At 32.7% G+C, this 56,780-nt stretch carries 52 protein-coding genes; 24 read left to right on the forward strand and 28 right to left on the reverse strand.

What is annotated here, in order from left to right:
* Positions 1-191: 191 nt before the first annotated feature.
* The 3 genes from bshB1 to E0Y80_RS18440 are packed head-to-tail and all read right to left on the reverse strand — an operon-like array spanning position 192 to position 2,069.
* Complete coding sequence (gene bshB1 / locus E0Y80_RS18430) at positions 192-911, reverse strand: bacillithiol biosynthesis deacetylase BshB1 (protein ID WP_156309128.1); 720 nt, start codon at positions 909-911, stop codon at positions 192-194.
* Between the two features lie 49 nt (positions 912-960).
* Positions 961-1,458 carry a glutathione peroxidase gene (locus E0Y80_RS18435; protein ID WP_156309129.1) on the reverse strand — a complete coding sequence of 166 codons (498 nt, stop codon included), beginning with the start codon at positions 1,456-1,458 and terminating at the stop codon, positions 961-963.
* A gap of 11 nt (positions 1,459-1,469) precedes the next feature.
* Entirely contained in the window at positions 1,470-2,069 is a 600-nt protein-coding gene (locus E0Y80_RS18440; protein ID WP_231596102.1) for a DUF4294 domain-containing protein, read from the reverse strand.
* A 183-nt stretch (positions 2,070-2,252) separates the two neighbouring features.
* On the opposite strand from E0Y80_RS18440, the gene E0Y80_RS18445 reads away from it, so the two are divergent.
* The 6 genes from E0Y80_RS18445 (at position 2,253) to E0Y80_RS18470 (ending at position 10,331) form a co-directional block, all read left to right on the forward strand.
* Complete coding sequence (locus E0Y80_RS18445; RefSeq protein WP_156309130.1) at positions 2,253-4,457, forward strand: RelA/SpoT family protein; 2,205 nt, start codon at positions 2,253-2,255, stop codon at positions 4,455-4,457.
* Between the two features lie 80 nt (positions 4,458-4,537).
* Positions 4,538-5,032, forward strand: coding sequence for a Fur family transcriptional regulator (locus tag E0Y80_RS18450; RefSeq protein WP_156309131.1), 495 nt, complete (start codon positions 4,538-4,540; stop codon positions 5,030-5,032).
* A gap of 127 nt (positions 5,033-5,159) precedes the next feature.
* Positions 5,160-6,431 (forward strand): adenylosuccinate synthase, encoded by a 1,272-nt coding sequence (locus E0Y80_RS18455; protein ID WP_156309132.1) that lies wholly within the window; start codon positions 5,160-5,162, stop codon positions 6,429-6,431.
* A gap of 5 nt (positions 6,432-6,436) precedes the next feature.
* The gene (locus tag E0Y80_RS18460) at positions 6,437-7,717 is read left to right on the forward strand and encodes an anthranilate synthase component I family protein (protein WP_156309133.1); all 1,281 of its coding nucleotides are present in this window, start codon (positions 6,437-6,439) and stop codon (positions 7,715-7,717) included.
* A gap of 142 nt (positions 7,718-7,859) precedes the next feature.
* Positions 7,860-8,864 (forward strand): aspartate--ammonia ligase, encoded by a 1,005-nt coding sequence (asnA, locus tag E0Y80_RS18465; protein ID WP_156309134.1) that lies wholly within the window; start codon positions 7,860-7,862, stop codon positions 8,862-8,864.
* Positions 8,865-8,933: 69 nt separating this feature from the next.
* On the forward strand, positions 8,934-10,331 hold the full coding sequence (locus E0Y80_RS18470; RefSeq protein ID WP_156309135.1) for an exonuclease domain-containing protein: 1,398 nt from the start codon (positions 8,934-8,936) through the stop codon (positions 10,329-10,331).
* Here E0Y80_RS18470 and dinB read toward each other — a convergent pair.
* Positions 10,317-11,387 carry a DNA polymerase IV gene (gene dinB / locus E0Y80_RS18475; protein ID WP_156309136.1) on the reverse strand — a complete coding sequence of 357 codons (1,071 nt, stop codon included), beginning with the start codon at positions 11,385-11,387 and terminating at the stop codon, positions 10,317-10,319. The two genes, E0Y80_RS18470 and dinB, sit on opposite strands and share 15 nt — an antisense overlap.
* Positions 11,388-11,564: 177 nt before the next feature.
* On the opposite strand from dinB, the gene E0Y80_RS18480 reads away from it, so the two are divergent.
* The 5 genes from E0Y80_RS18480 (at position 11,565) to E0Y80_RS18500 (ending at position 16,692) form a co-directional block, all read left to right on the forward strand.
* A complete protein-coding gene (locus E0Y80_RS18480) occupies positions 11,565-12,440 on the forward strand; it encodes a carbon-nitrogen hydrolase (protein ID WP_156309137.1) in 876 nt (291 codons plus the stop codon).
* A gap of 79 nt (positions 12,441-12,519) precedes the next feature.
* On the forward strand, positions 12,520-13,581 hold the full coding sequence (locus E0Y80_RS18485) for an agmatine deiminase family protein (protein WP_156309138.1): 1,062 nt from the start codon (positions 12,520-12,522) through the stop codon (positions 13,579-13,581).
* 1 nt (position 13,582) lies between these two features.
* A complete protein-coding gene (locus E0Y80_RS18490) occupies positions 13,583-14,785 on the forward strand; it encodes a porin (protein ID WP_156309139.1) in 1,203 nt (400 codons plus the stop codon).
* Between the two features lie 117 nt (positions 14,786-14,902).
* A complete protein-coding gene (gene lpxB / locus E0Y80_RS18495) occupies positions 14,903-16,021 on the forward strand; it encodes a lipid-A-disaccharide synthase (protein WP_156309140.1) in 1,119 nt (372 codons plus the stop codon).
* A gap of 44 nt (positions 16,022-16,065) precedes the next feature.
* On the forward strand, positions 16,066-16,692 hold the full coding sequence (locus E0Y80_RS18500; RefSeq protein ID WP_156309141.1) for a hypothetical protein: 627 nt from the start codon (positions 16,066-16,068) through the stop codon (positions 16,690-16,692).
* A 118-nt stretch (positions 16,693-16,810) separates the two neighbouring features.
* Here the strand turns inward: E0Y80_RS18500 and E0Y80_RS18505 are convergent, their stop codons facing one another.
* The 4 genes from E0Y80_RS18505 to E0Y80_RS18520 all read right to left on the reverse strand — a co-directional run bounded on the left by E0Y80_RS18505 (position 16,811) and on the right by E0Y80_RS18520 (position 21,088).
* Positions 16,811-17,986: an ABC transporter permease gene (locus E0Y80_RS18505; RefSeq protein ID WP_156309142.1), complete on the reverse strand. Its 1,176-nt coding sequence runs from the start codon at positions 17,984-17,986 to the stop codon at positions 16,811-16,813.
* 3 nt (positions 17,987-17,989) lie between these two features.
* Positions 17,990-18,955, reverse strand: coding sequence for an HlyD family secretion protein (locus E0Y80_RS18510; RefSeq protein ID WP_156309143.1), 966 nt, complete (start codon positions 18,953-18,955; stop codon positions 17,990-17,992).
* Between the two features lie 2 nt (positions 18,956-18,957).
* Positions 18,958-20,349 carry a TolC family protein gene (locus tag E0Y80_RS18515; protein WP_156309144.1) on the reverse strand — a complete coding sequence of 464 codons (1,392 nt, stop codon included), beginning with the start codon at positions 20,347-20,349 and terminating at the stop codon, positions 18,958-18,960.
* Between the two features lie 178 nt (positions 20,350-20,527).
* Complete coding sequence (locus tag E0Y80_RS18520; RefSeq protein WP_156309145.1) at positions 20,528-21,088, reverse strand: Crp/Fnr family transcriptional regulator; 561 nt, start codon at positions 21,086-21,088, stop codon at positions 20,528-20,530.
* A 182-nt stretch (positions 21,089-21,270) separates the two neighbouring features.
* Here E0Y80_RS18520 and E0Y80_RS18525 point away from each other — a divergent pair, with 182 nt between their 5' ends.
* The 3 genes from E0Y80_RS18525 to E0Y80_RS18535 all read left to right on the forward strand — a co-directional run bounded on the left by E0Y80_RS18525 (position 21,271) and on the right by E0Y80_RS18535 (position 22,981).
* Positions 21,271-22,017: a GIN domain-containing protein gene (locus E0Y80_RS18525; protein WP_156309146.1), complete on the forward strand. Its 747-nt coding sequence runs from the start codon at positions 21,271-21,273 to the stop codon at positions 22,015-22,017.
* Positions 22,018-22,116: 99 nt separating this feature from the next.
* Entirely contained in the window at positions 22,117-22,455 is a 339-nt protein-coding gene (locus E0Y80_RS18530) for a DMT family transporter (RefSeq protein WP_156309147.1), read from the forward strand.
* Positions 22,456-22,459: 4 nt separating this feature from the next.
* Entirely contained in the window at positions 22,460-22,981 is a 522-nt protein-coding gene (locus E0Y80_RS18535) for a DinB family protein (protein WP_156309148.1), read from the forward strand.
* Positions 22,982-23,032: 51 nt separating this feature from the next.
* Here E0Y80_RS18535 and E0Y80_RS18540 read toward each other — a convergent pair whose 3' ends face one another.
* From E0Y80_RS18540 to E0Y80_RS18560, 5 genes are all read right to left on the reverse strand, one after another.
* Positions 23,033-23,434, reverse strand: a complete 402-nt coding sequence (locus tag E0Y80_RS18540; RefSeq protein ID WP_156309149.1) for a helix-turn-helix domain-containing protein — start codon at positions 23,432-23,434, stop codon at positions 23,033-23,035.
* Positions 23,435-23,488: 54 nt separating this feature from the next.
* A complete protein-coding gene (locus E0Y80_RS18545) occupies positions 23,489-24,457 on the reverse strand; it encodes a hypothetical protein (RefSeq protein WP_156309150.1) in 969 nt (322 codons plus the stop codon).
* A gap of 880 nt (positions 24,458-25,337) precedes the next feature.
* Positions 25,338-26,876: a helix-turn-helix domain-containing protein gene (locus E0Y80_RS18550; RefSeq protein ID WP_156309151.1), complete on the reverse strand. Its 1,539-nt coding sequence runs from the start codon at positions 26,874-26,876 to the stop codon at positions 25,338-25,340.
* Between the two features lies 1 nt (position 26,877).
* A complete protein-coding gene (locus E0Y80_RS18555; RefSeq protein WP_197091675.1) occupies positions 26,878-27,846 on the reverse strand; it encodes a helix-turn-helix domain-containing protein in 969 nt (322 codons plus the stop codon).
* Positions 27,847-27,972: 126 nt separating this feature from the next.
* Positions 27,973-28,839: a helix-turn-helix domain-containing protein gene (locus E0Y80_RS18560; RefSeq protein ID WP_197091676.1), complete on the reverse strand. Its 867-nt coding sequence runs from the start codon at positions 28,837-28,839 to the stop codon at positions 27,973-27,975.
* A 699-nt stretch (positions 28,840-29,538) separates the two neighbouring features.
* On the opposite strand from E0Y80_RS18560, the gene E0Y80_RS18565 reads away from it, so the two are divergent.
* From E0Y80_RS18565 to E0Y80_RS18580, 4 genes are all read left to right on the forward strand, one after another.
* Positions 29,539-31,743, forward strand: coding sequence for a bifunctional alpha,alpha-trehalose-phosphate synthase (UDP-forming)/trehalose-phosphatase (locus E0Y80_RS18565; protein ID WP_156309154.1), 2,205 nt, complete (start codon positions 29,539-29,541; stop codon positions 31,741-31,743).
* A 4-nt stretch (positions 31,744-31,747) separates the two neighbouring features.
* Positions 31,748-33,547: a glycoside hydrolase family 15 protein gene (locus E0Y80_RS18570; RefSeq protein ID WP_156309155.1), complete on the forward strand. Its 1,800-nt coding sequence runs from the start codon at positions 31,748-31,750 to the stop codon at positions 33,545-33,547.
* A 74-nt stretch (positions 33,548-33,621) separates the two neighbouring features.
* Positions 33,622-34,395: a DUF4382 domain-containing protein gene (locus tag E0Y80_RS18575; RefSeq protein WP_197091677.1), complete on the forward strand. Its 774-nt coding sequence runs from the start codon at positions 33,622-33,624 to the stop codon at positions 34,393-34,395.
* A gap of 254 nt (positions 34,396-34,649) precedes the next feature.
* Positions 34,650-35,444, forward strand: a complete 795-nt coding sequence (locus tag E0Y80_RS18580; RefSeq protein ID WP_156309157.1) for a hypothetical protein — start codon at positions 34,650-34,652, stop codon at positions 35,442-35,444.
* 30 nt (positions 35,445-35,474) lie between these two features.
* Here E0Y80_RS18580 and E0Y80_RS18585 read toward each other — a convergent pair whose 3' ends face one another.
* Positions 35,475-37,577: a heavy metal translocating P-type ATPase gene (locus E0Y80_RS18585; RefSeq protein WP_156309158.1), complete on the reverse strand. Its 2,103-nt coding sequence runs from the start codon at positions 37,575-37,577 to the stop codon at positions 35,475-35,477.
* 231 nt (positions 37,578-37,808) lie between these two features.
* Between E0Y80_RS18585 and E0Y80_RS18590 the strand changes: the two genes are divergently transcribed.
* On the forward strand, positions 37,809-38,477 hold the full coding sequence (locus E0Y80_RS18590; protein ID WP_156309159.1) for an SH3 domain-containing protein: 669 nt from the start codon (positions 37,809-37,811) through the stop codon (positions 38,475-38,477).
* A 97-nt stretch (positions 38,478-38,574) separates the two neighbouring features.
* Here the strand turns inward: E0Y80_RS18590 and E0Y80_RS18595 are convergent, their stop codons facing one another.
* On the reverse strand, positions 38,575-39,009 hold the full coding sequence (locus tag E0Y80_RS18595) for a hypothetical protein (protein ID WP_156309160.1): 435 nt from the start codon (positions 39,007-39,009) through the stop codon (positions 38,575-38,577).
* 376 nt (positions 39,010-39,385) lie between these two features.
* Here E0Y80_RS18595 and E0Y80_RS18600 point away from each other — a divergent pair, with 376 nt between their 5' ends.
* Positions 39,386-40,561, forward strand: coding sequence for a basic secretory protein-like protein (locus E0Y80_RS18600; protein WP_197091678.1), 1,176 nt, complete (start codon positions 39,386-39,388; stop codon positions 40,559-40,561).
* Positions 40,562-40,644: 83 nt separating this feature from the next.
* Here E0Y80_RS18600 and E0Y80_RS18605 read toward each other — a convergent pair whose 3' ends face one another.
* Positions 40,645-41,106: a hypothetical protein gene (locus E0Y80_RS18605; protein WP_156309162.1), complete on the reverse strand. Its 462-nt coding sequence runs from the start codon at positions 41,104-41,106 to the stop codon at positions 40,645-40,647.
* Positions 41,107-41,207: 101 nt separating this feature from the next.
* On the opposite strand from E0Y80_RS18605, the gene E0Y80_RS18610 reads away from it, so the two are divergent.
* The 4 genes from E0Y80_RS18610 to E0Y80_RS18625 all read left to right on the forward strand — a co-directional run bounded on the left by E0Y80_RS18610 (position 41,208) and on the right by E0Y80_RS18625 (position 44,276).
* On the forward strand, positions 41,208-41,885 hold the full coding sequence (locus E0Y80_RS18610; protein WP_156309163.1) for an Ig-like domain-containing protein: 678 nt from the start codon (positions 41,208-41,210) through the stop codon (positions 41,883-41,885).
* Positions 41,886-42,192: 307 nt separating this feature from the next.
* Positions 42,193-42,438, forward strand: coding sequence for a hypothetical protein (locus E0Y80_RS18615; protein ID WP_156309164.1), 246 nt, complete (start codon positions 42,193-42,195; stop codon positions 42,436-42,438).
* A gap of 152 nt (positions 42,439-42,590) precedes the next feature.
* Entirely contained in the window at positions 42,591-43,250 is a 660-nt protein-coding gene (locus E0Y80_RS18620; protein WP_156309165.1) for a YceH family protein, read from the forward strand.
* An 18-nt stretch (positions 43,251-43,268) separates the two neighbouring features.
* A complete protein-coding gene (locus tag E0Y80_RS18625) occupies positions 43,269-44,276 on the forward strand; it encodes a WD40/YVTN/BNR-like repeat-containing protein (protein ID WP_156309166.1) in 1,008 nt (335 codons plus the stop codon).
* Positions 44,277-44,346: 70 nt separating this feature from the next.
* On the opposite strand, the gene E0Y80_RS18630 is transcribed toward E0Y80_RS18625, so the two are convergent.
* The 12 genes from E0Y80_RS18630 to E0Y80_RS18685 all read right to left on the reverse strand — a co-directional run bounded on the left by E0Y80_RS18630 (position 44,347) and on the right by E0Y80_RS18685 (position 56,601).
* A complete protein-coding gene (locus tag E0Y80_RS18630; protein WP_156309167.1) occupies positions 44,347-44,769 on the reverse strand; it encodes an SH3 domain-containing protein in 423 nt (140 codons plus the stop codon).
* Between the two features lie 7 nt (positions 44,770-44,776).
* Positions 44,777-45,268 carry a BON domain-containing protein gene (locus E0Y80_RS18635; RefSeq protein WP_156309168.1) on the reverse strand — a complete coding sequence of 164 codons (492 nt, stop codon included), beginning with the start codon at positions 45,266-45,268 and terminating at the stop codon, positions 44,777-44,779.
* Positions 45,269-45,552: 284 nt separating this feature from the next.
* Positions 45,553-46,002, reverse strand: coding sequence for a 3-oxoacyl-ACP synthase (locus tag E0Y80_RS18640; protein WP_156309169.1), 450 nt, complete (start codon positions 46,000-46,002; stop codon positions 45,553-45,555).
* Positions 46,003-46,113: 111 nt separating this feature from the next.
* The gene (locus E0Y80_RS18645) at positions 46,114-46,587 is read right to left on the reverse strand and encodes a hypothetical protein (protein ID WP_156309170.1); all 474 of its coding nucleotides are present in this window, start codon (positions 46,585-46,587) and stop codon (positions 46,114-46,116) included.
* Between the two features lie 101 nt (positions 46,588-46,688).
* Positions 46,689-47,279 (reverse strand): DUF1003 domain-containing protein, encoded by a 591-nt coding sequence (locus E0Y80_RS18650; protein WP_156309171.1) that lies wholly within the window; start codon positions 47,277-47,279, stop codon positions 46,689-46,691.
* Positions 47,280-47,402: 123 nt separating this feature from the next.
* Complete coding sequence (locus E0Y80_RS18655) at positions 47,403-48,290, reverse strand: bifunctional 5,10-methylenetetrahydrofolate dehydrogenase/5,10-methenyltetrahydrofolate cyclohydrolase (RefSeq protein ID WP_156309172.1); 888 nt, start codon at positions 48,288-48,290, stop codon at positions 47,403-47,405.
* A 22-nt stretch (positions 48,291-48,312) separates the two neighbouring features.
* On the reverse strand, positions 48,313-50,103 hold the full coding sequence (gene lepA, locus E0Y80_RS18660; RefSeq protein ID WP_156309173.1) for a translation elongation factor 4: 1,791 nt from the start codon (positions 50,101-50,103) through the stop codon (positions 48,313-48,315).
* A 135-nt stretch (positions 50,104-50,238) separates the two neighbouring features.
* Entirely contained in the window at positions 50,239-52,494 is a 2,256-nt protein-coding gene (locus E0Y80_RS18665) for an ATP-binding protein (protein WP_156309174.1), read from the reverse strand.
* Between the two features lie 291 nt (positions 52,495-52,785).
* On the reverse strand, positions 52,786-53,985 hold the full coding sequence (fabV, locus tag E0Y80_RS18670; RefSeq protein ID WP_156309175.1) for an enoyl-ACP reductase FabV: 1,200 nt from the start codon (positions 53,983-53,985) through the stop codon (positions 52,786-52,788).
* Positions 53,986-54,113: 128 nt separating this feature from the next.
* Positions 54,114-55,268 (reverse strand): serine hydrolase domain-containing protein, encoded by a 1,155-nt coding sequence (locus E0Y80_RS18675; protein ID WP_231596103.1) that lies wholly within the window; start codon positions 55,266-55,268, stop codon positions 54,114-54,116.
* Positions 55,269-55,274: 6 nt separating this feature from the next.
* On the reverse strand, positions 55,275-56,006 hold the full coding sequence (locus E0Y80_RS18680) for a DUF3307 domain-containing protein (RefSeq protein ID WP_156309176.1): 732 nt from the start codon (positions 56,004-56,006) through the stop codon (positions 55,275-55,277).
* A complete protein-coding gene (locus E0Y80_RS18685) occupies positions 55,996-56,601 on the reverse strand; it encodes a hypothetical protein (RefSeq protein WP_156309177.1) in 606 nt (201 codons plus the stop codon). The genes E0Y80_RS18680 and E0Y80_RS18685 overlap by 11 nt, the downstream gene beginning before the upstream one ends.
* Positions 56,602-56,780 lie beyond the last annotated feature (179 nt).

The following is a 56,780-nucleotide window of genomic DNA, read 5'->3' on the forward strand; positions in this document are numbered from 1 at the left end:
GAATAGCCATGGAGCTCCGGGATATGATAACTGCTATTCTAATCATATTTGCAGGAGGCGACCCAGGTAAAGGTTTTAAAACATAAAAAATGGTCGGAATTTCTTCCGACCATGACTAGGTAACTCCTAGCTTTTTTTATTTCAAAATTCTTATTTATGGATAAGCTTGAATATGTATTTAGTGTATATTATTAATATAACTCAAAAAGATCGGTTACACCCAAAATTTTCCTGCTTGTAAATCCTTCTGCATATTTAACTTGTATTGATCTCCCAAATTCTTGCGCTCTTGCTTTTGTAGAATCCATAAAATCGGGATTAGAAATATACGTTTGTGGCTCGTCGTCTTGATTTTCAACATTAAATTGAGAAGTATATGCTAAGATTGATTTTTCTTTAATATCCCAGAACTTGGTAATATCGATTAAAATATCAGGTTGAATATATTTATCTTGAATAAGTTGAAGTTGTAGTCTAGGACGGAAAGGTTCTTGCGGAACACCATTAAGTTCGGTTTCAATTCTTCTTAAACCAGCTAGAAATAAGGCGTCATTAACTAATTTGCTAGCGCGGCCATGGTCGGGATGTCTGTCTTCCCAAGCGTTTGTGATTACGATTTCTGGTTGAAGCTTTCTAATCGCCTTAATTACCTCGAGTTGTCCTTTTTCATTATTCTGAAAAAAACCATCACGTAATCTTAGATTTTCACGAATTGCAACGCCAAGAATATTTGCGGCGTTCTGAGCTTCTTGCGCCCTTATTTCAGCAGTACCTCTGGTTCCAAGTTCTCCAAGAGTTAGATCGACAATTCCAACGGTTTTGCCTTCAGCAACATATTTTGCAATAACTCCACCAGCTCCTAATTCAGCGTCATCAGGATGAACAGTCATTACTAATAAATCTAATTTCATGTGATAGTGTATTAAGTACAATACGCAAAACTACGAAAAAATGAGGCTATTACTTGTCACTTAAGAGTTCTTCAATACGATTGTGGACTTTCTTTGACATAGGGCTTGTCAGAGAATAAAAATGGTCTACAACCTCTCCCCTTTTATTAACTAAATATTTGTGGAAATTCCACATTGGAGTAGTTCCTACCTTTCCATTTGCATTGATATCGGTCAGGTAACGATATAATGGATCAGTAAATTCACCTACAACATGGATTCGTTTAAAAACAGGAAATGTAACTTGTTGATTGACACGACAGAATGTTTCTAAGGTTCTTCCTGTCAAAGGTTCTTGATTTCTGAAGTCATTAGAGGGAAATGCTAGGACTTCAAATCCTAACTCTTTATATTTTTTATAAAGATTTTCGAGAGTTTTGAATTGTTTAGTAAAGAAACAATTGCTCGCAGTATTTACAATGAGTAAAACCTTTCCTTCGAAATCACGGAGAGATTTTTTGTGTCCGCTAAATTCTAATGCATCATAATCATAAACAGTTTTGCTCATAAAATAAGTTTTTAGGGTTTAGTCATCGGTCGCGAGCGTTCATATTCGCGAATTATGTTTTCAATTTCATAATCTTCTTGTGGATCATATGTACTCTTAAGGTTATGTCCAAATATTTTAGCTACACCTTGGTATACGAAAGCAGATATTCCACCTTTCATATCTTTAACAAGGTCATAACTTGTATTACCAGTTTGTCTTTCGATTAATTTAATCAATATTTTACCTTGAGAAACGCTGAGATTCTTAACTTCAGAAGTGATTTTATCTTTGATTTCACTTTCGCATTCTTTAATTAACCTTTTTTCTTCACGTCTGGAAGAGGCTAATGCTAAATCCCTATCCAACTGTTCATACCTTTTTTGAGCATAAATTGCATAAGGTAGCACTCTAATAACGTTTCTTCTTAATCGTAGATATTTTTGTCTTTCGTCTTCAGTTTTAAAGGTTCTTCTGGCAATAATCACAACTTCTTCGATAGGGAACCAAGGCACGACTTCTCCATTATCCAAAGTAGTGGTAGCATAATGCTGCACAACTTCGGGTTCGCCAGGTCCATACTGGGGCTTAATCAATGTTTGAGCTTGATTCCCAAATGTGATTGTTAACATGACAATCATGATTAAAACCCATCTTAAATTACTTCCACACATCATCAATATAATAAGTCCTATGCGATAAAGATTAATTTTTTTCTGTATATTTATACTTTACAATTTAGTATAAAATCTTTAATTTTTGTTCAATAAATATAACAAATTATTTTATTTTTTTATTGATAGCAATGCAATTTTATGGAAGAATATGTGATTGATATTGAGGCTGAAAATAAGGAAATCCGTAAAAGATATCGCGCACTTTTAAGGGCATGTAAACCGACCCTACAAAAAGGAGATAAACAACAAATCAGAAAGGCATTTGATTTAGCGTTAGAGAGCCATAAAGATATGCGCCGAAAATCTGGCGAACCTTATATTTACCATCCCATTGCTGTAGCCCAGATTGCTGCAGAAGAAATTGGTTTAGGGACTACTTCTATTGTTTGTGCATTGCTTCATGATGTCGTTGAGGACACGATTGTAACCCTACAGGACATTGAAGAGCAGTTTGGAAAAAAAGTTGTTCGAATTATCGATGGTTTAACCAAGATATCGGGAATTTTTGATCCAAACAGTTCGATGCAGGCTGAGAACTTTAGGAAAATGTTGCTTACTCTTGCCGATGATGTGCGCGTAATTTTAATTAAGCTGGCAGATAGGCTCCACAATATGCGTACAATGGAGTTTATGGCGCGTCATAAGCAATTAAAGATTGCTTCAGAAACAAGCTACTTATATGCACCATTAGCACATAGATTAGGCCTTTATGCGATAAAATCCGAATTAGAGGATTTATCCATGAAATTCACCGATCCTGACACTTATAAGTTCATCGCGAAGAAACTTAATGAGAAGAAAGCTGAACGTGAGAAATTCATCGTTGATTTTATTACACCAATCCAAGAGATCTTATCAGACGAGGGTATTAATGCTTCTGTTTTTGGTAGGCCAAAGTCTATCCACTCTATTTGGAATAAAATGCGTAAAAAGTCAATTCCATTTGAGGAAGTTTATGACTTGTTTGCCATTCGGATTATTATTGATACGGATGATGAGAAGGAAAAAACAGAATGTTGGAAAGTTTATTCCATCGTTACGGACTTATATCGTCCAAATCCTGATCGTTTAAGGGATTGGGTTTCTTCACCGAAAGCCAATGGATATGAATCATTACACACCACTGTAATGGGGCCTCGCGGTCAATGGGTTGAAGTTCAGATTCGCACAAGGCGGATGAATGAAATTGCAGAAAAGGGTTTTGCTGCCCATTGGAAATATAAGGAGTCTAATTCTGATAATGGCCTTGATCAATGGATTCAGAAGGTTCGAGATATCTTAAGCAATCCTGAGCCAAATGCATTGGATTTTGTGGACGATTTCAAGATGAATTTATTTTCTGATGAAATATTCATATTTACACCCAAAGGAACCTTAGTTCAATTACCAAATGGCGCAACTGCATTAGATTTTGCATTTGAGATTCATACCGATATTGGAGCAACCTGTATAGGAGCAAAAGTAAATCACAAATTAGTGCCTTTGAGCCATGAGCTTCAAAACGGAGATCAAGTAGAGATTATTACCTCTAGCAAACAAACTCCTAAGGAGGATTGGTTAAATTTTGTTGTCACAGCAAAAGCTAAGTCGAAGATTAAATCTTCTTTAAAAGAAGAGAAACGACGGGTTGCTGAAGATGGAAAAGAGATTTTAGAAAGGAAATTAAAATCACTTAAAATCACCTATAATACGGACAACATTAATAAGATTGCTAATTATTTTAAATATCAAAGTTCCCAAGATTTATTCTATAATGTTGCAAAAGGAACTATTGATATTAAGAATTTGAGAAACTTCGTTGCGAGTGAAAGGTCCGAAGATGCCAATCAGAACCAATTCCAGTCGCATATTAGTGGATTAGTAGAGAAAATCAACAAGAAGGACGATACTATTTTAATTGGCGATGATTACCAAAAAGTAGATTATACCCTTGCGCCATGTTGTAATCCTATTCCTGGAGATGATATATTTGGTTTTTTAACGGTTAATGATGGTATCAAAATTCACCGTACGAGTTGTCCGAACGCTTCAAAATTAATGGCAAATTATGGATATCGTATTTTAAAGGCTAAGTGGGCATCATTACACAACAGCGTTGCATTTTTAACTGGTTTAAAAATAGTTGGAATTGATGATGTAGGATTGGTTAATAAGATTACTACGGTTATTTCACAAGACTTTAAAGTTAACATTCGATCTTTATCTATTTCAAGTAATGAGGGTATTTTTGAAGGAGATATTATGGTATTTGTGAATGACACTAACCAATTGGAGAGTTTAATTAAACATTTAAAACAAATTCCAGGAATTACAGGAGTCACACGCTACGAATCGGAAAACTAAAGACTTACAAGTTGTTGACAATTCGAATCGTGAAAGCGATAGTTATTTGGTAATTTTGAAATTTACAAAGGAAACACCTTATGAAACAAGGGGAAAATTACGAAACCGTTAAGAAGATTTTTGAGGCCTACCTAGAAAACAAAAATCTAAGAAAGACACCAGAGCGTTATGCTATTTTAGAAGAGATTTATTCGAGGTCTGACCACTTTGATGTTGAATCATTATATATTCACATGAAGAATAAGAAATATCGAGTAAGCCGTGCCACGGTATATAATACTTTGGAGTTGTTGGTTTCATGTGATTTAGTTACCAAACACCAATTTGGTAGAAATATGGCTCAATTTGAAAAGTCATATGGATATAAGCAACATGATCATGTGATTTGTATAGAATGCAACAAGGTTGTGGAGTTTTGCGACCCTCGGGTTTATCAAATTCAAAGTATGATTGGAGATCTATTGAACTTTGATATCAAACATCATTCTTTAAATCTATATGGGATCTGCGCTGACTGTAGAAAAAGTAAGCTTAACCAAGAAGCTCCTTCTAAAGTAGCAGTAATTTCAAATTAATTTAACATTCGAGGAATTAATATATACCTTTGTTCGGAAAAAGGCTAATAACAACCTTTTTCCGAATTTTTATTTTGATTCGTGAACAAACAAATTAAATTTTAACTAATAAATTTCAAGTAATACTATGCAAGTTGATGTGCTATTGGGTTTGCAGTGGGGAGACGAGGGTAAAGGGAAAATCGTTGATGTTTTTTGTCCGAAATATGATTTGATCGCTCGTTTTCAAGGCGGACCAAATGCAGGACACACTTTAGAGTTTGACAACAAGAAATTTGTATTGAACACTATTCCTTCAGGTATTTTTAATGAAGGAACCCTAAATCTAATTGGAAATGGGGTTGTAATTGATCCTATTATTCTAAAAAGAGAGTTGGACAATCTAAAGGCAGCTGGTTTTGATCCAGTTGGCAAAGGCAATTTGGTAATTGCTCGTAAAGCCCATTTAATTCTTCCTACCCACCAATTATTAGATGCTGCATCGGAATCTAATATGGGAGCCGGAAAGATTGGATCGACATTAAAAGGTATAGGTCCAACCTATATGGATAAAACTGGTCGTAATGGATTGAGAGTTGGTGACACAAGCTTACCTGACTTTATGGATCGTTATGAAAAGTTGAAACAAAAGCATCTTTCTATCCTATCACATTATGGAGAAATTCCTGATTTTTCTGAAAAAGAGGCTGCTTTTATGGCTGCAATCGAATTCTTAAAAACAATTCCTTTTGTAGATTCTGAGCATTTAGTGAATCAATATTTAAATGAAGGTAAACGTGTTTTAGCAGAAGGAGCACAAGGAACATTATTAGATGTTGACTTTGGTTCCTATCCTTTTGTTACCTCTTCAAATACCACAACTGCAGGAGCTTGTACTGGTCTAGGTATTGCACCTAATAAAATTGGACAAGTTTATGGAATCTTTAAAGCTTATGCAACGAGAGTTGGTGGTGGTCCATTCCCTACAGAACTTGAAAATGAAACTGGAGAAAAACTTCGTCAATTAGGACATGAGTTTGGAGCAACTACAGGAAGAGCTAGACGTACTGGATGGATTGATTTGCCTGCATTAAAATATGCAATCATGATTAATGGGGTAACTGAATTGATTATGATGAAAGCAGACGTATTAGACACCTTTGACAAGATTTACGTTTGTACCCATTATAAATATCAAGGAGAGACTATCGACTATATGCCGTATGAAATTATTACGCACAAACCAGAACCAATTTTAAAAGAGGTTGAGGGATGGAATACAGATTTAACTGGTATTCGTAGTAAAGATGAGTTGCCTTCTGCATTGAATAATTATATTTCATTCTTAGAACAAGAATTGAATGTACCAATCAAGTATTTATCAGTAGGTCCAGATCGTACCCAAACTATTGTATTGTAGTAGTTATGGCAAAAGCCATTTTTGAGATCGATTCTGATAATTTCCTGCTTAAGGCTATTAATTGGTCAAAAGAGATTGGAACAGTATGTCTTTTTCAATCAAATGGATTTCATAATAAATATTCCAAGCTAGGAAGTCTATTAGCCATTGGTGCTCAAGAAGAATTTTCTGCAACAGTAGGTTCAGTATTTCCTGAGCTTCAAAAATTTAAATCCCGGTATCCAAATCAATTGGTGCCGGGATTTCTTAGTTATGATCTTAAAAATGAAATTGAGGAATTAAAAACTGAACATCCAAATCCATTAAAATTCCCTGATGCTTATTTTTTTGTTCCCAAGATTTTATTGGATATTTCTAAAAATTCAGTTGAAATTTCGGCAGAAAATCCCAAGGAAGTTTATGAAGCCATAAATCAGTGTGAACCTTTAGATATAAGATATAAGTTTAAAGGAAATATCTCTCCTCGAATGGATCGGGAATTGTATTTTGAGGCATTTAGTCATATTCAAGATCATATAAGACAAGGAGACATTTATGAAGCAAACTTATGTCAAGAATTTTATGATGACGATGCTGAATTGTCCAACCCGGAAGGATTGTATTTAGCATTAAATAAGATTTCCCCTACCCCATTTTCATCTTTCATAAAAATTAAGGATAAATATATTATCAGTGCATCACCTGAAAGGTTTCTTGCAAAAAGGGGTAACACTTTAATTTCCCAACCGATTAAAGGCACAGCTCCTAGGGGTAAAAATGAAATAGAGGATAATGCTTTAAGAGATAACCTAGCAAATAATCCAAAAGAAATTGCTGAGAATGTCATGATTGTTGACCTAGTAAGAAACGATTTGACAAGAAGTGCTGTTCCAGGTTCAGTTGAGGTAACAGAAAAACTTGGGATTTATTCATTTGAACATGTACATCAAATGATTTCAACCGTTTCCTGTCAAGTTGATCCTTCATTGACATCGACGGAAGTAATTCGGAATACTTTTCCTGCAGGATCGATGACAGGTGCGCCAAAGATTTCTGCCATGAAACTTTGCGATCAATATGAGAATTCGCGCCGGGGAGTATATTCGGGAGCCATTGGCTATTTCGCTGACGATAATGATTTTGATTTTAATGTTGTTATCCGAACGATTTTATTCAATAAAAATCAAAAATACCTTTCCTTCCACACTGGCAGTGCAATTACCATTGATGCCAATGCTGAAAATGAATTCGCTGAATGTTATACAAAAGCAAGTGCGATTTTGAAAGCATTGGAACAAAAGATTTAAATTATTTCATCAGATAACCAATAAATTGTAGTTATTTTTTCAATAAAATCTGCAAATCATTAACATTTTGTTATTTTTGTTTCGATTATGAAAATTAGTAGACTTAGGTCATACTAAACTATGTTTATATTGTAAGAAATTAATGGGACGTCATATTTTAAAAAGAGAGCAGGCGATAACGTTTGTTAAGGAAACATTTGCATCTCAACTAAAAGAAGCATTAAACTTAACACCTGTTTCATCTCCTATAGTGGTTTTGGATGGAACTGGGATAAATGATGATTTAAATGGCATTGAAAGGCCGGTTTCTTTTCCGATTAAATCATTGGCTGATCAAAGAGCGGTAGTAGTTCACTCTTTAGCTAAATGGAAAAGAATTAGATTAAAAGAATTAGAAATGGAACCCGGAGAAGGTATCTTAACAGACATGAGAGCTTTAAGACCGGATGAAGATTATTCACCAATTCATTCTATTTATGTAGATCAGTGGGATTGGGAAAAATGCATTAGATACGATAATCGAAATTTAGATTTTCTAAAGGAAACAGTATCAAAAATATATAGCGTTATTTATAACACTGAACAAGCAGTTTCAGAAAAATATCCTCATGTTGAATCAATCCTCCCGAAAGAAATAAAGTTTATCTCTTCGGAAGAATTGCTATTAACATATCCTCACTTAACAGCTAAAGAACGAGAAAACGCTATATCAAAAGAATATGGGGCAGTCTTTGTATATGGTATTGGAGGAGTTCTATCAAATGGTCAAGCACATGATGGTAGAGCAGCGGATTATGACGACTGGAGTACAGACAATAATGTTGGTTACCGCGGTTTAAACGGTGATATTTTAGTATGGAACCCAATTTTGGGCACCGCATTTGAATTATCATCCATGGGAATTCGCGTTGATAAGAAAGCATTAATGACTCAATTGGAAATTCGTAATAGTCTTGATAGACAGAAATTAACTTTCCACCAAATGCTATTAAATGACTTACTGCCAGAATCTATTGGTGGAGGAATTGGGCAATCCAGAATTTGTATGTTTATGCTAAAACTAAAACATATTGGAGAAGTTCAAGTTAGTATTTGGGATCCTAAGAAAAAAGAAGAACTACTCGACCAAGGAGTAGAATTATTATAATTATCATAAAAGCTTTAAAATAATACTAATAATTTTAGTAAATAAGATTATTAGTATTATTTTTGTTTTATGAAGTCTCCAATTTTTGCCATTGTCGATATTGAAACTACGGGAGGATTTGCCTCTGCTAGTCAAATTACTGAAATTGCAATCTATATATTTGATGGCAAAAAAATTGTTGATCAATATACTACCTTAATAAATCCAGAACAACCTATTCCCTTTCATATTCAGGCATTAACTGGAATAACTGATGAAATGGTTAAGGATGCCCCTATTTTTTCTGATGTAGCTGAAGACATTTATCATATGCTCAACAATAGAGTTTTTGTTGCCCATAATGTTCATTTTGATTATTCCTTTATTCAAGCGTCATTAAAAAATTCAGGTTATGATTGGAAAGCTTCAAGATTATGTACCGTTAGGTTGTCGAGGAAAATTTTTCCAAATCAACCTTCCTATAGTTTAGGCAAGCTATGCCAATCCCTTGGAATAGAAATAAGGGATCGCCACAGAGCTCAAGGGGATGCGGAAGCAACCGTTATTTTGTTTCAAAAGTTATTTATTGCCGATCATGATCAACTAATAGATAAAACTCTTCAAGTTAAATCGAAAGAACAGCGGTTACCGACTCATATTCCCGCTGAACTTATCAATAAGTTACCAATCACTGCTGGAGTCTATTTATTTAAGAATGCTATTGGAAAGATTATTTATGTTGGCAAAGCAAATAATATTAAAAAAAGGGTGATTTCGCATTTCACAGGCAACAATACCGGCCAAAGAAGGCAAAGTTTTATCAATGAAATATTTGAAATTGATTTTGAAGAAACAGGCACTGAATTAATGGCTTTATTAAAGGAATGCCATTTAATCAAAAAGAATTGGCCAATTTATAATCGAGCCTTAAAGAAATATGAACCAAAATATGGATTGTTAGATTATGAAGACCAGAATGGTTTTGTCCGATTGACAATTTGCCAGATTAAGAAAAACGTAAGACCTATACATTACTTTAATACAGTTCATGAATCAACGCAATTATTATTGAAGTTGCAAAAGGAATTTGATTTAGATCTACGTTTTTGCGGATTTTTTAATAATCCACATGCCGTAAGAGAATCGAGAGAAATCTCGACTTTACAAACTGAATATCCAAATGTTGATGAATACAATGAAAAGGTAACACGAGCAATAGAATCACTAACGGAACATACAAAGAGCTTTCTAATATTAGATAAAGGTAGAGTGAGTTCTGAAAAAAGTTATGTTTATTATAAAGACAATAAGGTCCATGCAATAGGATTTATTGATAACGATTTAGAAATTCAGGATATTGAAGAAATTATTGGCCAGGAGAATTTGGTTCTAAATAATTTTTACATGAATAATTTGGCAATAAATTATGCCAATCAATATCCAAACAAAGTTATTGTATTAAAGGGCATGACTTTAGAAGAGTGTTAATTGATAACCTTCTTCCATGTTTGGTTCAAAATCATTGAAATTAGAAATAGTCACTCCAAGTAACCTGACTCTTTTATCTTGCAAATCCAATTTTTCTAATAGCTCTAATGCCTGATCTTGAACAGTTTGCAGCTCATCAATTTTGTTAAAAAAAGTTCTACTTCTTGTAATCTGAGTAAAATCAGAGAATTTAATTTTAAGAGTAATTGTCTTCCCGAATTTATCGGCTTTTTGGAGTCTTTTGAAGAGTTTATCAGAAATCCTTTTAATTTCCTCGATCATATCTTCATACTGATGTAAGTCGGTTTCAAAGGTATCCTCCACTCCTATTGATTTACTAATTCTATTTGGTTTGACAGGTCTATTATCTTCTCCCCTAACAATTTGGTAAAAAAATTTTCCGGATTTTCCAAAATGCTGAACCATTTCCATTTCAGAAAATCTTTTTAAATCTAGGCCAGTAAAAATGCCCATTTGGTTCATTTTCTTGGCCGTTACTTTTCCGACACCGAAAAATTTATGTATAGGGAGTTTCTCAAGGAAAGCGACAATTTTAGAAGGCCCAATAAAAGTTAACCCATCAGGTTTGTTGAAATCTGAGGCGATTTTTGCTACGAATTTATTGACTGAAACTCCTGCTGATGCGGTTAATTGCAGTTCATTAGTGATAGCATCTTTAATTTCTTTGGCAATTTCAATTGCAGATCCAATTCCCAATTTATCATCGGTTACATCTAAAAAAGCTTCGTCTAAAGATAAAGGTTCTATTAAATCAGTATATCGGCTGAAAATAGAGCGAATATGGTTGGACACTTCCTTATATACTTCAAATCTAGGAAATGTAAAAATTAATTCTGGGCATAATTTCATTGCCATTCGAGAAGACATTGCAGATTTGACTCCATATTTACGAGCTTCGTAGCTTGCAGTAGCGACAACTCCCCTTCCGTCTGGCGAGCCCCCAACTGCTAATGGCTTTCCTCTGAATTCAGGAAAGTCACGCTGTTCTACAGAAGCATAGAATGCATCCATGTCAATATGAATGATCTTTCGCATGATACAAATGTAATTATTTTAAAGAATTAGATGGCTTGCTTATCATTGTGTGAAGTTTCAATGATAATAAATACTGTATTAAACATCAATGTCAAGGTTAAGCAAAAATATGAGCCAAGAACCATTAACCCATGAAATTATAGTATCTTTGCGCCAAGATCATAAATATAATTTGAGATGAGTAAAGTAAAAGTTGGTTTAGTTCAAATGTCTTGCGTAAAAGATAAACAAGCAAATTTGAATAAGGCTATAGAAAAAGTTCGTGAAGCCGCTGCTAAAGGCGCACAAATTGTTTGTTTACAAGAGCTATTTACCTCTTTGTATTTCTGTGATGTAGAAGATTATGACAATTTTGAATTAGCGGAAGCTATTCCAGGTCCTTCTACAGATGCATTATCGGCTGTAGCAAAAGAGCTTGGCGTTGTCATTATTGCATCTTTATTCGAAAAAAGAACTCAAGGTTTATACCATAATACAACAGCTATATTAGATGCTGATGGTTCATATTTAGGAAAGTATCGCAAAATGCATATTCCAGATGATCCAGCATTTTATGAGAAATTCTATTTTACACCTGGAGATTTAGGATATAAAGTATTCAATACTAAATTTGGAAAAATAGGAGTATTAATTTGTTGGGATCAATGGTATCCAGAAGCTTCCCGAATTACTGCATTGATGGGCGCTGAAATTATGTTTTATCCTACTGCAATCGGTTGGGCAACTGATCAAGATGAAGAAACAAATAAAGATCAATATAATGCATGGCAAACTATACAATGTTCACATGCTGTTGCAAACGGTGTTCCTGTGGTGTCAGTTAATCGTGTAGGATTTGAACAAGATGGTGCTATGAAGTTTTGGGGAGGTAGTTTTGTTGCTAACGCACAAGGGAAACTGCTTTACCTAGCATCACATGATCAAGAAGAAGTTGAAGTTATTGAGATTGACTTAAATGAATCGGACTATTTCCGTAAGCATTGGCCATTCTTACGTGATAGACGTATTGAAACTTATTCGCCAATTACTAAGAGATTTATTGACGAAGATTAATTTGAAATAAAACTTATTGATAGAACTATGCTTTCAAAAAAAGCATGGTTCTTTTATAATAAGTAATCGATAAGAAACTATGAATTCAAACCTTTACGATATTAAAGATACTCCAAAAGCACAAGGATTTGTATTCCCTGCAGAATGGGAAGACCAAGAAGCACTTTGGTTGAGCTGGCCTCACAAAGAAGAATCCTGGCCAGGTAAAATTGATAGCATTTATGCTCCATATTGTGAATTCATCAAACTAGTTGCTGATGATCAATTCGTTCGTATTAATGTTGCCAACGAGGAAATGAAAGCATTTGCGATTTCTCATATTGAAAATTCGAATGCTAAAATGGAAAATATTACTTTTCATTTTAACCCTACCAATGATGCATGGTGCCGCGACCATGGTCCTGCATTTGTTATTAATAAAGAAACTGGTGAAAAAGCAATTGTAGATTGGGGTTATAATGCATGGGGTGGTAAATATCCTCCCTATGACCTTGATGACGTAGTTCCTACAAAAATAGCAACAGAATTTGGGCTTAAATTATTTACCCCTCCAATCGTAATGGAAGGTGGATCTGTAGAGTTTAATGGGAATGGAACAGTATTGACTACCACTGCATGTCTTTTAAATAAAAATCGTAATCCGCATTTAACAAAAGAACAAATAGAATCTTATTTGAAAGATTATTATGGGCAAGAGCAGGTATTATGGCTTGGTGATGGAATTGTAGGAGATGATACAGATGGACATATTGACGATATCACTCGTTTTGTTTCAGAAGATACTGTTTTAACTGTTGTTGAAGAAGATCCAAATGATGAGAATTATGAATTATTACAAGAAAACCTTCATAATTTAAAAAACATGAAACTTTCAGATGGTCGATCATTAAAAGTCATTGAACTACCAATGCCTAGACCGGTAGAATATGAGGATCAAAGATTACCAGCTTCTTATGCTAATTTTTATATTGCAAACAAAGTAGTCATTGTTCCTATATTCAATGATAAAAATGACACCAAAGCCTTAGAAATAATTCAAAACTGTTTCCCTGACCGAAAAGTAATTGGGATAAATTCAGTTGACATTATTTGGGGTTTAGGAAGTTTTCACTGTTTAAGTCAACAAGAACCAACTATCTAATATGAAAATTACAAACTACCTTAGTCTAGCTTTCTTATTTATTATTATTGGCCTAACCGTTGTTAATGCGCAAGAAAGGGATGACCGTGCTACAATTCTAAATTTTAAGGGTATCCAATATAAATCAAAGGATTCCTTATTTTATGCCAATTTTCGGTTCAGAATGCAAAATCGTTTAGGATTCAAGAATGAATTGAATGGACTTGATGACGGCAAGTTTGATGCGCGAATAAGAAGATTACGTATGCGTATGGACGGATACATCTATACACCCAAGATATCATATTCAGTTCAGTTAGCCTTTACTAGAAGTGATCAGGATTTTGACGATACGGGAATTCCAAATATCGTTCGTGATGCTGTTGTATTTTATAATTTTACCGATGATTTTTACATTTCATTTGGTCAGAATAAATTACCAGGAAATAGACAGCGGGTAAATTCTTCAGGACAGTTGCAATTTGCGGATCGTTCTTTAGTAAATGAAAATTTCACATTAGATAGGGATTTCGGTATATCTTTTAATTTGAGTAAAAAAATTGGGGATATGCCATTCAATGCAAAAGCTGCAATTTCAACAGGTGAAGGTCGTGCTGCGGCTTCTACAGATCCGGGATTGGCATACACAGGACGTGTTGAAGTTCTTCCTCTAGGAAAATTCACAAATGACAATGACTACCAAGAAGGTGATTTAGAGCGTGAAGAAACTCCAAAGATCTCAATTGGTGCTGGTTATAGTTATAACGATAAAACAAAGAGAGAAGCTGGACAATTAGGAAGATTTGTGAAAAATCCTTTTACCTTCAAAACGGCCTTTGCAGATGCTATGTTCAAATATGCGGGTTTTGCTTATCAGGCGGAGTATATGAGACGTGATGTCGACAATCCATTCAACGTAACAGATGAAGACGATCCTCAAGAAACTTTCGCCTATAAAGGTTGGGGTGTAAACCAACAAGTATCTTATCTATTAAATCATGGATACGAAGTTGCTGGTCGATACACATACGTCATGCCACATAAAGATATTCAGGTATTTGAACAGCAGACCGAAGTCATGGAAATAGGTCTAACTAAATATATGAAAGCCCATAGGCTTAAATTCCAATTAAATGGAACATATACATTTAAGGATGGTTATTTCAACAATAATAATGATAAAAGTTCCTGGGGAGCCATGTTTCAAGTGGAGCTAGGAATATAAAAAGGATAAAATTAAGAAGGGTGATCAGAAATGGTCACCTTCTTATTTTGTATGCATTTTGGCATAAAATTGCATCATGCATATAAGAATCATTATATTTAAAGCTTAATTAGAACAATGAAATATTATATTATAGCAGGAGAAACATCTGGAGATTTACATGGGGCAAACTTGATTAAAGCTCTTAAAATAGAAGATCCGGATGCTGAATTTTATATTGTAGGTGGAGACCAAATGCAAGAAGCCTCTGGTAATCCGGTTTTGATTCATACCTCAGAGATGGCATTTATGGGGTTTGTAGAAGTTCTAATGAATCTAAAAAGTATAGCCAAAAACCTTAAAAAAGTAAAGGCTGATATATTAAAGGTTCAACCTGACACCGTGGTACTTATTGATTTCCCTGGATTTAACATGAAAATTGCTGAATATGCTAAGAAACTGGGCATAAAGGTAAATTATTATATATCACCAAAAATCTGGGCTTGGAATCAAAAAAGAGTTTACAAAATCAAGAAATTGGTTGATCATATGTTCTGTATCCTTCCATTTGAAGTAAAATTTTATAAGCAATTCCATTACCATGTAGATTATGTTGGCAATCCCCTATTGGATGCAATTTCTACCTATAAATTTCAACCTGATTTTAGAGAAAAGAATGGTTTAGATGAAAGTCCAATAATAGCACTTCTTCCTGGTAGCCGTAAAATGGAAATTGAACATTTACTTCCAGAAATGGTAGGATTATACGATAGATTTCCAAGACATCAGTTTGTTATTGCCGGAGCTCCAAATTTTGATATTAGTCTATACCAAAGATATATTGGAGACTATGATATTAAAGTTGTTTTTGACCAAACTTATGACTTGCTAAAAAATGCTGAAGCTGCAGCTGTAACCAGTGGTACTGCTACTCTTGAAACAGCTTTATTAAGAATTCCTCAGGTAGTTGTCTATAAGGCAAATCCGATTACGGTTATGATTGCCAGGAAATTAGTAAAGGTTAAATTCATATCCTTAGTAAACTTAATTAATGACTACCTTTCTGTCATTGAACTTATCCAAGGTGAATGTACTACAGGGAATATTGCAGATGAATTAGGAAGATTGATATCTGACCCAAAACATAGAGCAAGTGTTTTAGAAAACTATGATATTCTACATGAAAAAATGGGCACACCAGGTGCATCCGAAAAAACTGCAAAATTGATTGTTAAGTATATGCAAGGAAATAGTTAAACTATTTCCTTTTTTTATTGTCCTAATAGAAGGAGGAAACTGTAATGAAATATATATTAAGTGTCATTTTATTGTTCGGAGCGATCTTGTCGAATGCTCAAGAAGTTCAACATATATCGCGATTAGAACTTGGCAAAAAAGAAAAAAAGAGTTTTAATAGAGGGGATTCATCAATGGTCTTAAAAATAGACACATTGATTATGAAGGATAAGTCCAAATTGGAATTTTATGCGAAGAAAGATGTTAAGTTAGAAGTTGGTTATGCTGAAATAGGAAAAAATGCTGTAATCACCGGCCAAGATAGTAAGAACAATGCTACAAACATTGATTTGGATATTAACATCAATAAATTAGGATCTCTATTTGTAATTGCGAGAGGAATAGATGCCTTCAATGGCACAAAAACATTCCCAAATGGCAACGGTGGTAAAGTTGTCATCAGCTACGATCCAGCGGGTATCACACCCCAAACAAAAGATAAGAAAGCAACAAATTATTTATTTGTCGATGTTCAACCTGGTGGTTTAAGAGTAAATCCTACAAGTGAGATTGGACAAATTTATAGCAGGATTTCAATGTCTCAACCTGGATTGCGGGGGATGCCCCAAGGCCAGATTTATTCTGGATCACCTGGAAATGAAGGTAGCTTTGAATTGAAAGCTAAGGAATAAAATTCCGGAAGAACAAAAATATTTAAAAGGTCAGGATATTTCCTGGCCTTTTTGTTTAAAAACACGAGGCACTGAATCAAAGATCCAATGCCTACTAGGTTAGTGTTAAAAGAAAAAGTTAAACTAGATCTATAACCCGTGTTTCTTTTTTTATCTTGTTAATTTTTATCTGCAAAAGAATTATAGATGCTATGAATGTTATTGTAGCAATCACCGTTAATCCAATTATTGAATTTTGAACATATTCTGCGGATCCTTTTTCAATTAATAGAGTCCTAAATATTTGCAAGTAATGCGTTAAAGGAATCATTTTCGCAATTCCTACAACCCATTCAGGCATTTGACTCAATGGCCAAGTAAATCCACTTAATATAAAACTAGGTGTGGCAATAACCATCAGGATTTCTGTAGCTTTTAATTGAGAAGGAATTGCAATACTTACCAAAATACCAATAAAACTTACAGCCAATAAGAAAAGAAAAGTAGACCCAATAAATGCCCATCCATTAATGGAAAGTGGCATTCGGTACCAGATTGAGAATAGGTAATATAAAACGAATATTAACAAAGACATTAATATATATGGAAGTATTTTTACTAAAATCAGTATAAATACATTGTTTGATTTTTTTACCAATTCACTAAATGTTCCCTTTTCAAATTCAGAGGAAAAGCTCAAAGCTAAACCCAACATCATTACTTGTTGCAAAACAGTCAATAGAACTCCAGGAAGCATAAAATACAAGTAGTTTCCACTTCGGATATTCTGTTTAATCATGGTAATCTTAAAGGGTTCATATTGCTTAGATGCAACAAACTCAGGAACACCTTTTTTTTGCTGAGCTTTAATCTGTACACCGGCTTTTAATGTAGAAGCGGCAACATTTACCGCCATCATTGCATAGTTTGATGTCAAAGTATTTGAAGCATTGACAAATAATGTTAATTCTGTGGATCTATTATAATTAATGTCGGATGAAAAATTCCTAGGAATCTGAACTACCACAGTCGATTCTGTTTTCATCGCCTCTTCCTTTGCCTGAAAAGGATCATTAAGGACCTTAGCAACATAAATCACCTCGCTTTCAGAGAACATATCTATCAATTGTCTACTTAATGGGCTCCTGTCCTCATCTACCACTATTATCGGTAAATGAGTTACTTTTCCTTTTTTATAAACTCCACCCACCAAAACGCCATACAAAACGGGAGCACCCAGAAAAAGAACCAGAAGGACCTTATTTTGGAAAAACAGGCGAAATTCTCTTTTTATCAAACTCCAAAAATTTTTCATGGTTTAGTTTTGTTTAACAATGAAACTAGCCTTAGTTAATAACTCTTTAGATTCCTGAACATTTATTGGCTTTAAATGAACTTCAAACAATGATTCTTGTTCCTCAAAATCAGGATATGCAGTTGAAATATTCGCATATGAACTTAAGGGTTTGATCGATTCAACAGTAGCCTGTAATTCTTTATTTTCTAAATATGGAATTATTAAGGTCTTCTGTTCGCCTTTATCAAACACTTTTATTTTGCTTTCTGGAATTGTAACTCTGAAAAAAGTTGCATCATTTAAATATCCCGATATTAAGCTGTAACCTGCCAATGCCAACTCTCCTACTTGAAGGTTTATATTTTCAATACTCATATCCTGGGGCGCAATTATGTATCTTTCTTTCGCTGCTACATTAACCTCGTCCACTGCACCCAACGCTCTTTCCTTTTGCCCCAATGCCATTTTTTGTTGCTCTATTCGAGCACCGTGCTGAACATCTGCTAATTCAGCTTCCGCAGCTAAATATTGATTTTTTGCACCTTGGTATTTTGCATAGATCTCATCATATTTTTGTTGCGAAATCAAGGAGTCCTTCAATAAATTATTCATACGGTCCAAGGATTTCTGAGCAAAATCAAATTGTTCCTTAAGGCCATTTACTTTGGCGTGGAGCTGTTTCATTTGTCCATCAGTTGCTCCTTTCACGGCCATATCATATTGAGCTTGTGCGGAAGCTAATGCCCCTTCAGCTTGGATAGATTTGGCAGTTACTTCTGGAAGCTCCAAAATAACCAGTGTATCCCCTTTATGGACATTTTGGCCTACTTCCACATTAATTTTCTGAATTTTTCCCGGAATTTTAGTCGTAACAGCAATCTGATCACGTTCAATTTTTCCTTCTAGTTTTAATTCTTTAGTTTGCTTATTTCCTGTGCAGCTTTGTAGCAATACAAACCCTGCAATAGTGTATAAAATATTTTTCATGATTATTTAGTGATGGTTTGGTAAAGGTTTCCATTAGCTTTTAATAACTCAGTTGCTGCCATTCTTTGACTTAATACTTGATTATAAAATCCTAAAGACTGCTTGTAATATTCGTTTTCAGCTTCTAAACGCTCTGTTACGTCGGTCAACCCTTCTTCAAATTGGCGCGACGCTAGGTGAAGGTTATTTTTAGAAATTTCAACTTGCTGATTGCTAACTTCAATTTTCTTATTTGCTAAATTGTAATCAACTTCAGTTTTGCGTTGTAATAATGAAAGCTTTTCTTTAGTATCAGCAAGTTTATTCTCATTGATCTGAATATCAATTTTTGCTTTATCGATTGCAGTCTTATGAGTTTTACCTTCAAAAATGGTCCATTTTACCCCCACACCTAAGGCATAATTAGGTGCCATCATCAAATGATTGGACTCCATTTTTAAATTGCCAATTTTTGGTAAATCCTTTATAGTCATATCCGTATTAAAAGCATTGAAATAAGAAATATTTCCAAAAGCGAATACCTGAGGTAATTTAGCACCCTTTTCTTTTTTCAGAACAAATTCATAAGCTTTTTGGGAAGCTTCCAAGGCATCTAACTCTTTCCTATTCATTTGCATTGCGGAATCTAAATCTAAATTCAACACTTTTAATTTGTACGTAATAGAATTTAGGTCTTCTTGTGACATTCCTGTCAATTCCTGAAGCTTATATAGCAATAATTCTCGGTTACTTTGAACTTCAGCTTTTTTACTCTCCAATTCCAACATCGCCAATTTGATCTTGTCTCTGTCATAAGGAATTGCAAATCCATTTTCAATACCTTTTATTACCTTTTCATGCTCTTTATTTAATCTCTTTTCGGAATCGGTAATCAGCAGATCCACTTCTTTTAAAAGCATTAATTGATCAAAGCTTGTCATAACTTCTTGTGCTAATTGATCGTAACCTGCTTCAGTCATAAGTTCCTGTGCTTTGAACTTCTGTTCTAAAGCTTTTTGACCATTAGTAATCTGAAGCCCGCTGAAAATAACCTGAGTTGCTGTCACCCCTGCCAGTCCAACTTGCGTGGAAAGATTCATGCGCTGTGATCCATCGAAAATTGTTGAACCTAATAGAGGAAGGGTTTTCGTCGGCAAATCTATATCTATATTACTATTGATGTAGCCGTACATCGCATTAGCGTATACTGTCGGCAATAATTTACCTTTTACATGATCTCTTTCTAATGCTACTTTTTGATTCTCAAGATTAGCATTTATCAAGGATTTATTGTGATAAACAGCTTTTTCAACAGGCATTTTAAAGCCTTCCAACCCTTCTTGGCTATAGGCATTTAATCCAGCCAATAAGATTAATGCAAGACTAGAAATGGTTTTTTGAAATTTATTTTCCATATTAAATCAGTTTGACTTTTTTCTTTTAACAAGACAAAGGTGCAAGTGTTTCAGGACAATAAATTTCAGATATCTTAAAAAATGAAATTGGAAAAGTATATGAGAGTTATATGGAAAAATGCTTCTAATTAGTTGTTAATTAGAAAGAAAACATTGAAGTTAATAAAATCTGAGGAATTTATTTTATTCCTCTAATCACAGAAAGGGTTTGTTGCGATATACCAAGATAGGATGCTATATGGCCTAAAGAAGCATTTTGAAATAGTTCAGGATTGTCATCTATTAATGCTGAATACCTTTCATGTGCAGTTTCAAATTGCGAGTTATAGAATCGGTTTGAAAAACTTATTAAGGAATCCATGAGAACCTTTTGTATAATTTTATTTATTGTGATGTCTGTTTTTGCTAATTCTTCAATTGGCTCAAATGGAATTAAACATATTTTAGAAGGTGCCAAAGCTTGTAATCCAAATAAAGAAGGTTTTTTATAAAATAAACTTTCAATTCCAGTGCTGAATGTATTGGGACCAAAGAAATAATGAGTTATATCCCTCTTATTTTTATAATAGTATATTCTTGTAAACCCACTTTCAACGAAGTATATATATTTTAAGTAGCTTCCTGGTTCAAATATTGTTTCGCCCTTTGAGAAGTCTTTTACTACAATTATTGAATCAAAAAACCTTTCTAATTCATCATTGATATGATATAGTTCCTTAAAATAATTTAGAATAGTCATGAACACCTAATATGAACTTTAAATATACAATTTTATTGATCCTTAAATGCTGAAGATTCTAATTAACGATTGAATTAACCAATTCAATGACTTAATTAATTTCTATTTTTCAGGAAATATGTTTTAAATTTAGAATAGAAATTACAGGAACAACCCTGTTCAAACCAATAAAATATTTAAAGATGAAAAGTTTATTAACCCTATTATTATTAGCTATTGTCTCTTTTTCTAATGCGCAACATAAGGAAACTAGGAAAATCAGTAAAATTTCTGGAATTTCAGTAGCATCTGGCATTCAGGCTAAATTTATTAAATCTTCAAAAAATGAAGTGGTTGTTGATGTTTCAAGGGAAGATATACTTCCAAAAATAGAAACAAATGTTCGCAATGGAAATCTTCAAATTAAGGTTAAAAATGGAAGTGAAATTAGGAATGCTAATACTTTAAAAGTAACTGTTTACAGCAATTCAGTTATCAATTCAATTAATTTAAGTTCTGCAGGGAATCTAGAAATCCTAGATGCAATAGATGTCTCTGATTTCTCAGCAGATATTTCTTCGGCAGGAAAATTAAAAACTGGTAAAATTACAGCTAACAATACAACACTCAATTTAAGTTCCGCGGGTAAAATGAATAGTGATCTGATGTCAGAAAAATTGTCAATCAATACCAGTAGTGCCGGAGAAGTTACTTTAAGTGGCATGTCAAAGCAACTGAAAGTTAATATGTCATCTAATGGAAAAGCTTTATTAAATAATTTTAAAACTTCAACTTTAGAGGTTAATGGTAGTTCCGGTGCCGTATTAAATATTAAAGTAATTAATTCTATTGATGCCAATGTATCCTCAGGTGCTAAAGTGGTTTATTCAGGAAATCCAACTACTAAGGATATTAATAAATCATCTGGCGGAACTGTGAGTAGAGATTAAAAATCCTTTGGAAATCAATTCTAAAAATTATTAGAGATGAATTGAAATCTTTATTTTTTATCAAATAAATTTTATCTTCATAAGGAATAATAAATCCTTATGAAGATTCTTTTTTTTGCCGCTTTTTGGTTTTGTCAAATCAGTTCCAGTATTATTTTTAAATATGGTGGAATACAACCTAAATACCAATGGATTGCATTAATTGCAGGTAATATCATTTTGCTGTCTGCCTCTTGGTTTTTAATCCAACTTTTCAAAACTGTCCCTCAACCAATAGTAATTGCCTTATGTTCAGGAGGAACATTTCTAACCGTTCAATTAGCAATGGCACTTTGGTTTAAACAACCCTTAAGTTGGATACAAATTTTGGGGTCTTTAATAATTATAGTAGGAATGGTATTAGTAACTTTTGGTGATAAATCTATTTCACAATCCTAGATGTATGGAAAATGAAGTATGGATGCGTGGACCAATTCCCGAAATTCCGATATTATTACAGCCAGTAGCGCATGCTTTGCTGCAAGTAAATGAAGATGTTCAAAAATTAATAACCGATGATTTGGAGCCTTATATCTGGATCAAACCTTTCTCCATAGCCTCCATTGCTTTTCACTTACAACATATTGTAGGTGTAACAGATAGAATGTTTACTTATTCTAAAAGTAAGGGATTAATCCAGGAACAATTTGATTATTTAGCCTCAGAAGGAAAATTCGATGAAAAAATAACAATCCAAATTTTAAAGCAAAATCTAGAGGATAGAATTCTTTATTCAATAGAAGAAATAAAGAAAATTGATCCTTTAACTTTAATGGAAGAAAGATTTTTAGGTAGAAAACAAATCCCTACCACCCAAATAGGATTACTTTTTCATGCCGCAGAGCATGCCCAAAGACATTATGGACAATTGTTGGTTACAGTAAAAACCATAAGAGGATTATTAATGACAGGGTCTATCCACTAAATATCCAAATCCTAAAGCCAGAGATCTCTAGCTTTAGGATTGAATTTTGCCTTAAGCAATTTTTTCATCAAAAAATACGATGAATTGGGTTGGATTGAAACCTGTACGATCCTTAATGCTTTTAGCAAATTTTCCATAGGATGAAAATCCAGATAATGCTGCTAAATAAGTCAACTTAAAGTTTCTTGCTTCTTCTACTGTTCTTAAGTAATTATTTAAGAAATCCAATCTTAAATTATTTACATAATTAGGAAAATCAATTTTTTTGTTCCTATTGACTACAAAGGATAGGTACTTTGAATTACATCCTATTTCCTTTGAGGCCGTAGTAATTGAACATGCAGGATTCAAATATGCTTCTTGAGACTCCCATTGAGACAATGCAGCCAGAATTTTATTCTCCGTTTCTGGGTTCATGTACTCTTTTTTGATTGTTGCAGGATTATTAAACATAATAGAAAATAAATAGTGTTAATATTATAATAAAGTGGTTTTTTAAATCTTTTATCAACTTAATTGATAGTTTATTTGTCTATATGAACTTGAATTAAATGTTGAGATACTGTTTATAGACATTGCGCCTTCTTCCTCCTCATCCCCACGAATTTCTTTCATTGCATTTAATAGATGATTTCTTAACTCTTCGTCGATAGTTTCAAAGAATAACTCATTTAAATATTCAAGCCCAAACTTTGATTTGAAAGCAGAAATGGATTTAATGATGGACTTTTTAACTTTAAAATTACCTGACTTGTAACATGCCAAAATTTGCGTTTCACTCTGACTATAATTCATATAGGTCAATGTTTCAATAATCGCAAGAATAATGTCATTATTTGTTTCCTTACTTAATTGAGCCGCTATTATGGAAGCACATCCTTTTTGATTAAAAAATCCAATTTCTTTAATCATAAAAACTTTAAAAGCAATATTTCCTGAATTTCGAACCCATCTACTTAACAAAGGCAATTGCCCTGTTTCAGCTTTTGATAAGAAAAATCTATGCACCAGAATTTCATCTAAAGCATTAAATTCATTTATAAAACTTTCGTCAAGAAATTTATATGGTTCATTATTTTCGGAGAAACCATTTATTGGATTATCAGAAGGGCTATCTATTTTATATTCGCTTGTAGATAGTATCCGAAGCTGTTGAAAATAATCTTGTTTTAAATCATCTAAATTTCTTTTTGCTCGATGGATTTTATTTAAATTTTTTGATCCCAATTCTAACTCCCAAAAATTTAAAACACCAAAAGTTTTCAGAATCTGATTATAATTTTTATCATTCAACCCATGTTCCCCAAACTTGGATTTTAAATTGGCTTGAATTAAATATTTCGATAAAATTTTTAATCCCCGTCTTGAACCTTTTAAAGGATAAATCGATTGCAGCGTGGAAAAAACAATTTGTTCCGAAAGATCAACCTTATTAAAAAGGATGTTATCAATTGTAGATTCAATTTCCAGTTTCAATTTCCGCAAAGTAGATTCCTTCTGAATAAATCTTTTACTATCTAAATAGAAAAGCAATTTATTAATTGTAAATACTATTGCTATGGATACTATTATTACAATAGTAAGCTTTATCACTAACGGATAACTCCAGAATCTCGCCTGTAAATAAAACAGGTAAAATTGAAGGTAATAGCCTAGATACATAATCTTTAATATTTAATATAATAGTTAGTTGGCAATCGTATTTTGAAAAATTAGCTAAACATTAAATGCTGGTTAATTCTTCGAATGTGATACATCAAAAATACATGGAGATTATAAAAAAGTATGTCTTAAAAATAAAAAACTTTGTTCTACCATATTTTTAAGACATGTCTTAAAATATCATAACTATTTGTTATTCAATTTTTTAATGCCATCCAATTGATGCGACCATCTTAATTATTGATTTTCAGAAAATTGAAAAATTGCACTATTTTTCCATATTAAATTAAAGCCTTTTAAAGGGTGGACATCTTTTGGATTTAACACTTTTTGATAAAATTTATTTAAAATGACGTCAAATCATCAGCAAAATGCCCTAATTACAGTAAAAAATTCAATAAGAATTATCTAAATTTTGGAAATTGGGACAGTATTTACCCACTATTTTGAATTATTTAATCATAATAAGGAGCAATAGATCGAAAAAATTAAAATGTCTACCCTCCTATTTATAGGAATGTCCACCATCACAATAAACCTTATAATAACACTTTTAACATTTAAGTATAAAAAATACCTATTTAGAAATATTAAAATTATTTAGAAGAAGAGTATTAAATCTTCTGAATTGAGATAAGACCTTATTTCAGAATGATAATCAATAGGATTTTATTGGAAAAATTGGCAATTTGGATTATATAGTATTTTTTAGCCTCTCAATAAATTGAGATGGAGTTATATCCATTACTGCTTTAAATGCAATGGTAAATTTGCTATGGGAAGAAAAGCCTGCTAAATCAGCTAAATATGATAATTTGTAATCAAGCATTATTTTATTGTTCTCTAACTGAGTGACAATATACTGAATGCGAAGATTTTGAATGTAATCGTTGAAATGTTGGTTTTTATATTTTCTAACAATATAAGAGACATACTTTTGATTGGTATTGAGCTTATTTGTTAATGAATTTAATGTGATATTCTTCGATAAATAAAACTTTTCGTCTTCTAATTCATTCAATCTCTTAACTAACCTGGTTTCAGTTTCCAAAGAAATCTGAGAATCTAAATTTAAGATATCCTTTGGAATATGCTTGCTTATAAGAAAGGGCTCAACAGTTGGTTCCAAATCATTACTTATTATATCATTTTGAGAAATTAATTTTGACTTGTGCCTGATTCTTAAAAAATAATACAGAAACATAAAACAGACTATAAAAATAAGTACCAAGATCATTATAGTATTATTTCTCTTCAGCAATTTTATTTCTGAATAACTATTTTTAACTATTTGATTTCCTAAGATTTCTGCTGCATTTCTCCTTTGTTCATCTAATTCATAATATTTATTTATATAATTTAAAGATTGTTGGTAATCTTCTTTGAACTTGTTGAGTTGAGCCTCGCTATAATAATATCGTTTTTTTAATTCAACATTATTAGACCCAATCACATAAGGTCCTAATAAATCCAGGTAATTTCTAGCAGAGTCTAATTCATTTAAATTGATATATGCTTCAGATAGCAATTGAAAGGTAAATGGTCTAATTAAATTTTCCACACCATAGATTTCATCTAATACTTGCTTTAATAAAGCTATACTTTTATTTTGATCCCCATTCAATTTATAACTTTCCGCCATAATCATAAGGCTTTTTGATCTAAGCAATAATGAGAATGGATTTTCATTATCAATATAACCTTTCTGCAAGACAGCTTCATCCATTAATTCGATTGCTTCACTATATCGCTTTTCAATAATAAAATTATATGCATCTTCCTGCATAATTTCATTTGACAATTGGTTTAGGGATAATTTATCATTAACACCTTTGAGATTAACTTTTGCGCTTCTCAAATATTTATGAGATTCTTCGTAAACTCCAATTTCTCTATAAATAGAGGCCAATAAAATTGCTGTCCTAACTTTGAAATCTGGTATACCTGATAATTCCGATAATTTCTCAGAATGTTTTGCATAATTAATTGCAAGTGAATAGGTTCCTACACTTTTATGAAGGAAGGAAAGTAAGTTATAAGCCCTTATATTATGGATTTCTGTATCGGATGATTTTAATAGGGAATCTGCAATTCGGAAAGCTTCATCAGAATCTAAGGCAATTAATTTGGATCTCGCTTCAACAAATTTATTTTCGAATGAAGATTCTTGCGAAAACCCTACGAAAGGAATTAATAACACCAAGAAGAAAAGAATTAAACTTAGCTTTTTCATATTAATTCATTTTAGCAAGATACATCTCACGAAACTCAATCGGAGTACATTTTTTTTCTAAACTAAAATTTCTGTAAAAGGAAGCTCTGGAACTAAAGCCGCATTCCAATGCAAGTACATCGATATTAAGGTCAAACTCGGGTTTAATTAATTCCTTACACACCTCTTCTATTCTCAAAGAATTAATGGTTTTTATAACATTTTGATTAAAGTAATCTTTGAAAAATTGAGAGATTAATGACCTTGGAATTTTTAAATCCCTTGCCATCATGTCTATATTAAATTCCGGATTAAGATATTTCTTTTCATTAAGATAGTTTAAAATCCTCTCTTTATACGGTGATTTGTTCTGGTTAGAATTTATTTTACTACTAATCGATGTAAGTTGTTGTTCTTTAATTAACAATAAAGGTTTAACCGACTTACCAGCTGAAGTCTGTGACACTAATAATCGAAATAGGTAATTATAAATCATACTTGCCCCAATCATCATAATTACATATACAGTAACCCCTGAAAGAGGTTTTCCAACATCAAACTCTTCAAAAAAAGTAGACATTATTGTCGGAATAATAAATGCTGCCAAAACCAACAATAGAATAATGAAATAATAGTACAATCTCTTGGTATCTAATTGAAGTATATCTGAGACATTTCCTTTTAATAAAACTATGATTGGATATAATATCCAGGAAATTCCAAAAAGACTGTATAATACAATATAGTATGATTTACCATATTGAAACCTAATATATCCACTACTTAAAAAAATAAAATATACCACAGTAGCGATTAAAAATGGTAAGGAGTGATAAAATATATTTTTTTTTGAAATCTTCTTTACTTTATAAGCTAAGTATCCTAAATATAAAAATGGACCATATAATAATCCGAAAGGTGCGCCAATATCAACATATTTATACCCTGGAATTATATCTCTAAATAAGGCGGCAAAAATAACATGAATCAATAGCGTCAGAATTAAATAAGAAAGAACCTGATCGAACAATGTCTTTACATGCAAATTCAGGTATATTTGATAGCTTAATACACATAAAACTATAATAGCAGAATATATAAAAAACACCATCATGCGCTACTTGATTAATTTATTTCGATAATTTGAAGGTGATTCCCCAACATAATATTTAAAATATTTATTAAAAGCTGTCCTTGAATTGAATCCACTCAAATTCGCCAAATATTCAAGCTTTAAATTGCCTTTATTAGTATGTAAAAGATCTATTGCATAATTAATGCGATAGGAAGCTAGCCAATCTTCATAATTCGAATCCAATATATTGGTTATAAAAAAATCCAATTTATCTTTCGGAATCCCTAATTGTTTTGCAAATCGATCTAGTGATAAATGAGCATCAAGATATACTTTTTTTTCATCCATAACATTTTCAATTTTAATTTGAATTTGTTTGATTTCTAAATCAGAAATTGGATATTCAATATTTTTATAAATCCCTTTCGATGCTGCATTTTCATACTTTTTAATAAACCTATTAGATAAAAGGAACCAGGCCAATACCCCAATATTAATAAGCATTATCGCGACGATAACCAGCTGTGCTTGTAGATTTAAAAAATTATCTGATAATAGGTTGATGTAAATAATATTCAAAAAAAAGAAAATAGCAAAACCAAGTATTGCCAGAATTTCCAATAGAATTAAATTCCCTTCATTTAGTATGGATTTTGATTTTCTTTTGGAAAAAATCACTATTGAAGGATAAATAAACATGGATAATAATGTTGTAATAAAATAGATATGCCTGAATAATGCCTCATTAGATTCCCTTATTAAAAAATAAAACATAGTCACTATAATAAAGGGGATGAAATGAAGAACTACTTCTTTTAAAGGTTCTGTTTTTCCTTGTTGATTCTTATATGCCAAAAAAAGTAAAGGTCCAAATATTAATGACAAGGTTGAATCAATTTTTTTTGTCATAAAAATTATTTGAAGGATTAAGCCTACACAGAAAATGGCTAAACAAATCTCAAAAACATTCTTCTTCATATATAAAATCCTGAAAACTAATTTTTCAGAAGGTTTGGGAATAAATAAATTTGTAGACTACATAAGCCCACAGCATAGACTATATTGTTAATAATTGCACTTTATCTCATATCTACTTATATAAAATGACTAAGTAGACCTTCCATTTTCAAATATATTTAAATAATCACAGAACATTTAATTGGTTAATTTTTCCAAGAAATAAAACATTGAAGGTAATTTATTACTAAATAATCCATTTTTTTATTATTTAATTAATTGAATACCTATCAGGTTAATAATAATGGCTAATAATTGCATGAAACCCTTAATTATTGCACTAGAATTAAGTGAAAATAATTCGTTAATTTTCAAGCTTTAAGCAAAAAAATTAAACCCATTACTAAGGAATTAATTAAATTTTGGATTTATCCAATAATATAATTCTATAGTACACATATAATTAATTTAATTTATCTATTTCGAAGATAATCATTATCTAATAAAGTGCTTAAAAGAAATGATTTAAAATGATTGGATTATAATTTTAAATATTAATAAAAAAATTACATTACTTTTTATTATGCTCATTTTCAGTGTTTAAACAAATAAAAACAAACTTTTTCTGAAGTATTTTGTTGTTAAAATAATATGGTACAAAACTTAGATATACCGGAATCAGGTACTCTAATCATCTCTAACCGCTTACCAGTTAAAATTGAAAGAAAAAAAAACAAGCTAAAATTTACTCCCAGTGAAGGTGGCTTAGCGACTGGTTTAGGATCATTTTACAAAGAAAATGGATCATGGTGGATTGGATGGCCTGGTATTATTCCAAAAAATGAAGAAGAAGCATTAATCATTCAACAAGAATTAAAAAAACTTAATTTAATCCCAGTATTTCTAACAGAAAAAGAAATCAAAGGTTATTATGAAGGATTTTCAAATGCAATATTATGGCCACTCTGCCACTACAGGCCAAGTTATGTGGAATTGAAACAAGATTATTGGCTCAGCTATGTGGAAGTAAACAAAAAATTTGCTGAGGCTATAATACCTTTAATTCAAACTCAAACCAGAATCTGGGTACATGATTATCAATTGATGATGGTCCCTAAATTTATTAGGGAAGAGAAACCAGAATGCAGTATTGGTTATTTTCATCATATTCCCTTCCCCCCCATCGAACTATTTAAAATGTTACCTTGGAGAGACGAGCTCTTACTTGGTCTATTAGGGGCTGATTTGATAGGTTTTCATACTTATGAAAATGTCGACAATTTTTTAGATTCATGTGCCGGCGTCCTTAATTCCCAAGTAAATATAAATTACCTAAAAATAAAAGGAAGAAAAGTCCTCGCTGATGTATTCCCTATGGGTATTGATTATGAAAAATATAAATTGCAGGCAACTTCTCAAGACTCAAGGGAATTTAGCAAACATTTAAAAACCCTATATCAAGGTCAAAAAATCATCCTGTCAGTTGACCGATTAGATTATAGCAAAGGTATTCTTCAAAGGTTGGAATCCTTTGAAATCTTATTAAAAAACCACCCCGAATTAAGTGGAAATATAGTGTTATACATGCTGATTGTACCTTCAAGAGATCAAGTCAATCAGTATAAGAAACTTCGAAATGAAATTGATAGAAAAGTAGGAAATATAAATTCTGTGTATGGAAAACCTGGATGGCAGCCAATTGCCTATTTCTATGATTCTTTACCTTTTCATATGCTCTCTGCATTATATGCTGCGGCAGATGTATGTTGGGTAACATCCTTATATGATGGGATGAACCTCGTTTCTAAAGAATATATAGCAAGTAAACAGGACTCGACAGGTGTTTTAGTCATTAGTGAATTTGCTGGAGCATCTAAAGAACTATCCGATGCTCTGGTAATAAATCCTTATGCTGTCCATCGTACAAGCAGAACTTTATACGAAGCCCTAACAATGTCTTTGGAGGAACAAGAAGAAAGGCTTAAGGCAAGTCAGGAAATTGTGTCAAAATTCACAGTACATCATTGGGTTAATCTCTTTATGCAAAGACTCAATGAAATAAAAAATGAACAGAAACATGAATTAGCTAGAAAAGTAAGAGAAAAGGTAGAAAAGGACATTAAAGTTAATTATAAAAATAGCCATAATAGATTGATCCTTCTAGATTATGACGGAACATTAGTTGGATTTAACAAAAATGCTGATAAAGCTTCACCAACAGAGGAAGTCTATCATGTTTTAGATAAGCTTTATCAAGACCCTAATAATAACGTAATAATTATTTCAGGCAGAAAGTACGATAATCTAGACCGATGGTTCTCAGATAAATCATATTATCTAATTGCGGAACATGGAATATGGAGCAATTTTCCGAACCGAAATTGGCATCTTGTTCCTGGATTATCCAATAACTGGAAAAAAGATGTACATCAAATTCTGGAAAGATATACCGATCGTACTGCTGGTTCTTCAATTGAAGAAAAATCGCATTCATTGGCATGGCATTATAGAAAAGTAGATAAAGCATTTGGTATAAGACAAGCACAAGAGCTCCTGCAAGAATTAAGACATTTAAATCAGGTCCTTGATTTACAGATCATCAATGGTGATCAAGTAATCGAAATTAAAAACAAACTTGTAAATAAAGGTAAAGCTGCTATTGATTTAGTTAATGAAATCAATCCCGATTTTATACTCTGTATTGGTGATGATGCAACCGACGAAGATATGTTTATCGCTCTACCTCCGCAAAGCATCACGATTAAAGTCGGTGATAAGCAATCTCATGCTAAATATTACGTTGAAAACCATAAGGAGGTCCTGCATTTATTAGCAAATATTGAACACATAAATTGATAAAATGGATAAAAGACATATATATAATAGTGGAATTATTGGTAATTGCAATTACATCGCCCATGTGCATAAAAGCACAAACATAAATTGGTTGTGTTGGCCAACCTTTGAAGATAGTTTTGTATTTGGATGCTTGCTTGATACCGAAAAAGGTGGCGAATTTAATATTAGGTTAAATGACACTGAAATCAATTCTGAACAGTATTATCTTGAAAACACAAATATTCTAGTCACTGAAGTGAAAGGTAAAAATGCAGGATTTAGAGTCATTGATTTTGCTCCGAGATTTATTCAGTTTGAAAGATACTACAAACCGCTTATGCTGGTTAGGATTGTTGAACCCTTATATGGAACAGCAAATATAAAAGTCAATTGTAAGCCAAAGGCTAATTATGGAAAACATGATTACAATAAATCTAGAGGAAGCAATCATGTACAATTTGACCATAATAATGAACATTTAAGGTTAACAACAAATATTCCGATACGCCATTTTTTTGATGATGAAGATGGAAAATTCTTACTATCTGAAAAGAAGTATATGATCCTTACCTACGGAAATTCATTTGATGCCCCATTGCAACAAACTGCTGAGGATTTTCTTCAAAAAACTAAGTTATACTGGAGAAGATGGACCAAAAAAGCTAATATTCCAAATTTTTATCAAGACCATATCATTCGTTCTGCTTTAGTCCTTAAACTTCACCAATACGAAGATACTGGCGCTATAATAGCTTCGAGCACAACAAGTCTTCCGGAGTCTCCAGGTTCGGGTAGAAATTGGGATTATAGATATTCATGGGTACGGGATAGCTTCTATGTTTTGACAGCACTAAGCCATATCGGAAAATTTGATGAATTGGAAGAATTTGCCAATTACATAACCTCAATTACGCAATCCGATTCCGGTAGGCTACAGCCATTATATGGAATCCTGGGTAGAAAAGTATTAACAGAAACCACCTTGGATTATCTGGAAGGGTATCGAGGCAATAAACCTGTCCGAATTGGAAATCAAGCATATGAACATATACAAAATGATGTTTACGGACAGGCAATGATTGCTTTACTCCCACTTTATACCGATTATCGTTTTCCTCAGGATGAAAGAAAAGATGCTAAATCTTGGTTGAAGTATATCTTGGAAAAGATTCAAATGACTATAGATGAAAAAGATGCCGGGATTTGGGAATTTCGGAATATTGCTAACCACCACGCATATTCAAATCTTTTCCAATGGGCAGGTGCTTCTGCCGCACTAAAAATAGCTCAGCAGAATAATTATAAAGACATTGAAGAACAAGCAAAAACTTTAATGGAAAAAGCAGCTGCATATATTGAGAAGTGTTATGACCCTGAAAAACAAGTTTATAGAAATTCCGATGAGGGATCAAACTTGGATGCTAGTACACTTCAATTAATATTGATGAATTATCTAGTTCCATCATCCGAAAAAGCTAAAAAGCATTTGGAAGTAGTTGAATCAGAATTGAAAGGAAAAAATGGTTTGTTTTATAGATACCTCCATAAAGATGATTTCGGTAAACCTAAAACTACTTTTCTGGTTTGTGCTTTTTGGTATGTTGAAGCATTAGCATGTGTTGGCAGATTAGATGAAGCACAAGAAACATTTGAACAACTTCTTAATTATGGAAACTCCTTAAAACTTTTTTCTGAAGATGTAAATGAAGATGATGGTAGTCAATGGGGGAATTTTCCGCAAGCATACAGTCATGTTGGATTAATGAATGCTGCATATCGTATTGCTATTAAACTAGATAGGCCCATATTTATAAATAAATAAGTTAACATTAAATTTAACTTTGTTTAAAATGGTATATAATTTGTATGGTGAAACATCAAATAACGAGAATTACTATGAAAACATTACTTGGATTATCGGTAGTTGCGGCTGCCTTGAGTCTATCGAGTTGTAGTACAGATGACTCTAAGACCACTGATGGAAGAACACCTGTTACCATTCAGATAACAGATGCACCAGCTTATTATGATGGAATTTTCTTAGATATCGACCACATTGAGGTTATTACCGACGGTGGACGTGAAGTTATCGATGTGGATATCGACCCTTTTGATATTTTAGATTATCGCGAAGGTGAATATAAGTTTTTAGCAGAGCATGATGTGCCTTCTGGTAGATTACAAGAGGTAAGATTAGTTCTTGACGATGACAGTTACATTGTTGTAGACGGTGTCGAACATGATTTAACCACCCCGAGTGGACAATCTTCAGGAGTTAAAATTAAAGTTCAAGACGATTTAATTCCAAACATTGCTTACACATTGGCATTAGATTTTGATGCTTCTAAATCAATTCACCAAACTGGAAACGGAAAATATATGTTGAAACCAGTTATTCGTGCTATTCCTGTTGCTGTTTCTGGAGCAATTACAGGTCTTATATCACCAATAACTGCAATGCCTCATGTGTTTGCTATTCAAGGGACCGATACTTTAGGCACTTTAGCTAGTCCTACTGGTAAATTCTATTTTCCAGGAGTTACTCAAGGTACTTATGATATCTTGATAGAGCCTACTGATGATGCTTACAAATCATTAACTATTCAAGATGTTACAGTTACTACTGGTCAAACTAAAGATCTTGGGACTATAGAAATTTTGACAAAATAATCTTAAAAAAAATAATTTTAAAGGGGATACATAATGTGTCCCCTTTTTTATTAGCCTACTATAAAAAGTATAATTTGTTAGATCTATAAATTGTCCGAATACAGTATTACATGTAGTAAAAATCACCTAATATGACCAGCATTTAAAAATTTCTTTTGGTTAAACTTTCAAAATTATTTAAAGTCAATAAAGAAAATAACACTAATATATTTAACTGAAATTTAAATTTTACTCGGACCAATAATTTATTCAACATGAAAAATTTTACTTTAGCCATCCTACTCTTTCTTTCCTTATCCTGTCCTGCTCTTTCTCAAGATTTTGATGATCTTGAAATTACTGATTCAGTTAATTATCAAAGAAATAATGAACTTTTCGAACGAATCGTAGAACAATATATGTTGAATTATCCCTTACAGGCACTTTTCCCAAATAATGATAATATATTAAATATGATGATGATTCTTTCAGAAGATGGATTTTTGGGTTTTTCAAACAGTCGTTATCTTACTATTGAATCAAGAGGGGGTAAAAGGTTAAGATTTCGTGACATGGAAGGTGATATAGGATATTTAAAGATAGGAAGTTCTGGAAATCATGAATATTATGGACCTTATGGAAATAACATTTCTTCCTTTCAAAAGTCTTATGACAAATATGTGATTAAGGATGAATTAGGAGTTTATTATGATTTAGTTTTTAGTTGGTTGACCTTAAAAAGTATTACCTCTGACTCTGGATATGTGCTCAATATTGAGAAAGGCAAAAAGGGATATATAATTTCAGATAATCAAAATAATTCAGTCTTCATAGCAAAGAATGGCTCAGGCAAAAAAATAGCAACGTATTCTAATGGTAAAATAAAAGAAAGTAAAGGAGGAATTTTTAGCTTAAGTTATATTGTAACTGAAGGCCAATCCAATGTTTTCTATTTAAATAATGATTATGTGTCGGGAAGCTTCGAAATCATTACTAATAAAGGTGTAAACCTAACGATTAGAAAACAAGATATTGAAAACCCCCATCATCAAAAACAAGTAGGACTATAAAATAAAAGGGGATAAAAATCCCCTTTTATTTTAACTTTTTATCTTAAAAATCTGAGAAAAGTCAGTTCGTTGAATTCTTACAGCATTCAAAATCGCTAATAAAGCTACTCCGACATCTGCAAACACCGCTTCCCACATGGTTGCTAACCCTCCAGCTCCCAAGATTAAAACAATTGCTTTAACTCCAAAGGCAAACCCAATATTCTGCCATACAATTTTCTTCGTCCTTTTCCCAATTTTAATAGACATCGGTATTTTGATCGGTTTATCATCTTGAATAACGACATCTGCTGTTTCAATAGTTGCGTCTGATCCTAACCCTCCCATCGCAATTCCTACATCTGAAATGGCTACAACAGGTGCATCATTAACACCATCCCCAACAAAGGCAACAATAGAATCTATTGCCTTTACTGCTTTTAACTTTTCAACTTTATCTTCTGGCAATAAGTCCCCAAATGAAGAATCAATCTCTAATTCTTTAGCCACCTCTTTAACAACACTCGATTTGTCCCCGCTCAACATCGTTACTCTTACTTTTTCTTCATGAAGTGCTTGTATGGTTTCTCTTGCTCCCTCCTTTATCTGATCTGAAATACTTATATAACCAATATATTGCCCCCCTAATGCAACTGCTATCGTCGTAAAAACAATATTTTGATGTTCTTTGGGATATGTGACATTAAATTTATCCATCAATTTAAAATTGCCAACCAATAACTCTTTTCCATCTGCCCTGCCTTTTAACCCATGTCCCGCAATTTCCTCAATCGAATCTAGGTTCATATTTTCCTTTACATCTCCTACATATTCGTGTATTGCAGTAGCAACCGGATGCGTACTTTTGCTTTCAATTTCATTTACATATTGTAAAATTAATTTTTCATCAAATTGAGGATCAAAATTAATTTCCGAGACCTTAAAAACTCCTTCGGTCATGGTTCCGGTCTTGTCCATTACCACATGCTTAACTGATGCAAGAGTATCTAAAAAGTTGCCTCCTTTGATTAATATGCCATGCTTACTAGCTGCACCGATTCCACCAAAATATCCTAGCGGAATTGAAATCACCAATGCACAAGGGCAAGAAACTACTAAAAACACCAATGCTCTGTAGAGCCAATCTTGAAATATGTAATCCGAAACAAAGAAATATGGGAAAAATGCAATTCCAATCGCTAGAAAAACAACTATTGGAGTATATACTTTAGCAAATTTTGATATAAATAGCTCTGTTGGTGCTTTTTGAGTGCTTGCATTCTGAACCATTTCGAGAATTTTGCTCAGTTTGCTATCATTATAGGAAGAACTGACCTCTACCTCAGATACTGTATTCAGATTTATCATTCCTGCAAATACGGAATCCCCCAACTTTTTTGTATCTGGTTTACTCTCTCCTGTTAATGCTGCAGTATTAAATGAACCCATATCACTTTTAAGAATTCCATCCAATGCTATTTTTTCCCCAGGTTTTAATTGGATTATATCACCAATCTTAACATCCTTCGCTTTAATTTTTTCTGTTTTTCCATCTTTAAGAATTGTAGCTTCATCCGGTCTCTGGTCTATCAAGGATTTTATATTCGATTTAGCCCTTGATACAGCTAGGGTTTGGAAAGCCTCTCCTACTGCATAAAACAACATAACGGCCACCCCCTCTGGAAATTCCCCAATAGCAAATGCACCAATGGTAGCAATTCCCATTAAAAAAAATTCTGAAAAGAAATTTCCTCGTTTAATGCTTTTTAATGCATCCTTCAATACTGGTAAGCCAACTGGAAGATATGCAGCAAGATACCAAACTAGTCTCACCCAACCTGTAAACCATGTAAATTTAAATAAATGATCCATAGCCAAGCCCATTAATAATAATATTAAACTAATTATGGCTGGCCTAAACAAATTAAATAATCCGCCTTCCATCTCATGACTATGATCATGGGAATGTCCATGTTCATGCTGATGACTATGGTCATGCTCTTCATTTTCTTCCTGATGTTGGGTATGTGAATGAATTGGTTTTGAATCACTAATTTTTAGTAAATCATCTGCTTTTGCGTTCTTATATACTTTGGCGGTTTGACTGCATATCTCGCATACCCCATTACTATTATATATATGTTTATGATCCATGTAATCTTGATTATATGATAAATTTAACTAATTTAAAATCAATAGACCTTCCCATTAATCATATTTCTCCTGTAAAATAAAATCCATGTAGATATATTGTATATTCTCTTAATTGCCATTAAAATAAGTGATTGATTTATCTTGCAGATGAAAATTATTTTAATAATTTATCTGAAAACTATGGAAATGAATATAAATAATAAGATACTTAGATTTTGTTTAACCTCTATTATGTTAACCATCTGTTTTTATGGATTTTCACAACCCTATGTGATTCAAAGCAAAGATGGATTTGCAAATATTAGGGAAAATGGAAATATAAATGCTAAGGTAATTCATAAACTAAATTCTAATACGGTTATACTAATCGACCAAATTGAAGATCAAGATGTTGAAAATGATAAATGGTTGAAAATATTGTATTATAAAAACAGACCGTTTTCTATCCTAGAAGATTTAGAAAATAGTGAAATGGAAACTGGTTATATTCATATTTCCCAAATTATCCCTTTAGAATCCTTGGAAAAAGACAATTCCGGTGTTTTAAAAATGAATTATTCAATTGGATCATTTATACCAAAAAATTACAAAATCACTTATCATGACGACACACAAAACTTTATAAACACCATAAATAATTACCATTATTATTTATCCGATTGCGGAACTCCTAAGACGGCCATAACAAAAGCTACAGCTGTACTAAACAAAACAAGTATAACAATTCCAGATAAATTATGGTTGGGCATTATCTCTGCCCATAATGACTTTCAATACTTCAAATCAAAAGATGCATTATTTGCTTATCAAGGAATTGGTGATGGGTCCTGTTTTAATCATGTTGTATGGGTATTCCAGAGTGGAAAACTTATTCAAAGATTTATTGGATGGGAATATTAAGAATATAATAATCCTTATTGATCGATCGTGAATGAAAACAAAAAAACCTGATTGCAATTGCAACCAGGTTTCCAATATTATTTTAATCTAACCTTATTTATTGTTTGAAATTAACTGCATAGCTTTTGGATCCATCCGATAAAGTAATTGTTGCATTCGAATAATCCCTATTCAGATAAATATAAAAATTAGTATATGTCGATTTCATTGCCAATGTATAAACATCTGGTAATTCTTCATTTCCTCGATTTACATTGTTGATTTCAAATCCATATCTAGACTTAGCGTTACTTGCAGATGTTAGCTCAATTACATTTCCAACAATCTCCATTTTTGTGAAAAAAGCATCTTTAGGATTTACTTGAACATTACCATTTCCTTCAGTATACACTTGAGCTTGGTAGGCAGTAAAAATCTTGCCTTGAAGATCTTTCGTTACGGTCTCTTTTACTTTTTCTGGAACAACTCCATTATCCTTTTCACAAGAGATAAATAACACTGCGAATAACAAAAATATGCTTAACTGTTTCATAGTTTTTATGTGATATTGACCAAAATTAGAACAAATTTTAAAAGCAATTTAATATTGAGGTAATACTAAAAATATTTGTAGCTATATGTTTGCAAATTGCCTATATCAAAGAATTCTCTCTCAAAAACCCATTTCTTAACCATATTATATTTGCTAAATCTCTTTTAGCCTAAACTTAAATTCAGTTTATATTGTCAAAATATTTTTCAAAATTTTATTCGCTGAGACTAATATCTACCTACATTCTTCATTTCTATTTTTCGCTAACGCGTTTTAGCAATTATCTTACACACGAAATTCTGTCTTTTAACGTTTTTTTAACAGTATAGCAATTAAAAAATCTATTATAAACTTAATCTTAAATTATATGCTAAAAATGAAAACAACTAGCCTGTTGTTATTTCTATCCCTTACTTTGATTATTTTTTATTCTAGTTGCAGTAAGGATAACAACTTAGAAATACCAGATCCTGAATTAGAAAACCTAGAAATTAAAGACATTACGTCGGAAGCATCTACTCTATTTAGTAATGAAAATCCAGATGGCCCAAATGGTCCAGAAGGCTCTAAAAAACTAACTGACGGTGACACAACAACTAAATTCCTAGTGAAGGACTTTAAATCATTAAATATTGATTTTCAATTTGATACTGCAAAACTTGTTGCTTCTTACGAATTTACTACTGGAAATGATTTCGATGGCCGTGATCCTATGGATTGGAAATTTTATGGTTCAAAAGATGGACAAAATTGGAAAGAATTGGACAATCATGTCGGAATGCAATTCAGAAAAAGAAGAAAAACATACCAGTTTTTCTTTAAAAACAATGAGAAATTTACTCATTATAGATGGGCAATTTCTAAACTTTATAATGATAACATGTTTCAGGCTTCAGAGTTTAGATTAATTCAGATGCCTCCTTCAAGTCAAAAAGACGACCCAATCCAGAAAGTCGATAGCTTAACAAAAAATAATGTTTCATTAGTCTTCATAAACCATTCAGGAAAATTGGATTTACCTTATCAGGAACGATTGACAAATACTTATTTCACAGTTTATCCAAAACTAATAGCTGATTTTAATCCAAATGCTAAAAAGAAAATTTACTTTATCATTGATCCTACTTATGATGGTGTAGCATATGCCTTTGGAGATGTTGTTGTATTTGGATTTGACTATATGGAGAAAAATCCAAAAGATGGGGATGTCGTTGTTCATGAAACTATGCATCATATCCAACAAGGTTATAAAGGAAATGTTCCTGGATGGCTGGTTGAAGGAATTGCTGATAATGTGAGATACCATTATGGAATCGATGAACCTGACCCTTGGACCCTGCAGGATTATAAACCAGAACATAATTATGATGGTAGTTATGGAATTACAGGTAGGTTCCTGCTTTGGATTGAAACCCACAAGAACAAAAATTTTGTCAAAGAGTTAAATAATGCCTTATACAATGGTGTAGATTACAATGATTTCTTTGTACAAAAGCTCGGCAATTCTATTCAGATTATCTGGAATGAATATGCAAAAAATCCAACTATATAAAACTTTAAATATAAAATTCCAGCGCTGAGGCGCTGGAATTTTAAAAAACCTGTCTATGAAGTTTTAAGTTTAAAGTTTATGATTTATAAACTTCCTATTTCTTTAATAACAGCATCAATATCAGCATTCAAATTATCAATATTTTTGTTCTGCAGATGATTCCCTTTATAATCTTTTAATTGTTCAAAAAACTGAATAAGGTTGCTTTTAAATTCATCGTATTTCAAATCTGTTGGAACATATTTATTGTCTGGGACTAATCGTTCAACTCTTGGGTTTTCTATGGCTGGAAACTGAATCCATTTACCTGTATGGTCCAACTTTGGAATATACTCTTCTTGCATCCAAAGAATAATCTCATCTTGGGGTTGGGATAACCTTAAAAAATAATGCCGAGAATCAGAAATTTTTAATCCAAATAAATTGACTGAATAATCATATTCTTTTAAAAACTTTGATAAAACCTCACTTTTCATTAATCCTTGAACCAAGTTAAGAATCCTCTCATTTTCATTCATCATATCATCACGTATTAAGTTTTTCATATCGTACTTCTTTAAAAATAAGGAATGATTGATAGATTTTTAGAATTATTAAAACATTAACCCTGGATTAACTTTAGAAGTCTACTTTAAATAAAAAAGATATGAATTTCACTATTTCTAAAATATCAGTAGCAATCTCTTTTAGTCTGATCCTTTCTATTTTTAATGCATGTGTAAAAAAAGATGAATTCATACAGAAATTTCAAATAGACCCCAATAAGGTTGAAATATACACTTATGAAGAATTCCAATTAAAAGCCAATAAAGAAGTGGTTAAATGGACTTCATCAAATGAATTCATTTGTCAGGTAAATGAAAATGGTTTATTAAAAACTAGACACATAGGAAAAGCAGTTGTTCAAGCAAAGTTTCAAGATGAAATTATAAATATTGATATACTTGTTAAACCTAGATTTACCCATTTCCCCGAACCTGTTCCTAGAATGGATGCAAGTCTATTAGAAATTTTAAAAATTGAAGAGCGTACATTAATCTCTCAAAGTTTAGTTCAGCTCATCTATCAAACAGATTCTAAATTAATTGATCATTTTTATTATCTGTTTTTCAATAATAAACTCAAATATGCCATCATTGATTACATAACACTTACAGGAACTCAATATGATGAACTTTTATTTTTCTATGACGAGAGATATGAATATTTAGGTAAAAGTAAGAGGGACCACTATTTTACAGATCAAAATAAGAATATTTTAATTGCAATATCTTTTCAAAGCAAACCGAATGTTCGATATATGCAATATCAAGAATTAGATTAATCATTTATATTGACTAACTTTTGTCTTTAATTAGGACACTTTATTTATTCTCTTTCCTTTATTAAATAAATTAAAAATATTTTTTAGAAATGTGATTTAAGGAAATGAATAGTGGAAAAATGAAATTTAATATTACCTAAAAATTATTTCTAATTTTTTTAATGAACATTTTCAATTATTGGCACAATATTTTCACTTACGTCCCCGTAGTTGTTTAACATTAGATAATTGTTTGAATAATGAGGATTTATTAGGTCAACTTATTCCTTATTTTAAATGCTTATCGACTAAAAATGGATTTTTTAATATGGTCAAGAATCAAAACTTTAATAGTGATGAAATTATTAAAGAATTAAAAAAATTGGATGAGAAACATCATCATTATCTGCAAACAGATGGAAAATGGTTGATTGGGGGCTTTGAATCCATTGTGAGTTATGATGGAAAGATTTCCACCATTCATGGAGAACAAGTAACTCTGAAAAAGGAAATCTATATGATGTTACCTTCAGAGATTAGGGAGGAAATAGCCCAATTTATGGATGTAGAATAAGCAAAGCATGCGGGGTATCCCCTTCAAAATTGCGAAAGATCATAAAACTTGTGAAAAACAAAAAAGCAGTCTATAAATTTATAGGCTGCTTTTGTTTTTGCTCATATTTTTCAGAAAACTGTATATTTAAGAGCACATCGTATTTCACAATTATGGAAGAAAATAAAACTTTACCTATTCTTAATGCAGAAGAAATCAGAGTACTCGGATCATTGTTGGAAAAATCCAAAACAACTCCGGAATATTACCCAATGACTCTCAATGCTTTACAAACTGCATGTAATCAAAAATCTTCACGAAAACCCGTAGTTCAATATGATGAAACAACAATCATTCAAGTAATTGATACACTCAGAAAAAAGGGCTTAGTATCTACTGTTGTCGGCGGTGGAAGCCGAGTTACTAAATACCAACATAATCTGGCAATACAATTTCCAATCTTACCTCAAGAATTAGCAGTTTTGTGCTTATTGTTTTTAAGAGGACCATTAACTGTTGGTGAAATCAATAGTAATTCTGGTAGATTATTTGATTTTGAAAATTTAGATGAGGTGCAGGAACTTCTAAATAAATTAAGTACAGATAACCCTCCTTATATTAAGCAGCTATCAAAACGACCTGGTCAAAAGGAAGTCCGTTATATTCATTTATTTTCAGATTTTGATGAGGATTCTTATGAGGAAGATACACCTCCAACTCTATCCAGCAATAATTCTTCCATAAACCAGTTAGAAGAAAGGGTTGCTTATTTAGAAAATAAACTAAATACGCTACGTGAAGAATTTGATGAATTAATGAAACAGCTTTCATAAGCTTAAAGAAATTCTAAAATGAAAAAATTACTCATTATAGCTTTCCTTGGATTATTTATTTGCACAGCACATGCTCAAAGTATTCATTCGTTGTCAAATAATAATAAATCAAGTTTCCGAGGCTTGTCTACTTTTAAAGATAAAACAATTTGGGTAAGTGGCAGTAATGGTAAAGTGGGGAGATCCACTGATATGGGTAAAAATTGGGAATGGATATCTCCAAAAGGTTATGAAAAATATGATTTTAGAGATATTCAAGCCTTTGGTCCCAAAGAAGCAGTTATAGTTAGTGCTGGGGCCCCTGCTATTATATTATACACCAAAGATGCCGGAAAAAATTGGAAAGAAGTTTATAGAAACGATGATCCAGATATCTTTTTAGATGGTATGGATTTTAAAGGTAAAACTGGCTATATAATTGGTGACCCTATAAATGGAGCTTTCCAGCTTTTAAAAAGTAACAACAAAGGGAAAACCTGGCAAGATGTAACCGAGGCTATTCATTTGTTTGCAGAACCCGGAGAAGCAGCTTTTGCTGCAAGTGGTACCTCCTTGCAAGTCATTAATGATTGGCTATATATAGGAACTGGTGGATCTTACTCAAGCCTAATGAAGCGAAGTGAAAAAGAAAGTAAACTTGATGTTCAAGATGTTCCAATTTGGTCTGGATCTGCAAGTACTGGGATCTTCTCAATTGATTTCTTAAATGAACGTGAAGGTGTAGTCGTTGGTGGTAATTATACTTCCGACAAGGATAACAGCAACAATATTCTGCTTACAAAAAATGCTGGCCTTTCCTGGGAAAAACCGGAAGTTCCAGTGTATGGCTTCAGATCTTGTGTCAAATATATTTCTCCCAAAATCCTTGTAGCAACGGGAACTTCTGGAACTGATATTTCGGAGGATGGTGGAAATACCTGGAAAAATATTTCAACGGATAGTTTTAATGTCATTGCAATATCCAGTAATAAAAAACATATCTATTTGGCTGGAAGCAATGGTAATATAGCCTTATTAACTTTATAAAGTTCACCAATAGATCAATAAAAAAGCCAGTTAAATTGAATTAACTGTCTTTTTTTATTTTACGCTAATGTTATGCAATAGGTTCCAGATATTGAGCATAGCAATATCCTTCTTCACCATCTTTAGTTCGTACTAACCACCATTGATCATTGGCTCTGCTAATTAAAGTAATCACCTCATCCTTAGCTGCTTTACCTACAATTGGCTGATCTGTTCCTGGGCCTTTACGAATATTTAAATTACTGCTCTCTGTAATTACTCGAACTTGAGAACCTGATACAGCAGTGGATACATCAACATTCATTACGACATCTCCAGACAAAAAATTAGGGTCTATTTGATTATAGATATCCCATAGTTTATTCTTTACATCTGCATTAGGTGCAGTCCCTTGAATGTGTAATACACCTTCTTGCTCTGCAATTGCAAGATCAGTCATTCCTGATGCCTTAGCAGTATCAATTAAAACTTGATATTTTGTTTGTAAACTCATATTTTTTCTATTTTACTGTTAACCCACTCATGTCCACTTTTTTAGGATTTAATGCATCTAATCCCATTTTCAAAGCTTGTACTCGTGCTTGTTCTAATTCTCCGGTAACTGTGATTACTCCATCAGAAATTGCTGTTTTTACCGTCGGAAAATCCTTTGTAAAATCGGCAACTTTTGCAGTTAAATCAGCATCATTTGTATTGATTTCTATCGGAGGTGCTGTATTAACAACAATATTGTTTTGCACAGATTTTACTCCTTTACTGTCTGCGGCCTTTGCAGCATTTTCTATCTGAAGTTTCTCATCTTCTGAATTTGCTGTCCCGTTTAAAGTAACGACTCCATCTTTTACTTCAACTGTAACTCCAGGGTTCGATTGAATGGCAGTTTCTACTTTTGCTTTTAAGTCACTGTCTGAGATCTTTGACTTACAAGCGATTGTTCCAGTCATTAATGTTCCTGAAACTAATGCAATGGTTAAGATTTTTCTTAAATTCATAAATCACCTTGTTTATGTTGGTAAATAATACTTAAAGCTAAACAAAAATTATTCGTAAATTGTTTTAACAAAGTTTTTTTTAATTTATTGTAATTCAACCTATCAAAATTCCTTAATAGATTGATATTTAACATAATTAACGCTAATATTTGAACAAAAAAAATAAGCCCTTTTTTGTAACAAAAAAAAGGACTTTATCAAAAATATCAATTAAATCAGATTAGTAAATTTCTATAATAATCTGTTTTAAAGTCAAATCACAAACCACATGAAAAACATGCTTTTTAAATAATCCTATTGATCGATAATGTCTTCCCATTAAAATTTATCAAATTAGAAGTCTGTTTTCCCATCAAAATATTTCCAATTGGTGATTCTTTCGATACAACCATTATCGTTCGATCATTAATTTTTAAAGGCCCAATTGAAATTGCTATAAAGTAATCAAATTGTGAAGTCTCGACGACACTACCAACCATAACGGTCTGGGAAGGTTTAAGATTAAGAGTTTTTAATTTTTCAATATCTAGTTCTGCTTGACTAAGTTGATGCTGCAAACGGCTGATTTCTTGCTGAGCCATTTCCCTTGAAGTTTCATATTTATCACCCATACTACTTTTCGTATCATTCATAATAGCATCTTGTGCAGTATCCATGGCCGACTTTATATCTTGCATTCTAGATAAACACTTTTCCATACATAGCTCAACTATTTCATCTTTATTCCAATCCATTTCAAAACATTTGATAAGCAGACAATATACATCAAAGAATATAAAAAAAGCGCCAATCCTCATTGGCGCCTTCAATTAAAAACTTAATAACCCATATATTAATGGATTTAATTAGTTCTCTAATGCTTCTTTTACATTTTCTGCTTTTCTTTTAGCATCTTCTGTAAGTTCTTTCGTTTTGTCACCTACTTTTTCAGCAGTTTCATCAATCTTTTCTCCTGCAGCTTTTCCAGCTTCTTTTGTAGCGTCTACTGCATTCTTAGCAGCTTCTTTAGTTTTTTCCCAAGCTGCATTTGCTTCATCTAATGCTTTTTGTGCAGCCTCTTGTGCTTTTTTATCGCCACTTTTTACTGCTGCATCTAAATCTGCCTGAGCCTTCTTAGCATTTTCCTCAGCTTTCGCTAATTCTGTATTCACATCGGATTGAACCTCTTCTACTGATTGCTCTGTAGTTTCGATTGAATGATCTAAAGCTTCTCCTACAGATGTATCACCATCATTGTTTTTATCCATTGATGAATTATTGTTACATGATGATAATGTTAATGCACATGCAACTGCTGCTAATACCGCAATTTTTTTCATTTTCTAATTGAATTAGTGTTATAATAATAATTTGTTTATTCTGAAGCTTCTACACAATATTTATACCAAATAAATTGAAAAGCATATTTCATGATTTTTGATTATTCCTTAGTACCTGATTTTATCTCCTTTTCTATTCGATCCACATGGTCCGATAACTGTTTTAGCAATTTTAAATGGGTTACCTGAGAATCGAATAATTGCTTAACCTCCTCTTCCAATAATACATCAATCTTCTTATGAAGACTGCGAATCTCCAATTCAGCTTTCAAATTAACCAAATAATCATTTTCAGCCCTCTTCCTATCCTTTTCTTCTTGTCGATTTTGACTCATCATTATGATAGGCGCTTGTAAGGCAGCTAAACACGAAAGTACCAAATTCATCAGAATAAAGGGATATGGATCAAATTGCTCCTGTTTTGCTACAGTTGTATTATAAATTATCCATACAACTAATAATCCTGTAAATATGATTATAAATGACCAACTTCCTCCAAATCGCGCCACTCGATCTGAAATCTTTTGACCCTCACTTATTATTTCATCCGTAGGATGAAGTAAATTATCCATTATAAGCTTCTCTTCATCAAATGATTTCCTTACAATTTCATGTAGTTTATCTAGGTTCTTATCATTTTGGTTTATCATATCCAAAATATCCCTATTTTTTACTTGATCCAATTTTGTCATAGCTTTTAATAATAAAAAGGAAATATAAAAGATTAACTTTTTTTCAATTAAAAGGTTTCTACAAAACAAAAAAAACTCCCGAATGGGAGTTTTAAAAATAAACTTATTTCAATTTAATAATTTTTAAGATTTTGGATAGACAGTTCCTTTAGCAGCTTCAAGCGTATTTTTCAATAAGCCAATAATAGTCATCAAACCTACTCCACCTGGTACAGGTGTAATCCAAGAAGCTTTTGGAGCAACTTGTTCAAAATCAACATCTCCGTATAGCTTAAAACCAGACTTAGTCTCTGTTGATGTTTCTCTGTTGATACCAACGTCAATGACAATGGCACCTTCCTTTACCATATCAGCGGTAACAAAATTCTTCTTACCAATTGCAGCAACAATAATGTCTCCTTGCAGAATCTCTGATTTAATGTCTTTTGTCCTGCTATGTGTAAGTGTAACTGTACAGTTTCCAGGATTAGAGTTTCTCGCTAATAATATACTCATTGGTGAACCTACAATATTACTACGGCCTACAACAACCGCCTTTTTACCAGCTGTATCAATCCCGTAATGAGCTAACATTAACATTATTCCATATGGTGTAGCTGGAATAAAACATGGTAAATTCCTTTGCATTCTTCCTAAGTTGATCGGATGAAACCCATCAACGTCTTTGCGATAGTCAATGGCCTCAGTTACTTTATCTGGATCAATATGCTTTGGCAAAGGTAACTGAACAATGAGTCCATCTATACTGTCGTCAGCATTTATCTCCTTGATTTTGTTCAATAACGCTTCTTCAGTGATGTCTGTATCATAATGAAGATTAGTTGAATCAAATCCTACCTGTTCGCAATTTCTCATCTTGCTCGCAACATAGGTTTCACTTCCACCATCATTTCCAACTAGAATAGCAACCAAATGTGGCTTACGACCTAACTTTTCTGTTAATTCCGCAGTCTCTCTCTTGATGTCCTCTTTAATCTTTGTTGATACTTCTTTACCGTCAAGTAAATTCATGATATATTATATAGGTTGATTTTTAATCTAATTTCAAAACAGCCATAAATGCAGATTGAGGAATTTCTACGTTTCCAACTTGACGCATACGTTTCTTACCTTTTTTCTGCTTTTCTAATAATTTACGCTTACGAGATATATCTCCACCATAACATTTAGCGGTAACATCTTTACGTAAAGCTGAAATCGTTTCCCTTGCAATGATTTTTGCTCCAATTGATGCCTGTATACGAATCTCAAATTGCTGCCTTGGTAATAGCTCTTTTAGTTTTTCACAAATCTTCTTGCCAAAATCATAGGCATTACTGCGGTGAATTAGTGATGAAAGTGCATCCACAGGCTCATCATTCAATCGAATATCCAATTTAACCAAATCAGATTGTCTATATCCTATTTGATGATAGTCAAAGGACGCATATCCTTTCGAAATTGTTTTTAACTTATCATAGAAGTCAAATACAATCTCCCCCATTGGCATTTCAAATACCAATTCCACTCGATCTGAGGTTAAATAAGATTGGTTGATAATGGTTCCTCGTTTTTGAATACAAAGTGACATTACCGGTCCTACAAACTCAGCTTTCGTAATAATATTTGCTTTGATATAAGGCTCTTCAATACTGTCCAATTTACTTGGATCAGGTAAATCAGAAGGATTATGAACAACTACTTCCTCGTTATCTTTCGTTAAAAATGCACGATATGATACGTTTGGAACTGTAGTAATTACAGTCATATCAAATTCACGTTCCAGACGCTCTTGAATAATCTCCATATGGAGCATTCCCAAGAATCCACAACGAAATCCAAATCCTAGTGCTGCTGAAGATTCTGGTTCAAAAACTAAGGATGCATCATTTAATTGTAAACGATGCATGGACTCTCTTAATTCCTCAAAATCCTCGGTGTCTACTGGATAAATCCCCGCAAAAACCATTGGTTTAACCTCTTCAAATCCTTGAATGGCTTCCGCACATGGTCTATCTTTTTTGGTGATGGTATCCCCTACTTTTACCTCTCTTGCCTCCTTAATTCCGGAAACAATATAACCAACATCACCCGTCTTAATAACTTCTTTTGGTACCTGATTTAATTTTAATGTTCCTACTTCATCCGCGAAATATTCTTTTCCTGTGGCTACGAATTTTACACGATCACCTTTGCGAATTTCTCCATTTTCAACCTTAAAGTAGGCCATAATTCCTCTAAAGGAATTGAAAACTGAATCAAAAATTAAGGCTTGTAATGGCGCATCCGGATCTCCTACAGGTGCTGGAATTCGCTCTATAATGGCCGCAAGTATTTCTGGAATACCCATCCCTGTCTTGCCAGATGCAGGAATAATATCCTCACGCTTGCCTCCTATTAAATCAACAATCTGATCTTTAACTTCTTCTGGCATAGCACCTGGTAAATCCATTTTATTTAATATTGGAATGATCTCTAAATCATGTTCTAATGCCAAATAAAGGTTGGAAATAGTTTGTGCTTGAATCCCTTGTGATGCATCTACAATCAATAATGCCCCTTCACAGGCCGCAATTGATCGTGAAACCTCATATGAAAAATCCACGTGTCCCGGTGTGTCGATTAAATTTAAAACATACTGTTGACCATCTTGGATATAATCCATTTGGATCGCATGGCTCTTAATCGTAATCCCTCTTTCACGTTCCAAATCCATATTATCCAACAACTGAGCTTGTGCTTCTCGCTGCGTGATGGTATTGGTATATTCAAGTAATCTATCAGCCAAGGTACTTTTACCATGGTCAATATGTGCTATTATACAAAAATTGCGTATATGCTTCATATAGGTTATTATGCCTTCAATTTAATTTGCAAATATAATTTTATTTATTGAGCTTTTTACCGATAAATCGATCTATTTCCGATTTGAACATCGGAAAAATCTGAGGATTGACTTTTTATCAATTAATGGAATGAATTACCTTTCATTGGGAAATAGTAGATTGATTTGAGTTCCCTTCCCTAATTTGCTTTGAACTTCAATTTTAATTTTCAATCGATCAGCTATTCGCTTCACAATCGTTAACCCCAATCCTGTCCCTTCATAATTCCCAGCATTTGACATGCGCTTAAATGAATCATATATCGTACCTAATTCTTCTTTCGCTATCCCTATCCCATTGTCTTCAATACGATAACAGATGAATTCATGCTGAACTTCGGATGTTATCTTAACTTTCGGCCTTTCAACCTTTGCACTATACTTAATGGCATTCCCAATAAGATTCTGAAATAATTGGTAAACAATGGTGCGTTCGCCATAAACAGGAAGTATATCTCCTAGACTAATTTCTGTTTGTTCGGCTCCATAACGCAATTGACTAAAGTTTACTATTTGAGCAAGAAATTCATCAACATAAACAGGCTCAAATTTATATTCGTAATCCTTAATCTTAGAAAATTCATGAACGCTTCTTAATAGTTCACCAATAACATCCACTGCATCCTTCGTGTTTTTAAGCATCTTGTTGCGCAGTTCTTCTTTCATATTTGGACGTTGAAGAAGCAGTTGGGTCGATAAATTAATTGCAGAAAGTGGATTTTTTAAATCATGGCTCACTGTGTTGGCATAATTATCCAATGCCCTATTCAAATTGCCAACCTCTTTATTCAACTTATCTATTTCTTGTGCAAAATTCTTATTGCTTTGAATGATTATCTCCCTTAATCGCTTGATAAAATAAAGCTCATCTTCCTGCCAAACTTCTGATGTACCTACAGTTTTTTGATGCCAAATATCTAAACTTGAATGGGGTTCATGAGTAAATGTTTCATTGATTAGTTGCTTTTCAATCCTTGAAACAGGTTTTTCAACCCATTTCCGAGTGAATTCCTTTTCTTTCCTGAACCATATAATCGTACATTCATCATTTAAATTAACATGCAAACCTCCAATCCCCGCAAAACGATCTGATTCTATTTCTAAAAACTTCCCATAATTAAGTATAAACTCATGATCGGCAAAAGTATCCCCAACAGCTATTCGCTTCACCATCTCCTTGATTTCAAAGAGCTTGCCCGAACCAATGGAAATATGATACGAATAAATTTGACCATTTATCATAATAATCATCGAATCAGATTTGGCATAGTAGCACAATTCACTTGCTAGGTCCATTAAGGATTCTGCCAGGTTATTTTTTAATATGAGCTTTTCCTTGAGTTGGAGCTCAAAATTTCGAATATCTTCCTGATATTCCCTTATTTTAAATTTTTCCTCTTCATGATAACGGTTTGCAGCTAGCTGTATAAAATAAACTAAGGCCTCCCGCTTCAATAAATTGATGCTCTTTGCATGTTGGCTTTGACAAAATATATAACCCCACAATTTCCCCTCTACTTGTATCGAAACACTGAAATTTGAATTAACACCTTCTTTCTTTAGGTAGTAGGCATGAATCGGAGATATCATTCTAACATTTGTCTGGGATAAATTTGGCTCGTCTATCCCATTTGAAATGACTTTTATTGTTTCCCCATCTACATTAGCTGTATATCGGTGAATATTTACGGAATGAACGTTCTTAGCATGTTTAAAAATATCCATATCTGGATAATAACAATTCAAAATGCCTTCCAATTCAGGGTTCTCGTTAGATTCTGCAACGATTAATCCATTTCCCCCCTCAACATATTGAAAGACTCTAATCCGGTCAAATCCACTAATCTTTGAAATATATGAACAAACAACTTCCCAAATCTTCCCTCTATTATCTGATAATAATTTGTCAGCTATTTCAAATTTTGGAAAGAATACAGTGGAGTCTTCTATTCGTTTTTCAAATTCAAGATAGATGTAGTTATTAAACAGATAAATATTTAGAAAGTATGACTTTTCATGGATCATAATTTCCAATAGAACTCGGTCGCTAGAATCCTGAAGAACCTGGTCGACGGCTTTTTTTATACTATCTAAATAAATCGGAAAATAGGTTTGAAGAAAAACCCATAAATCTTTCCCTAAACAAGAAGTCAGGTCCTCTTCCAGCCAATCTTTACAGTTTTCACTTCCTGCTACTAAATTACATTCCAGATTGACAATCAATAAATAACCAAATTCCTGTATCCCTTCACTCAGATACAAATTTTCATCCTCAACTATTATTTGATTATCCATTAATAATTTCTCACAGTTAGTTCTTGATAGATGGTTTGGTAAATCACTATCCTGCATGATTTTAAAAAATAAAATTAAAAAAAGAAAATTACTTTTTATGATTATCCATCAATTATATCCCTATAATTTTTGGCAAATTTCAATAAATTATCTTTAGGGTTTGAATATCAATTCATTATTTTTTTTATTGAAAAACAAAAATATTGAACAATAATCAGATTGAATCAATATTTTCCGGAATTATTAAATTTCAATAAATATCCACCCTATAAAAAGTAATTTTCAATTAAAAAAATAGCGTATCAGATTAATTTCTGATACGCTATTTTTTTTAATATATACCGTAATTTATTCTGCTAAACTAGGTACTTGAACTAATTCACTTGTATCTTTATTGTAATCTATACTATCAAAGTTAAATCCGAATAACTGGAAAAAATCGTCACGATAGCCAGCGATGTCAGAAATCTCTTCCAAGTTTTCAGTTGTTGCTTGATCCCATAGTTTTGAAACCTCTTCCTGAACATCAGCTCTCATTTCTAAATCATCAACCCTGATTCTTCCCTTCTCGTCTAATGGCACATCTCCATCAACATATAAGCGCTCTGCAAACAATCTTTGCATTTGTTCAATCGTTCCTTCGTGGATACCTTTTTCTTTCATTACTTTATATAGCAATGAAATATATAAAGGGACAACCGGAATCGCTGAACTTGACTGCGTAACTAATGCCTTATTTACCGATACATACGAAATACCATGTAAATCTTTTAATATATCATTGATTGCTGGAACCGTACCTTCTAAATCATCTTTTGCACGTCCGATCGTACCATTACGGTAAATTGGATATGTCAATTCAGGGCCAATATAGGAATATGCTACAGTTTTTACTCCTTCAGCTAATACTCCCGCTGCTTTTAAATCTTCAATCCAGAATTTCCAATCCTCACCTCCCATTACAGCAACTGTATTCTTGATATCATCTTCAGATTCAATTGGTTGAATGCTAATATCAGATACGACACCTGAATGAAAATCTACAGTTTTATTCGTAAATGGTTGATCAATTGGCTTTAATACCGATGAATATTGAACACCAGTTTTCGGATGAGTACGACGTGGTGATGCTAATGAATAGATCACTAAATCTACTTGTCCTAAATCTTTTTTGATCAAAGCAATTGTTTGCTCTTTAATCTCATCTGAAAAGGCATCGCCATTAATACTTTTCGCATATAATCCAGCCGAATGTGCCTCCTTCTCAAATGCAGCACTATTATACCAGCCTGCTGTTCCTAACTTTCCTTCTGAAGCCGGTTTCTCAAAAAATACTCCAATGGTTGCAGCTCCTGAACCGAATGCGGCACTGATGCGCGAAGCAATCCCAAATCCGGTAGATGCACCGATTACTAATACCTTCTTAGGTCCATTTTTAATCTCGCCTTTCGATTTTACGTATTCGATTTGGTTCTTGATATTCTCTGCTGCTCCTTCCGGATGTGCTGTCAAACAGATAAAACCTCTAGTTCTTGGTTGAATAATCATATTGCTTATTTATCAATTTGAATAATTTTTACAAAAGTAGTTAATTTTTCAAGTAAACGGCCCTTAAATCCGCTTTATATTGTTTCTAAATCTTATAATATAATGTTCAGAATGTTAGTGCAATCCATTTATTTTTTACTAATAAAATCTTTATATAATAAATTGATCACCTCTTTCGACATCTGTATATCTTCATTTCTATCTAATGTCGGTATACAGCCATTCGTAATTACAATGAACCCAAATTTCTTATCTGGCTCAAAAAACATATTACTATATAAACCATACGCTGACCCTGTATGACCTACCATGTGCTCCCCTTCTATTAGTCTGTTGTTTTCCAGCAGCGCTAATCCATAGTTTTCTTTTGGAGATAATCCATGCTGCATTTTCTTTGAACTTAATGGATCTAAAATCTTAACCTTTCCAGATTTACCATAATTCATATGCATCAGCATATATTTTGCCAAATCATGAGCTGAAATTTTCATCCCTCCAGTTGGTGAAAAAACCGGCGTACTCACTCCCATTGTATAATTCTTTATCTCTTCTGATCTTGGATTATAGGCAGCAGGTTGCTCTGTATAACTGTTACCTTCGCGCTCATATAATTTAGCAAATCTTTTTTGATCTAAAGAATCTACGCAATATCCCGCATCTAATTTTAAGGGATTTAAAATTTGCTGCTTAATATAATTGTCAAATCTCACATGAGTCAACCTTTCTAAAACAGCTCCGATCATATTGAAGTTTAAATTACAATATTCATAATCTGTTCCAGGTTCATAATTATTATATGATTTTTCCCAATCCTTATTTTTTGTCGTATCCAGTACATCAAACGTAAAATACCCATTACTATCATTTATACTTGAACGATGTGACAGCATCATTTCTAAAGTTATTTTAGTATCAGGATATTTTGGATTTCTAACTTTAAAACCTACCAATTCACTGATATCATCGTCTAATGATACTTTGCCTTGTTCTACGAGCTGCATAATGGCAGTTGAACTGAATGACTTTGAAATAGATGCTATCCGAAATAGATCATTTGTAGTCAACGGTTCTTTGCTATTCAAATCCTTGTATCCAAATGCCTTTTCATAAATTGGTTTTCCTTTCTTTACTACTACGATGGCCAACCCTACAGCTTCATATTTATCTGTAATTTTCTTTAGTTCGGACTCAAAATCTTTACTCTGCCCGACTGCACTCATACATATGCCCAATAGGACTAGAATACTCATCAGGCTTTTAAAGCCTTTGCTTTTTATTTTCATAGTTTATCAAATTATTATTAATGCTTCCTTTAAGGCTATGGCTACCAATAGCCCCAATCCAAAACTCAATAAGGTCCCAATTAAAACGTATTCTGTGAATTTCGTATCCTTCGCATTTGTCAAATCTCCAAATCTAAAAATTGACTTTGCTGCCAATAGAAAGCCTACGGCTTCCATAAAATTCATCATCACAAACCCTAAAATCATCAAGCGCTCAATTACCCCAATGATGGTCCCAGCATCGAATAATGTCTCCTTTCTTTTATTGTTGAAGTCCGTCTCCTTATTCCATTTGCTGAAAAATATTCGGATGACGATGGGGATAACAAATACAATCAACAAAATTGCTATCGCATAGAGCATGATATGATTGACTGATATTTTCGCTAGAATGCTGTTAAATACTTCCTGATGATTGAAAAAATAAATGCCAAATATACTAGCGAGATGTAGGGCTTGATCGATTATGAATATCCGTACTGGATTTGCCGGCCACTTCTGTTCCCAGCCAATTTTTAAGCTGTCAATTGCTAAATGAGCTGCAACTAAAAATAAGATATTCTGCCAATTATTACTGAGATCATTGATGAAAAATAAAATTAACAAACCTGCATGGACTGCAACATGATAAAATAAATATTGAATCTGTGTCCCTCTTTTATTTACCCATGATTTCGGTTGAAAAACGAAATCTCCCAAAATATGGGCCATCAACATTTTCAGTAAATCAGTTAACATAGCGCTTTATTTCTTGGGTACAATAATCTATGACCTGATTTATCTTGATATAATTGGCCTTCCCTAATTCCGTGCTCACCTGGCTTTGATGTTTACGGCCGATTATCTTCGTTAATTCTATCTGATTCGATTGTGGATTATCCAATGCTGAATGAACCGTTTCAGCCATATTTGTTGTCCATTGATCGGTCAGTCGCGTCGCTAAAGTCAATATTAGATTCATCGGCTCATTCAATTCTTGCCATCTTGACCTGAATTCTACACTCTCCTTACTCAAATTATCTAATGCCTGACCTGACAGTACAAAGGCTTCCCCACTTGATTTCTTAATGCTCTTGTCCATTACATCAATCTCCCCTACTCCAATCCCTATTCGAACATCAACCCCCTCAAGCTGACGCATGGCCGCTTTTAAATAAAATATCATCCTGATACAATTCTCAACAGATACTTCCGCTTGAAAACTATCGCCACGAAATATATCAAATGTCTTTGCATACTTCCGTATCCCCCCCTCTAATCTCGGCAACCATTCAGCTGATTCGTATGACCTTGAATGGATGATATCCCCCGTTAATATGACATGGTATTGCATGGTTTATCCTTAATATTTATTATCCAATATATTATTATTTCCCTTTATCATCAAAATAAATGATAAACAAATATATCATTAAAATAAGTGATAATTCAATTTATCATTAAAATGAGTGATAATCTAATTTATCATTAAAATAAGTGATAATCCAATTTATCATTAAAATAAGTGATAAT

It is taken from the genome of Sphingobacterium endophyticum (assembly GCF_009733535.1).
Classification (GTDB): domain Bacteria; phylum Bacteroidota; class Bacteroidia; order Sphingobacteriales; family Sphingobacteriaceae; genus Sphingobacterium; species Sphingobacterium endophyticum.

Bases quoted from the DNA above. Each gene is read 5' to 3' on its own strand.
- bshB1 (WP_156309128.1), bottom strand. From the start codon at position 911: ATGAAATTAGATTTATTAGTAATGACTGTTCATCCTGATGACGCTGAA.
- E0Y80_RS18435 (WP_156309129.1), bottom strand. From the start codon at position 1,458: ATGAGCAAAACTGTTTATGATTATGATGCATTAGAATTTAGCGGACAC.
- E0Y80_RS18440 (WP_231596102.1), bottom strand. From the start codon at position 2,069: ATGTTAACAATCACATTTGGGAATCAAGCTCAAACATTGATTAAGCCC.
- E0Y80_RS18445 (WP_156309130.1), top strand. From the start codon at position 2,253: ATGGAAGAATATGTGATTGATATTGAGGCTGAAAATAAGGAAATCCGT.
- E0Y80_RS18450 (WP_156309131.1), top strand. From the start codon at position 4,538: ATGAAACAAGGGGAAAATTACGAAACCGTTAAGAAGATTTTTGAGGCC.
- E0Y80_RS18455 (WP_156309132.1), top strand. From the start codon at position 5,160: ATGCAAGTTGATGTGCTATTGGGTTTGCAGTGGGGAGACGAGGGTAAA.
- E0Y80_RS18460 (WP_156309133.1), top strand. From the start codon at position 6,437: ATGGCAAAAGCCATTTTTGAGATCGATTCTGATAATTTCCTGCTTAAG.
- asnA (WP_156309134.1), top strand. From the start codon at position 7,860: ATGGGACGTCATATTTTAAAAAGAGAGCAGGCGATAACGTTTGTTAAG.
- E0Y80_RS18470 (WP_156309135.1), top strand. From the start codon at position 8,934: ATGAAGTCTCCAATTTTTGCCATTGTCGATATTGAAACTACGGGAGGA.
- dinB (WP_156309136.1), bottom strand. From the start codon at position 11,387: ATGCGAAAGATCATTCATATTGACATGGATGCATTCTATGCTTCTGTA.
- E0Y80_RS18480 (WP_156309137.1), top strand. From the start codon at position 11,565: ATGAGTAAAGTAAAAGTTGGTTTAGTTCAAATGTCTTGCGTAAAAGAT.
- E0Y80_RS18485 (WP_156309138.1), top strand. From the start codon at position 12,520: ATGAATTCAAACCTTTACGATATTAAAGATACTCCAAAAGCACAAGGA.
- E0Y80_RS18490 (WP_156309139.1), top strand. From the start codon at position 13,583: ATGAAAATTACAAACTACCTTAGTCTAGCTTTCTTATTTATTATTATT.
- lpxB (WP_156309140.1), top strand. From the start codon at position 14,903: ATGAAATATTATATTATAGCAGGAGAAACATCTGGAGATTTACATGGG.
- E0Y80_RS18500 (WP_156309141.1), top strand. From the start codon at position 16,066: ATGAAATATATATTAAGTGTCATTTTATTGTTCGGAGCGATCTTGTCG.
- E0Y80_RS18505 (WP_156309142.1), bottom strand. From the start codon at position 17,986: ATGAAAAATTTTTGGAGTTTGATAAAAAGAGAATTTCGCCTGTTTTTC.
- E0Y80_RS18510 (WP_156309143.1), bottom strand. From the start codon at position 18,955: ATGAAAAATATTTTATACACTATTGCAGGGTTTGTATTGCTACAAAGC.
- E0Y80_RS18515 (WP_156309144.1), bottom strand. From the start codon at position 20,349: ATGGAAAATAAATTTCAAAAAACCATTTCTAGTCTTGCATTAATCTTA.
- E0Y80_RS18520 (WP_156309145.1), bottom strand. From the start codon at position 21,088: ATGACTATTCTAAATTATTTTAAGGAACTATATCATATCAATGATGAA.
- E0Y80_RS18525 (WP_156309146.1), top strand. From the start codon at position 21,271: ATGAAAAGTTTATTAACCCTATTATTATTAGCTATTGTCTCTTTTTCT.
- E0Y80_RS18530 (WP_156309147.1), top strand. From the start codon at position 22,117: ATGAAGATTCTTTTTTTTGCCGCTTTTTGGTTTTGTCAAATCAGTTCC.
- E0Y80_RS18535 (WP_156309148.1), top strand. From the start codon at position 22,460: ATGGAAAATGAAGTATGGATGCGTGGACCAATTCCCGAAATTCCGATA.
- E0Y80_RS18540 (WP_156309149.1), bottom strand. From the start codon at position 23,434: ATGTTTAATAATCCTGCAACAATCAAAAAAGAGTACATGAACCCAGAA.
- E0Y80_RS18550 (WP_156309151.1), bottom strand. From the start codon at position 26,876: ATGAAAAAGCTAAGTTTAATTCTTTTCTTCTTGGTGTTATTAATTCCT.
- E0Y80_RS18560 (WP_197091676.1), bottom strand. From the start codon at position 28,839: ATGACAAAAAAAATTGATTCAACCTTGTCATTAATATTTGGACCTTTA.
- E0Y80_RS18565 (WP_156309154.1), top strand. From the start codon at position 29,539: ATGGTACAAAACTTAGATATACCGGAATCAGGTACTCTAATCATCTCT.
- E0Y80_RS18570 (WP_156309155.1), top strand. From the start codon at position 31,748: ATGGATAAAAGACATATATATAATAGTGGAATTATTGGTAATTGCAAT.
- E0Y80_RS18575 (WP_197091677.1), top strand. From the start codon at position 33,622: ATGAAAACATTACTTGGATTATCGGTAGTTGCGGCTGCCTTGAGTCTA.
- E0Y80_RS18580 (WP_156309157.1), top strand. From the start codon at position 34,650: ATGAAAAATTTTACTTTAGCCATCCTACTCTTTCTTTCCTTATCCTGT.
- E0Y80_RS18585 (WP_156309158.1), bottom strand. From the start codon at position 37,577: ATGGATCATAAACATATATATAATAGTAATGGGGTATGCGAGATATGC.
- E0Y80_RS18590 (WP_156309159.1), top strand. From the start codon at position 37,809: ATGTTAACCATCTGTTTTTATGGATTTTCACAACCCTATGTGATTCAA.
- E0Y80_RS18595 (WP_156309160.1), bottom strand. From the start codon at position 39,009: ATGAAACAGTTAAGCATATTTTTGTTATTCGCAGTGTTATTTATCTCT.
- E0Y80_RS18600 (WP_197091678.1), top strand. From the start codon at position 39,386: ATGAAAACAACTAGCCTGTTGTTATTTCTATCCCTTACTTTGATTATT.
- E0Y80_RS18605 (WP_156309162.1), bottom strand. From the start codon at position 41,106: ATGAAAAACTTAATACGTGATGATATGATGAATGAAAATGAGAGGATT.
- E0Y80_RS18610 (WP_156309163.1), top strand. From the start codon at position 41,208: ATGAATTTCACTATTTCTAAAATATCAGTAGCAATCTCTTTTAGTCTG.
- E0Y80_RS18615 (WP_156309164.1), top strand. From the start codon at position 42,193: ATGGTCAAGAATCAAAACTTTAATAGTGATGAAATTATTAAAGAATTA.
- E0Y80_RS18620 (WP_156309165.1), top strand. From the start codon at position 42,591: ATGGAAGAAAATAAAACTTTACCTATTCTTAATGCAGAAGAAATCAGA.
- E0Y80_RS18625 (WP_156309166.1), top strand. From the start codon at position 43,269: ATGAAAAAATTACTCATTATAGCTTTCCTTGGATTATTTATTTGCACA.
- E0Y80_RS18630 (WP_156309167.1), bottom strand. From the start codon at position 44,769: ATGAGTTTACAAACAAAATATCAAGTTTTAATTGATACTGCTAAGGCA.
- E0Y80_RS18635 (WP_156309168.1), bottom strand. From the start codon at position 45,268: ATGAATTTAAGAAAAATCTTAACCATTGCATTAGTTTCAGGAACATTA.
- E0Y80_RS18640 (WP_156309169.1), bottom strand. From the start codon at position 46,002: ATGGATTGGAATAAAGATGAAATAGTTGAGCTATGTATGGAAAAGTGT.
- E0Y80_RS18645 (WP_156309170.1), bottom strand. From the start codon at position 46,587: ATGAAAAAAATTGCGGTATTAGCAGCAGTTGCATGTGCATTAACATTA.
- E0Y80_RS18650 (WP_156309171.1), bottom strand. From the start codon at position 47,279: ATGACAAAATTGGATCAAGTAAAAAATAGGGATATTTTGGATATGATA.
- E0Y80_RS18655 (WP_156309172.1), bottom strand. From the start codon at position 48,290: ATGAATTTACTTGACGGTAAAGAAGTATCAACAAAGATTAAAGAGGAC.
- lepA (WP_156309173.1), bottom strand. From the start codon at position 50,103: ATGAAGCATATACGCAATTTTTGTATAATAGCACATATTGACCATGGT.
- E0Y80_RS18665 (WP_156309174.1), bottom strand. From the start codon at position 52,494: ATGCAGGATAGTGATTTACCAAACCATCTATCAAGAACTAACTGTGAG.
- fabV (WP_156309175.1), bottom strand. From the start codon at position 53,985: ATGATTATTCAACCAAGAACTAGAGGTTTTATCTGTTTGACAGCACAT.
- E0Y80_RS18675 (WP_231596103.1), bottom strand. From the start codon at position 55,268: ATGAAAATAAAAAGCAAAGGCTTTAAAAGCCTGATGAGTATTCTAGTC.
- E0Y80_RS18680 (WP_156309176.1), bottom strand. From the start codon at position 56,006: ATGTTAACTGATTTACTGAAAATGTTGATGGCCCATATTTTGGGAGAT.
- E0Y80_RS18685 (WP_156309177.1), bottom strand. From the start codon at position 56,601: ATGCAATACCATGTCATATTAACGGGGGATATCATCCATTCAAGGTCA.